52 protein-coding genes and 1 pseudogene (1 of these 53 cut by a window edge) are annotated in these 57,421 nt (G+C 60.7%); 14 read left to right on the top strand and 39 right to left on the bottom strand.

The window, feature by feature from the left end:
- A protein-coding gene (locus tag QPK32_RS14385; RefSeq protein WP_075796152.1) for a hypothetical protein crosses the window boundary here: on the bottom strand, positions 1-262 show its 5' portion. The gene continues 119 nt to the left of window position 1, outside the view; the window shows 262 of its 381 coding nt (coding positions 1-262); it begins with the start codon at positions 260-262; the stop codon falls past the left edge of the window.
- A 172-nt stretch (positions 263-434) separates the two neighbouring features.
- Here QPK32_RS14385 and QPK32_RS14380 point away from each other — a divergent pair, with 172 nt between their 5' ends.
- Together QPK32_RS14380 and QPK32_RS14375 are read left to right on the top strand one after the other, a co-directional pair.
- Positions 435-1,592 (top strand): acyltransferase, encoded by a 1,158-nt coding sequence (locus tag QPK32_RS14380; protein ID WP_075796153.1) that lies wholly within the window; start codon positions 435-437, stop codon positions 1,590-1,592.
- Between the two features lie 122 nt (positions 1,593-1,714).
- A complete protein-coding gene (locus QPK32_RS14375) occupies positions 1,715-2,143 on the top strand; it encodes a DUF4440 domain-containing protein (RefSeq protein ID WP_075796154.1) in 429 nt (142 codons plus the stop codon).
- Positions 2,144-2,204: 61 nt separating this feature from the next.
- Here QPK32_RS14375 and cadR read toward each other — a convergent pair whose 3' ends face one another.
- The 8 genes from cadR to QPK32_RS14335 form a co-directional block, all read right to left on the bottom strand.
- Entirely contained in the window at positions 2,205-2,645 is a 441-nt protein-coding gene (gene cadR / locus QPK32_RS14370) for a Cd(II)/Pb(II)-responsive transcriptional regulator (RefSeq protein WP_290413491.1), read from the bottom strand.
- Positions 2,646-2,738: 93 nt separating this feature from the next.
- The gene (locus QPK32_RS14365; RefSeq protein ID WP_075796717.1) at positions 2,739-3,797 is read right to left on the bottom strand and encodes a cation transporter; all 1,059 of its coding nucleotides are present in this window, start codon (positions 3,795-3,797) and stop codon (positions 2,739-2,741) included.
- 102 nt (positions 3,798-3,899) lie between these two features.
- On the bottom strand, positions 3,900-7,100 hold the full coding sequence (locus QPK32_RS14360) for an efflux RND transporter permease subunit (RefSeq protein ID WP_290413490.1): 3,201 nt from the start codon (positions 7,098-7,100) through the stop codon (positions 3,900-3,902).
- 36 nt (positions 7,101-7,136) lie between these two features.
- On the bottom strand, positions 7,137-8,360 hold the full coding sequence (locus QPK32_RS14355) for an efflux RND transporter periplasmic adaptor subunit (RefSeq protein ID WP_075796157.1): 1,224 nt from the start codon (positions 8,358-8,360) through the stop codon (positions 7,137-7,139).
- A 3-nt stretch (positions 8,361-8,363) separates the two neighbouring features.
- On the bottom strand, positions 8,364-9,638 hold the full coding sequence (locus tag QPK32_RS14350; protein ID WP_141839242.1) for a TolC family protein: 1,275 nt from the start codon (positions 9,636-9,638) through the stop codon (positions 8,364-8,366).
- 56 nt (positions 9,639-9,694) lie between these two features.
- The gene (locus tag QPK32_RS14345) at positions 9,695-11,626 is read right to left on the bottom strand and encodes a cytochrome c/FTR1 family iron permease (RefSeq protein WP_290413489.1); all 1,932 of its coding nucleotides are present in this window, start codon (positions 11,624-11,626) and stop codon (positions 9,695-9,697) included.
- Positions 11,627-11,649: 23 nt separating this feature from the next.
- Positions 11,650-12,888 (bottom strand): sodium:proton exchanger, encoded by a 1,239-nt coding sequence (locus QPK32_RS14340; RefSeq protein ID WP_075791032.1) that lies wholly within the window; start codon positions 12,886-12,888, stop codon positions 11,650-11,652.
- A 100-nt stretch (positions 12,889-12,988) separates the two neighbouring features.
- Positions 12,989-13,417: a hypothetical protein gene (locus QPK32_RS14335; protein WP_141839240.1), complete on the bottom strand. Its 429-nt coding sequence runs from the start codon at positions 13,415-13,417 to the stop codon at positions 12,989-12,991.
- 690 nt (positions 13,418-14,107) lie between these two features.
- Here QPK32_RS14335 and QPK32_RS14330 point away from each other — a divergent pair.
- Positions 14,108-16,342 carry a cation-translocating P-type ATPase gene (locus QPK32_RS14330; protein ID WP_290413586.1) on the top strand — a complete coding sequence of 745 codons (2,235 nt, stop codon included), beginning with the start codon at positions 14,108-14,110 and terminating at the stop codon, positions 16,340-16,342.
- Positions 16,343-16,895: 553 nt separating this feature from the next.
- Entirely contained in the window at positions 16,896-17,129 is a 234-nt protein-coding gene (locus QPK32_RS14325) for a hypothetical protein (RefSeq protein ID WP_290413488.1), read from the top strand.
- A 118-nt stretch (positions 17,130-17,247) separates the two neighbouring features.
- Here QPK32_RS14325 and QPK32_RS14320 read toward each other — a convergent pair whose 3' ends face one another.
- Genes QPK32_RS14320 through QPK32_RS14310 form a run of 3 tightly spaced genes read right to left on the bottom strand, consistent with a single transcriptional unit; the run spans position 17,248 to position 18,097 of the window.
- Entirely contained in the window at positions 17,248-17,460 is a 213-nt protein-coding gene (locus QPK32_RS14320; RefSeq protein WP_290413487.1) for a GDCCVxC domain-containing (seleno)protein, read from the bottom strand.
- Between the two features lie 4 nt (positions 17,461-17,464).
- Positions 17,465-17,740 carry a mercury resistance system periplasmic binding protein MerP gene (gene merP / locus QPK32_RS14315; RefSeq protein ID WP_290413486.1) on the bottom strand — a complete coding sequence of 92 codons (276 nt, stop codon included), beginning with the start codon at positions 17,738-17,740 and terminating at the stop codon, positions 17,465-17,467.
- 12 nt (positions 17,741-17,752) lie between these two features.
- Positions 17,753-18,097 (bottom strand): mercuric transporter MerT family protein, encoded by a 345-nt coding sequence (locus QPK32_RS14310; protein ID WP_290413485.1) that lies wholly within the window; start codon positions 18,095-18,097, stop codon positions 17,753-17,755.
- A 66-nt stretch (positions 18,098-18,163) separates the two neighbouring features.
- On the opposite strand from QPK32_RS14310, the gene merR reads away from it, so the two are divergent.
- Positions 18,164-18,562: an Hg(II)-responsive transcriptional regulator gene (merR, locus tag QPK32_RS14305; protein WP_290413484.1), complete on the top strand. Its 399-nt coding sequence runs from the start codon at positions 18,164-18,166 to the stop codon at positions 18,560-18,562.
- Between the two features lie 82 nt (positions 18,563-18,644).
- Here the strand turns inward: merR and QPK32_RS14300 are convergent, their stop codons facing one another.
- The 4 genes from QPK32_RS14300 to QPK32_RS14285 are packed head-to-tail and all read right to left on the bottom strand — an operon-like array spanning position 18,645 to position 20,259.
- Entirely contained in the window at positions 18,645-18,842 is a 198-nt protein-coding gene (locus QPK32_RS14300) for a hypothetical protein (protein WP_156895506.1), read from the bottom strand.
- A 21-nt stretch (positions 18,843-18,863) separates the two neighbouring features.
- Positions 18,864-19,565, bottom strand: coding sequence for a cytochrome c biogenesis CcdA family protein (locus tag QPK32_RS14295; RefSeq protein ID WP_290413483.1), 702 nt, complete (start codon positions 19,563-19,565; stop codon positions 18,864-18,866).
- Positions 19,562-19,828: a thioredoxin family protein gene (locus QPK32_RS14290; protein WP_290413482.1), complete on the bottom strand. Its 267-nt coding sequence runs from the start codon at positions 19,826-19,828 to the stop codon at positions 19,562-19,564. Before QPK32_RS14290 ends, QPK32_RS14295 begins: the two co-directional genes overlap by 4 nt.
- The gene (locus tag QPK32_RS14285; RefSeq protein WP_290413481.1) at positions 19,825-20,259 is read right to left on the bottom strand and encodes a heavy metal-responsive transcriptional regulator; all 435 of its coding nucleotides are present in this window, start codon (positions 20,257-20,259) and stop codon (positions 19,825-19,827) included. Before QPK32_RS14285 ends, QPK32_RS14290 begins: the two co-directional genes overlap by 4 nt.
- Before the next feature lie 130 nt (positions 20,260-20,389).
- Here QPK32_RS14285 and QPK32_RS14280 point away from each other — a divergent pair, with 130 nt between their 5' ends.
- The 4 genes from QPK32_RS14280 to QPK32_RS14265 all read left to right on the top strand — a co-directional run bounded on the left by QPK32_RS14280 (position 20,390) and on the right by QPK32_RS14265 (position 25,065).
- Positions 20,390-22,849, top strand: a complete 2,460-nt coding sequence (locus tag QPK32_RS14280; protein ID WP_290413480.1) for a cation-translocating P-type ATPase — start codon at positions 20,390-20,392, stop codon at positions 22,847-22,849.
- A gap of 24 nt (positions 22,850-22,873) precedes the next feature.
- Complete coding sequence (locus QPK32_RS14275; protein ID WP_290413479.1) at positions 22,874-23,101, top strand: heavy-metal-associated domain-containing protein; 228 nt, start codon at positions 22,874-22,876, stop codon at positions 23,099-23,101.
- A 159-nt stretch (positions 23,102-23,260) separates the two neighbouring features.
- Positions 23,261-24,457, top strand: coding sequence for an MFS transporter (locus QPK32_RS14270; RefSeq protein WP_290413478.1), 1,197 nt, complete (start codon positions 23,261-23,263; stop codon positions 24,455-24,457).
- 278 nt (positions 24,458-24,735) lie between these two features.
- Positions 24,736-25,065, top strand: coding sequence for a YnfA family protein (locus tag QPK32_RS14265; RefSeq protein ID WP_308632557.1), 330 nt, complete (start codon positions 24,736-24,738; stop codon positions 25,063-25,065).
- Between the two features lie 47 nt (positions 25,066-25,112).
- Here the strand turns inward: QPK32_RS14265 and arsH are convergent, their stop codons facing one another.
- The 6 genes from arsH to QPK32_RS14235 all read right to left on the bottom strand — a co-directional run bounded on the left by arsH (position 25,113) and on the right by QPK32_RS14235 (position 29,063).
- The gene (gene arsH, locus QPK32_RS14260) at positions 25,113-25,829 is read right to left on the bottom strand and encodes an arsenical resistance protein ArsH (RefSeq protein ID WP_258844102.1); all 717 of its coding nucleotides are present in this window, start codon (positions 25,827-25,829) and stop codon (positions 25,113-25,115) included.
- Entirely contained in the window at positions 25,826-26,248 is a 423-nt protein-coding gene (gene arsC, locus QPK32_RS14255; RefSeq protein ID WP_258844231.1) for an arsenate reductase (glutaredoxin), read from the bottom strand. The genes arsH and arsC overlap by 4 nt, the downstream gene beginning before the upstream one ends.
- 25 nt (positions 26,249-26,273) lie before the next feature.
- Positions 26,274-27,554: an arsenic transporter gene (locus QPK32_RS14250; RefSeq protein WP_290413477.1), complete on the bottom strand. Its 1,281-nt coding sequence runs from the start codon at positions 27,552-27,554 to the stop codon at positions 26,274-26,276.
- A 74-nt stretch (positions 27,555-27,628) separates the two neighbouring features.
- Positions 27,629-28,108 carry an arsenate reductase ArsC gene (locus QPK32_RS14245; RefSeq protein ID WP_290413476.1) on the bottom strand — a complete coding sequence of 160 codons (480 nt, stop codon included), beginning with the start codon at positions 28,106-28,108 and terminating at the stop codon, positions 27,629-27,631.
- A gap of 36 nt (positions 28,109-28,144) precedes the next feature.
- Complete coding sequence (locus QPK32_RS14240) at positions 28,145-28,489, bottom strand: helix-turn-helix transcriptional regulator (protein ID WP_075796165.1); 345 nt, start codon at positions 28,487-28,489, stop codon at positions 28,145-28,147.
- 61 nt (positions 28,490-28,550) lie between these two features.
- The gene (locus QPK32_RS14235; RefSeq protein WP_075796166.1) at positions 28,551-29,063 is read right to left on the bottom strand and encodes an arsenate reductase ArsC; all 513 of its coding nucleotides are present in this window, start codon (positions 29,061-29,063) and stop codon (positions 28,551-28,553) included.
- Between the two features lie 233 nt (positions 29,064-29,296).
- On the opposite strand from QPK32_RS14235, the gene QPK32_RS14230 reads away from it, so the two are divergent.
- From QPK32_RS14230 to QPK32_RS14220, 3 genes are all read left to right on the top strand, one after another.
- Positions 29,297-30,700 carry an FAD-dependent oxidoreductase gene (locus QPK32_RS14230; RefSeq protein ID WP_258847608.1) on the top strand — a complete coding sequence of 468 codons (1,404 nt, stop codon included), beginning with the start codon at positions 29,297-29,299 and terminating at the stop codon, positions 30,698-30,700.
- A gap of 51 nt (positions 30,701-30,751) precedes the next feature.
- The gene (locus tag QPK32_RS14225; RefSeq protein WP_290413475.1) at positions 30,752-31,966 is read left to right on the top strand and encodes an MFS transporter; all 1,215 of its coding nucleotides are present in this window, start codon (positions 30,752-30,754) and stop codon (positions 31,964-31,966) included.
- 72 nt (positions 31,967-32,038) lie between these two features.
- A complete protein-coding gene (locus tag QPK32_RS14220; protein ID WP_083684453.1) occupies positions 32,039-32,320 on the top strand; it encodes a helix-turn-helix transcriptional regulator in 282 nt (93 codons plus the stop codon).
- A gap of 695 nt (positions 32,321-33,015) precedes the next feature.
- On the opposite strand, the gene QPK32_RS14215 is transcribed toward QPK32_RS14220, so the two are convergent.
- From QPK32_RS14215 to wrbA, 15 genes and pseudogenes are all read right to left on the bottom strand, one after another.
- Positions 33,016-34,266, bottom strand: coding sequence for a site-specific integrase (locus tag QPK32_RS14215; protein WP_290413474.1), 1,251 nt, complete (start codon positions 34,264-34,266; stop codon positions 33,016-33,018).
- A gap of 77 nt (positions 34,267-34,343) precedes the next feature.
- A complete protein-coding gene (locus QPK32_RS14210) occupies positions 34,344-34,880 on the bottom strand; it encodes a hypothetical protein (RefSeq protein ID WP_156895508.1) in 537 nt (178 codons plus the stop codon).
- Positions 34,873-37,266: a hypothetical protein gene (locus tag QPK32_RS14205; protein ID WP_290413473.1), complete on the bottom strand. Its 2,394-nt coding sequence runs from the start codon at positions 37,264-37,266 to the stop codon at positions 34,873-34,875. Before QPK32_RS14205 ends, QPK32_RS14210 begins: the two co-directional genes overlap by 8 nt.
- A 92-nt stretch (positions 37,267-37,358) precedes the next feature.
- The gene (locus QPK32_RS14200) at positions 37,359-40,388 is read right to left on the bottom strand and encodes a hypothetical protein (RefSeq protein ID WP_290413472.1); all 3,030 of its coding nucleotides are present in this window, start codon (positions 40,386-40,388) and stop codon (positions 37,359-37,361) included.
- A gap of 142 nt (positions 40,389-40,530) precedes the next feature.
- A complete protein-coding gene (locus QPK32_RS14195) occupies positions 40,531-41,367 on the bottom strand; it encodes a thymidylate synthase (protein WP_290413471.1) in 837 nt (278 codons plus the stop codon).
- Positions 41,368-41,576: 209 nt separating this feature from the next.
- Positions 41,577-42,104 (bottom strand): annotated as a pseudogene (locus QPK32_RS14190) (thymidylate synthase); the annotation flags it as partial.
- 30 nt (positions 42,105-42,134) lie between these two features.
- Positions 42,135-43,247, bottom strand: a complete 1,113-nt coding sequence (locus QPK32_RS14185) for a low specificity L-threonine aldolase (protein ID WP_290413470.1) — start codon at positions 43,245-43,247, stop codon at positions 42,135-42,137.
- A 62-nt stretch (positions 43,248-43,309) separates the two neighbouring features.
- Entirely contained in the window at positions 43,310-45,340 is a 2,031-nt protein-coding gene (locus QPK32_RS14180; protein WP_290413469.1) for a methyl-accepting chemotaxis protein, read from the bottom strand.
- A 123-nt stretch (positions 45,341-45,463) separates the two neighbouring features.
- Positions 45,464-47,296 carry an ABC transporter transmembrane domain-containing protein gene (locus QPK32_RS14175; protein ID WP_290413468.1) on the bottom strand — a complete coding sequence of 611 codons (1,833 nt, stop codon included), beginning with the start codon at positions 47,294-47,296 and terminating at the stop codon, positions 45,464-45,466.
- A 28-nt stretch (positions 47,297-47,324) separates the two neighbouring features.
- Positions 47,325-48,404 (bottom strand): carotenoid 1,2-hydratase, encoded by a 1,080-nt coding sequence (locus QPK32_RS14170; protein WP_290413467.1) that lies wholly within the window; start codon positions 48,402-48,404, stop codon positions 47,325-47,327.
- Positions 48,404-51,001 carry an FtsX-like permease family protein gene (locus QPK32_RS14165; RefSeq protein ID WP_290413466.1) on the bottom strand — a complete coding sequence of 866 codons (2,598 nt, stop codon included), beginning with the start codon at positions 50,999-51,001 and terminating at the stop codon, positions 48,404-48,406. The genes QPK32_RS14170 and QPK32_RS14165 overlap by 1 nt, the downstream gene beginning before the upstream one ends.
- Positions 50,989-51,483, bottom strand: a complete 495-nt coding sequence (locus tag QPK32_RS14160) for a DUF4124 domain-containing protein (RefSeq protein ID WP_290413465.1) — start codon at positions 51,481-51,483, stop codon at positions 50,989-50,991. The genes QPK32_RS14165 and QPK32_RS14160 overlap by 13 nt, the downstream gene beginning before the upstream one ends.
- Positions 51,484-51,496: 13 nt before the next feature.
- On the bottom strand, positions 51,497-52,927 hold the full coding sequence (locus tag QPK32_RS14155) for an FAD-binding oxidoreductase (protein WP_290413464.1): 1,431 nt from the start codon (positions 52,925-52,927) through the stop codon (positions 51,497-51,499).
- The gene (locus QPK32_RS14150; RefSeq protein WP_290413463.1) at positions 52,920-53,318 is read right to left on the bottom strand and encodes a DUF2069 domain-containing protein; all 399 of its coding nucleotides are present in this window, start codon (positions 53,316-53,318) and stop codon (positions 52,920-52,922) included. The genes QPK32_RS14155 and QPK32_RS14150 overlap by 8 nt, the downstream gene beginning before the upstream one ends.
- 3 nt (positions 53,319-53,321) lie before the next feature.
- On the bottom strand, positions 53,322-53,933 hold the full coding sequence (gene wrbA / locus QPK32_RS14145; RefSeq protein WP_290413462.1) for an NAD(P)H:quinone oxidoreductase: 612 nt from the start codon (positions 53,931-53,933) through the stop codon (positions 53,322-53,324).
- A gap of 99 nt (positions 53,934-54,032) precedes the next feature.
- Between wrbA and QPK32_RS14140 the strand changes: the two genes are divergently transcribed.
- The gene (locus QPK32_RS14140; protein WP_290413461.1) at positions 54,033-55,430 is read left to right on the top strand and encodes a YihY family inner membrane protein; all 1,398 of its coding nucleotides are present in this window, start codon (positions 54,033-54,035) and stop codon (positions 55,428-55,430) included.
- Between the two features lie 185 nt (positions 55,431-55,615).
- Here the strand turns inward: QPK32_RS14140 and QPK32_RS14135 are convergent, their stop codons facing one another.
- On the bottom strand, positions 55,616-55,924 hold the full coding sequence (locus QPK32_RS14135) for a DUF962 domain-containing protein (protein WP_290413460.1): 309 nt from the start codon (positions 55,922-55,924) through the stop codon (positions 55,616-55,618).
- 16 nt (positions 55,925-55,940) lie between these two features.
- Complete coding sequence (locus tag QPK32_RS14130) at positions 55,941-56,684, bottom strand: alpha/beta fold hydrolase (RefSeq protein WP_290413459.1); 744 nt, start codon at positions 56,682-56,684, stop codon at positions 55,941-55,943.
- Between the two features lie 204 nt (positions 56,685-56,888).
- On the opposite strand from QPK32_RS14130, the gene QPK32_RS14125 reads away from it, so the two are divergent.
- On the top strand, positions 56,889-57,341 hold the full coding sequence (locus QPK32_RS14125; protein WP_290413458.1) for a CBS domain-containing protein: 453 nt from the start codon (positions 56,889-56,891) through the stop codon (positions 57,339-57,341).
- Positions 57,342-57,421: the final 80 nt, after the last annotated feature.

Genomic DNA, 57,421 nt, shown 5'->3' with positions numbered 1-57,421 from the left:
GTGCCGGAGGCGCGGCGGCGCCAACGCAGCAACTTGCACAAGCGGCGCACTTGGCGTGTGACGAAACCGCTGTCTTCGAGCCAGCCTCGGTGCAGTGCTCTCCGTCCGCTTGCGCGGCGGCCCGATGGTGTTGGTGGCCGGTCATGACCACTGTTTCGTGCACGGCCTGTTCAGGCTGCCCGACCGCCATCGCAGCGCCGCCCTGCAGGGACAGCACCGTGATCGAAAGCCACAGCAGAAGGCGAAAGATCGTGCGCATCATCCAAACATGGTACCGCAAATCAAGAGAATGCATCAAGGCAGCGCTTTTGGCGCTTCGGACCGGATAAGACCAGCAAGGCCCTGCAGGCGTCAACTGCACTTGGGACTAGTCAGGACATCAACAATGGTTGGGTTATATCGTTATTCGGGTTTGTTCACACAGCGAGGCTGTCATGCCGAAAATCACCATTCTCGAAAAGACGAATCTGCAGGAAGACTGTTGGCACTCGATGTTGATCTCCCTGTTGAGGGGCCTCGCAGCGCTGGTGGTGGCCGCAGCACATCTGCGTGCCCAGATGTATCCCGGCTTCGGCACAGTAACGAAGCCCCCGTTGCTGTTTCAGGGCCTAGCGTTCGGCGCCGGATTCGCTTACCTTGCCGTGATCGTCTTTTTCGTGCTCAGTGGCTGGCTGGTCGGCGGAAGCTTTCTCAACAAGCTGGACGCGGACCGCGCGTTTCAGAATTACACGATCGACCGGGTCTCGCGGCTGTGGGTCGTGCTTGTGCCGACTTTCCTGATCGTGTTGCTTGCAGGTGCTGTCGTCGGCGCCCTCGATACGGCGCGCGTGTCGTTTTCGACGTCCGAGCCGTACTCGATGAGCGCGTTTTTCGGGAACATGATTGGCCTGCAAACGCTCATCGTCCCCCCGTTCGGCGGCAACTTTCCGTTATGGAGCCTGGCCAATGAGACCTGGTACTACGTGCTGTTCCCGCTCTTGGTGCTGGTGTTTCGGGGCAGGACAATCGCGACGCGGGCGGCGGCAGTGTTGGCGATCGGCGCCATCTTCCAGTTGGTGCACGGCAGCATATTGATTTATTTTTCGATATGGCTGTTAGGCGCGGCGTTCTCACGGGTGAAGATCGAGGCGGGTCCGCTCTGGCGCTGGTCCTTGCTGTTCCTGTTTGTCGGCAGCGCCGTCGTCATCCGGCTGAAGGGTAAAACCGACATCACGCCGGAAGGCTTTCCGCAATATCTAGTTTTCAGCCTGCTGCTCGTACTGTTCCTGTCGAGCATGCAGTTCAAGCGCCGCTTGGGGCCCAAGCTGGACTGGCTGGACCGGACGGGACGGTTCTTCGCGAACTTTTCATTCACCTTGTACGTGCTGCACGTGCCACTGATCCTGTTGATGGGGCATCTGCTCGCGTCGATGTTGGGTCTCGGCCAGCTCTCGCCCTACCGGTTGTCCCATTACCTCATGTATGGCGGCATGTATCTGGTACTCGTTGTCGGCGCTTACCTGTTCTATCTGCCTTTTGAGTCGAACACGCCGCGTGTGCGTCAGTGGCTGAAGATGCAGCTATTTGCACGTGTTCGTGCAGTTCGGACGTGATTGGGAATCTAGTTGCCGGCCATGACGACAAAGTATCGAGGTAGGACTGCCGAAAATCTTGAGGTGCTTACCCATCTCTGGTGTAATGTCAGGCTTGTAATTTCGGTCTATAAGGAGCCTCGATGCGCCGACTGTTCTGCCTCGCGTTTTTTGCTGTGACATCACTTCCCGTCTTCGCCGCCAGTCCGACCGAGGTCGTTGGGGAGTACCATGCAGCGGTCGCCAGCGGTGATACCGCAAAGGCGCTGTCGCTACTCAGTCCCGCAGTCCAGATCTTCGAGAGTGGCCATGTCGAGCAGTCCAAGGACGAATACGCAGGGCACCATCTTCCCGCCGATGTCGCTTTCGCAAAGAACACAAGCCGGAAGGTGGTGAAAGGAAGCGAGCGGATAGGTGGCGACATGGCCGTCGTCATCCAGGAAACCGAGACGCAAGGCACGTATAAAGGTTCGGCGGTTCGCCTAATCGGGACCGAAACCGCAGTCTTGGAAAAGAAAGGTGAGGGATGGGTCGTTACGCATTTCCACTGGTCGTCCCGGAAAGTGAAGTAGAAGAGTTGCTGCAACGGCACGGGTAGCTTTCGCGTTACCTTTCATGGTGCTCGAGCTTGCTTCAACGCTCAGCGACGTGTTCACTTCTGGGACCGTCTGACGAAGAGGTTTCGCCCAGTTGTTTGAGGATTTCACACCGCGCAGCGGGACGCGCAGAATCGCATTGCCTACGCAGTTCGGAAAGCTCGGCATGCAGGGTACGAAGGTCTGCAATCTGCCGGTCGATCTCAAGAATATGCTGGTCGACCAAATCGTTCACTCCGCCGCATGTCATGTCCGGCCGATCCTGAAAACCTAGCAGAGTCTGCACTTCATCCAACGATAGTCCTAGCGCGCGACAACGGCGGATGAAGTGCAAACGATCAGCATGGCTGGCGTCGTACAAGCGGTAGTTCGCATGCGACCTGATCGGCGCCGGCATTAGCCCCTTTTGCTCATAGAATCGAATCGTCTCGGGTTGGCAGGCCGCGAGCTTCGCCAGTTCGCCAATTCGCATGTTCATTTTTACACCTCATGTTAGGCCCTCGAGTAGCCATAAGGATTCGAGTTCGTTCTTTCGCCTTCCTGCCACAGGAAGCAATCACGGCTTACGAATTCAGCGCAGTTGGAGGATCCTACGCGCCCCATTGAGGACCACCAAGCCGATGATAATACCGATGACCAGGTCCGGATAAGGCGAACCGGTCCAATTCACCAGTACACCGGCCACGATCACTCCAAGGTTGGCCACAACGTCGTTCGCGGAGAAAATATAGCTTGCCTTCATGTGGGCGCCGCTGTCGCGCTTTTTGGTAATAAGTACAAGACAGCTCACGTTTGCCGCCAGGGCGAGCAGGCCAATACCCACCATCAGGAGCGATTGCGGTTCGCTGCCGTACACGAAGCGCCGGACGACCTCGCTGAGCGCTCCGATCGCCAAAGCCATCTGCAACCACCCGGCAATATGAGCGGACCGCGTCTTCAGATGCGCCGCACGGCCGACTGCATACAGCGCCAGTCCATAGACTGCAGCGTCGGCGAACATATCTAACGAGTCGGCAACCAGGCCCGCCGACTGTGCGATCCACCCGACGAGCAGCTCGACAAAAAACATGACGCCGTTGATCGCCAGGAGCAGGCGCAGAGTCCGCGCCTCCGCCCCATCCTCGTCGCTTGAATGCCGTGAGTGATCCGGATCGGTGGTCGCCGCGCTCGAACTGCGCAGGCTGGCGCCCAGCCTGAGGGGCAGGAGCAGTTCGAGCACGTGCTCGGCCGATCCGGTATGCATCACCTTCAGCTCCCTGTTCGGCAAATCGAACGACATCGACAGTACGTGGAGGTCATCGTTGCACGCCATCCTGATGAGGTTCTCTTCGGATGCGCAGTCCATCTTGGGAATGGTGAACACGCTTTCCCATCGTGGCCCTTCCGAGGACGAACTTTCAGGAGTCAAAGCTGGTTGTGAAGCCTTGAGTACAGCGCCCAGGTTCAGCGGGCGCAGCCGACTCAATATCGTTTCCGCTTCACCCAGATGTACCACCGTAAGTTCCTGTTTGGATAGATCGAACATTAACGATCGAATGCCAGAACGGTTGCCAAGTGCCATGCGGATCAAGTTTTCTTCGGATGGGCAATCCATCTTGGGAATGGAAAAAGTGCTTTCCAAGTAGGTCATCGTAACGCTGGACATAGCTTGCTATTGATTCATGTAGGTTATCTGGATGTCGAGCTTACGTGATTGCAGATTCCGAGTGCGTGCACGAAGCCGTCCTCATTTTTACGAGACTGACGTTCTACCTCTCTCCGTCATGGCAGACGTGTTCGTCGGCCGTGCGAAGCGAGCACAAAGGGCAGGAAGGACGAACAGAGTCAGCAAGGTGGCCGAAATCAACCCGCCAATGACCACTGTTGCCAGCGGACGTTGAACCTCCGCTCCAGCGCCTGTCGCCAGGGCCATCGGTACGAATCCCAAGGACGCTACCAGGGCAGTCATCATGACCGGACGCAGGCGCCGCACCGCGCCTTCGCGTACTGCGCGCTCCCAAGGCATGCGTGTCGCGAGATCGTCGATCGCGCTCACCATCACCAAGCCGTTGAGCACTGCCACACCCGACAGGGCAATGAAACCCACGGCCGCAGTGATAGAGAACGGAAGTCCACGCAGCCATAGGGCAGCCACACCGCCGACCAGGGCCAACGGTACTCCAGTGAAAATGATCGCGGTCTTGCGCCAGGAGCCCACCGCCGAGTACAACAGCGACAGGATCAAGACGAAACAAAGCGGCACGACGATCGCGAGGCGGGATCGTGCGCGCTCCAGGTTCTCGAACTGGCCACCCCATTCGAGCCAGGTACCGGCCGGTAACCGCACCTGCGACGCGATGCGCGCCTGCGCTTCCTGCACCACGCCGGCGATGTCACGACCGCGAACGTTGGCTTGCACAACCACGCGGCGCTTGCCGTTCTCGCGGCTGATCTGATTGGGTCCCTTGGCTGCAACCAGCGAAGCCACCGACCCCAAGGGGACGAAGCCGCCCGCCGGGGTAGGAACAGGCAATTGCCGCAGACCGTTGATGTCCTGCCTTACCGCATCGGGAAGTTTCACGACGACCTCGAAGCGGCGATCGCCTTCATACACGATACCTGCTTCCTGTCCGGCGAGCGCCGCAGCCAGTGTGCCGTACACATCCTGGGCCGTCAGTCCGACACGGGCCATGGCGTCCCGGTCGAGCCTTGCATCGAGAAGGGGAAGTCCTGCCACCTGTTCGACCCGCACATCGGCCGCTCCCTCGGTCTCACGCAACTGGGCGGCAATCCGTTCGGCCGTCTGGGTCATCGTCGTGAAGTCGTCACCGTAGACCTTGACCGCGATGTCTCCTCGAACGCCGGCCAGCAACTCGTTGAAACGCATCTGGATAGGCTGTGTCAGCTCATACGTTTGACCGGGAAGAACGGCGACAGCGCGCTCAATCTTCTCGACCACCTCGGCTTTCGACATGCCTGGTTCTGGCCACTCGGAGCGCTCTTTCAGGATGATGAAGGTATCGGTACCGTTGGGCGGCATGGGGTCGGACGCGAGTTCGGCGGTGCCGGTGCGGGAAAAGACCAGTTTGACCTCTGGAAGCTTCGCCACGGCTTTCTCGATCGCGAACTGCATCGACTGGCTTTGGTCCACCGAGGTTCCCGGAATACGCCAGGCTTGCAGCAGAACGTCCTTTTCGTCGAGTGTTGGCAGGAATTCCTGGCCCAGCGTCGTAAACAGCAGCAGTGCCAGACCCAGGGCGCCAACACCGATGCCACCTGTCAGCTTTGGCCGTGCCACGGCACGGTCGAGCCAGGTGGCGTAGCGCCTTGTCGTTCCCGCCACGAACCGGTTCTCCTGTTCCTCGACGTGTTTCGACAGCCAGAGGGCGATCATTGCAGGCACAAAGGTCAGCGACAGGACGAATGCGAACGCGAGCGCCAGAATGACCGTTACGGCCATCGGCATAAACATCCTTCCTTCGACCCCTTGGAACGTCAGCAGGGGAACATACACCAGCATGATGATGCCCTGACCATAGACACTAGGCCGGATCATCTCCCGCGCGGCGGTCGCTACCACTTCAAGGCGTTCAGCCTTGGTCAGTACGCGGCCGGCGTCGTGCTGCCGATCAGCGAGACGTCGCAAGGCATTCTCGACGATGATCACGGCGCCATCAACAATCAGCCCGAAGTCGAGCGCACCGAGGCTCATGAGATTTGCGGTCACGCCGGCCCGCAGCATGCCGGCCGAGGTCAGCAACATCGTTATGGGAATGACCGCAGCCGCGATCAGCGCGGCCCGGATATTGCCGAGCAGTGCGAACAGCACCACAATGACCAGCAGCGCACCTTCTATCAGGTTTTTGGCGACAGTGTGGATCGTTGCGTCGACGAGCCGGGTTCGATCGAGTACCGGCTTGACGATAACGTCAGCTGGTAACGAGCGGGCAGTTTCCTTCAATCGTGCATCGACCGCGGCGGCAACGGTCCGGCTATTTTCTCCTATCCGCATGACGGCGGTACCGAGTACGACTTCGTGGCCGGACTCCGACGCAGAACCAAAGCGCACTGCATGGCCAACGGTAACCTGTGCGACTTGCGAAACGAGGATAGGTGTGCCGTTACGCGTGGCGACGACGATCTTGCTGAGATCGTCCACCGTGGTGACGCGTGCATCGGCCCGCACCGTGAGCGCTTCACCGTTACGTTCAACGATTCCGGCGCCTGCGCTGGTATTGTTGCGTTCCAGCCCCTCGGCCAGGGCGGTCATGGTCAAGCCTGCCGCCGCGAGTCGTTGCGGATCGGGCATGACCACGTACTGCTTGACGTATCCCCCCAGGACATCGATACCGGCAAGCCCTTTCGTTGTCTTGAGCTGCGGTGCTACGATCCAGTCCTGGATCGTACGCAGATACGTCGTTTTCTCGACCTCGTTATGCAGCCGGGTGCCTTCTGGCGTCACGTAGCTGCCGTCCGGTTGCAGGCCGGTCTTCGCCCCGGATTCGTGTCGGCCGGAAAACTCCACTGTCCACATGTAAACGTCGCCCAGACCGGTGGCGACAGGCCCCATGGCAGGAGCGACACCTGTAGGCAGATCGCGTTCGGCGGAGCGCAGGCGCTCAGCCACCTGCTGGCGGGCGAAGTAAATATCCGTGTCTTCCGAGAACACAGCCGTGACCTGAGCAAAACCGTGCCGGGTCAGCGAACGCGTGGATTGCAGCCCCGGAATTCCTGCCAACGCTGTCTCGATAGGAAAAGTTACTTGCCGCTCGACGTCGGCCGGTGACAAGGCGGGAGCCGACGTATTGATTTGTACCTGGACGTTGGTAATGTCGGGCACGGCGTCGATGGGAAGGCGCGACAGAGCGACGGCACCGGCCAGGGCCGCCAACAAGCTTGTGAACAGTACCAGCCAACGACGGGCTACCGCGAAGGTGACGATGCGAGCAATCATTTCAGGCCCCGTCCTCGCATCCGTGGAAGCGTCATGTTAATCATCATCACCACCTTCGCCTTTGCCCAGCTCGGCTTTCAGTACATAGCTGTTGGTCACGGCGACGCGCTCGTCACCCGTCAAGCCAGAGACGACCGTGACATAATTGCCATTGGACGGGCCGAGCGTGACAGGCCTGACTGCAAAGCCGTCATTCGTACGAACGAAGACGGAAGGCTTGTCCTCGACCGTCTGCAGCGCGTTCTGAGGGACAGCCAGGACAGTCTTTCCGTTCGGATGCTCCAGCAGGACGGCAGCGCGAACTGTTTCACCCACCCGCCAGAGACCTTGGGCATTCGGCAGGGTCGCCAAGGCCTGCACCTGACGCGTGTTTGCGTCGATCACCCGCGATACGAAGGCGATATGTGCAGTGCCATTGCGGGTCGGCGTGGAGACGTCCACCGCGGCGCCCACATGCACACGACTGGCATCCTCGGGGGCCAAAGCCAGCGCGACCGACACTTCGGACAAGTCGGCGATACGGAAAAGCTCAGTGTTGGGTCCAACGACGTTGCCCAATACCGCTTGGCGCGCAACCACGTAGCCTTTGATGGGGGAGCGCACCACAAGACGGTTCAAGGGGCCACTCCCGCTGCCTCCGGCAGCAGCCAGTCGCTGCTCGGCGAGCCGGTAACGTGTCTGCCCTTCAGCTGCGGCAGCCTTGGCAGCGATATAGTCTTGTTCGGCTGACACTTTTTCTTTGAACAGCCGCTCTTCGCGCTGCAAGGTGCCCCGCGCGAGTTCGCGGTCTCGCCGTGCCGCTTCCAAATCCGCTCTCAGCTGAGCCGCCTCGCCACTTTCGACGACCGCGAGCACATCACCACGATTTACTGGCTCTCCTAAATTACGGTGCAGGGCGGTAATCCGACCACCAACGGCGACCGCAACCACTTCGGAGCGTGAAGGACTCGCATCGATCATCCCTGGCGCTTCGACCGAGTCGGTGGCGATCTGACGTACTGGTGCTACCTCGATGCTCGATGCGACAAGTTGTGCATTCGTCATGCGAATGGTGTCGGCTTTACCCTTCTCGGAGGCTTCACCTTTCTCAGCCGACTCCCGTTTCTCTGCCTCTTCAGTTTTGTCATTCTTGCGCTGTTCGCCCGTGTGTTCCACATGCGGTTGTTCGGCAGCTGGTTCCCTGCCAGCCTGCGGTGATTTGGAGCACGCTGCCAGCCATAACAAGCACGCGTAGATGAGGGGACGGTAAAACTTGGGCATCAATCAGTCCTTATAAATTGGGTCGAGGTGTCCGAGCAGTCGCGCCAGACGAGCGCGGGCGTCGTGAAACGTGGCCAAGGCGTCGATGGCAGCTTCCTGCGTCTGTGACAGAGAGCGTTCGGCCTCAATCAGATCGAGTTGCGAAAACTTGCCCTCGGCGTAGCCGATACGCGCGATACGCGCCGCCTCCTGGGCCGCAGCTAGCTCGGGACCGCTCGCAGATATGGCGCTCGCCCTAGCGTCAGTGACGTCGGCCCGGGCAGATGCAAGGGCTTCAGCGAGGTCTAGTGCGGCAGCGTTGCGTTCTGCTTCCGCCTTGTCCAGTTCGGCCCTCGCACGGGCCACCTCTGCATCGCCCCGGTTGAACAGGGGAAGTGGAATCGATAGCGCGACGACTGCTGCGGTGTCGCTTGTTTCCTTTATCCGGCGCGTACCTGCGCTGACGGTCAGGTCTGGGATGCGGGCGCGACGCGCGCTATCTACGCGCGCACGGGCAGCCGCCACCTGGGCCTCGGCGGCCGCGCGTGACAGCGAGCTTTCTGGCGCATCGATCCCGGCTTCTGCACTCGTATCGTCGAACCACGGCGCCACGATTGCCAATGGTTGTGTTGCCCCGATTAATCGGGCCAGGTTTGCTCGCGCCACTTCTGTCGCACGCGCGGCACGACCTGCGTCGACATCCGCTCTGAGACGCTGGGCGGACGCTCTCTGTTCGTCGATAGGGGAGACCTTGCCGGCACCAACGCGAAGGTGTGCGACGCGTTCAGTCTGCACTGCCAGTTCCCGCCGTTGATCCGCTATCCTGAGACGCCGTTCGCTTGCCGCGACGGCAATGAACGCCTGGGTTATTTTTAACGTCAGGTCTGCTTTGGCGACGGCAACACCAATTTGTGCCGCCGACTGCTCGGCTTGTGCGACCCGAGTGCGGGAACTACGTTTCCCGCCAAGTTCCAGCGGCATCGCGACAGAGTAGGTCGTTTCGCTTCCGCCGAACCGTGCATAACGACCTGTGCCAAGAATGTTTTCAGCTTCCACGGATAATGTCGGGTTTGGAAGCAATCGTGCGGCCTGCACTGCAGCGTCGGCACTATCGACCGCGGCCTTGGCGCCCTGAACCCCAGGTGCACTTTCCTGAGCGCGTGCAACAGCTTCCCGCAATGTGAATGCCTGTCCAGTCGCAAATACTGTTTCAGCATGAAGCGGCTGTGCCGTCGACAAGACATTGGATAGTATCGCTATGAAGAGGAATTTCGATATGTTATGAGAGCAGTTCGCCATGCAGAACCTTTACGTACGGATATTCGCTATTTATAAACTCTGCAGTTACTGGAGGGTCAAGCACTTTCTGCGTTCAAGTTTTTTCTAGAGCGCAGATTGTATGTAACGGAAATAATTACGACGGCGACGAGCAGCAGTTGGGCTGTCAAGGTCTGCAAAGACGGGTAAATACCAAGAATCTCGATGTGCGGAGCGCTAACCGCCGTGTTCTCGAATATCCCCACTTTTTGCAGAGCGGCCACTCCCTTTCCGATCAATACCGTGGCGAGCACCGCAACCAGGGCTGAGCTGAATGCGAAGAACTGGCTTATCGGCAGACGCGCAGACGACCGCAGCAGGACGACTGCGATCGCGCTTAAAATCGCGATTCCGCACCCCAGACCTGCGAGCATGTACGGACCGTTCCCATCGCTCCACAGAGCCGCGTAGAACAGTACTGTTTCGAAGACTTCACGATAGACGGTCACAAAAGACAAGGTAAACAGCATTAATGCCGAGCTCTTTGTCAGTGCCGAAGATAGCTTGTCGCGCACATACGCCTGCCAGCGGCCGGCAAGACTCTTCTGGTGCATCCAGATTCCCACCGTGAGCAGGACAATAGCGGCAAACACGGCGGAGAAGCCCTCTGTCATTTCGCGGCTGGCGCCAGACACATCTACAAGATAGGTGGCCACTCCCCAGGTCGCGGCGCCGGCAGTCAATGCGGCGACCCAGCCCGCGTGAATGTACGGCAGAACATCGCGACGATCAGCCTTCTTCAGGAAAGCGATCATTGCAACTACCACCAGCAACGCTTCTATGCCCTCCCGCAGCAGGATCGTCAGTGCACCGATGAAGGTCGAGAGTGGATCGCTGGCTCCGCCAAGCGCCGCCTGGGCTTCGGTCAACAGGTCCTGAAGGCGCTGCTCGATAACCCGCGCTTCGGCTGGTTTTCCCGACGTGATAGCGCTTCGAAACGCGCCCATCGTCGTTTCGATGTGGTTGAACAAAGATTCATCCTTTGCCGCAAGTGCAGGTTCTACCGGCTCGAATCCATCGAGATAGGCAGACAGTGCCAGCCGCGATGCGCCTTGCATATCGCCTTTGTCGATAGCCGCCACGCTCTCTCGCAGCTTCGCCTTCGCCAATGGCAAGGTGTCTACGGTAGCGGCGCCTGCCGACGCCGGGGTTGACCGCAGGTACGCTACTAGCGGGCGAGCCACGTCAGCGCCAACGGTCGACACGAGGTTCGCTTCGGAGAGTTGGCTTAGCTTGGCTAAATCCGGCACGGCGGCGTGTAGATTCGGGCGCGACGCCCAAAGCGCTGCACCGGCCTGGCGGTCGTTGTCGCTGTACGAAAGTGATGAAGCGAAGTAGGCGAGTGCCCATCGGTCGTCATCGGACAGTTGGGCAAAACTGGGCATGGACGTACCTTGCACCCCATGCATGATGATCTGCTGTAGTGCGAAGACACTTCGTTCCCGCGCCCTCGTATGGTCGGCGAGGACAATCGGCGGTGGACTCAGTGTCACTGACAGCGGCCCGTCGGAACGGCCAGACACGCCATGACATGCCGCACAGTTCGACTGATACAGTTCTGCGCCACGCTTCAGGTCGGGCAGCCGAACCGGGGCCATTGGGATTGGATAGATTGTGACGAGAGCAGCGGCTAAGGCGCGTGCTTGCGCCGAAACCACCTCGGCACTTGCTTTCTGGTCAATAGCGAGTCGAAGCTTATGAGCATTGGCAACCAGATCCTGCGACGGTGGCGGAGCCAATTCACCTAGTTGGCGCTCGGCGGCAGTGGCGAACTCCTGCATCTCGGCATACTCGGCGGCGCTCGAAACCGTGCCATCCTTAACCGCCTTTCTATAGTCGACGGCTAGATAGTCCAGTAGTTGCCAGATCTGCTTGGCCTTCGTCTGTGTCGACTGTTCGTCGGCATTGGCCATCGAAACGGATAAGAACAGCCAGGAGACGGCAATAACAAAATTACGAATCAAGTACATAAAATTTACGAAAAAATTGCTGCTTATTGGATGGGGGCGGGACCGCGGACAACTGATCTGATCACTGAAGCGAGACCAGGAAGTTGCTTAAGGAATAAGGGGACAGACAAGCCTAGATATACCCAGGCCAATATGGTCAATGAAGCGATAACCTTTCCTTCGTCGTGCTGAAACACGAACGCGATCGCAATCTGAGCGGCAAACAGCAGGATCAGAACCATCCCGCTCCATAGCGAGAAGCGAAGGCGTAAAAGCAGTGAAAGCGCAAAAATTGACTGCGCAGCGGTCAAGAAAAACTCCTCGTGCTGTCGCCCGTCCAGGCGCAACCCGATGACATCGCCGGCACCGAAGCTCATAGCAAGGGGAAGCATCCCAACCAAGAGGGTCCACTGATTAATTTTGTCGCTGATCATGGTTGTCAGCGCATTGGCAGCACGTCGGGAAAGCACAAAGAGGATGGCGATTGAAATCGATGGGGCCTCACTGGCGATCGGCGCGATCCATTGAATGAGCAAAAACTCGTCGATGCCGATTTGCCGTCCGGATGCGACAATAGCTTCGGCGAAGGGTTCAGCTGACATCAGGATGGCGAATGCCGCGAACAACCCGAGGCCTGCCATCCAGGCCCACTGGGCGCAAAGCGGCAGTGCCGACAGCGCAGCGGCGGGTCCTGGCTCCTCATCCTCTTCGGCCGCTTCGCTGTTCTCTGCTTTTGGAATGCGGCCCACCTGCCATATATAGCATGCGAACACGGCGAACAAGACGGCAAAATCGATCAGATCGATCCGGTTTTTGAAAAGGATTACAAAGCCATACACGCTTGCGAGCAGCAGGAAACCAATTTCGAGCCTGTTCGCGGAGCCGAGCACGATGTGCCGCTCTCGATTACGCCACCAGTGCAGCAACATGATCGTAGGCCAGGCAAGACCGACGAGCATGCGATTGGCCCCGGTCATATTGGCGGCAGCATAATGGACGTAACTGGACTCTGGAGCTTTACCCGCCTGAAACGCGTAGTACATATCGACAGCGTATTCGGGCAACACGGTGACCAGAGCAACTGCCGCGAGAATCAAGCCTTGGGAAATGTGCTTCTCAGCCGTCTCCGCTCCCCACGAGAGCATGAACCCGGCGGCTACCACTGCAATACCGAAAGTCGAGGCAGCAGCAAGAGGTGACAGCTTCCACCCTGTCATTCGGACGAAAAGCGCGGGAACAATAGCGGCGAACGCGATGCCAACAAGCATCAAAAATCGTTTCATCTGTGAACTCCTGTCTTGCCACATGCGGGGTAACGACACAATTTGGTAAGTGCCTGACCAGACTCGTCGGCGTTGCCGAAGTAACTGATGCTGCGACCGTTCACGAAGCGGGCTTCAATATCTGGATTACTTGTGGCACCGTGCCATCCTTGCAGAATGGCGGTGAGATCTCGACCTTGTCGTGGACATGGAGTTTTATCGAAGCAGGGACCAACGCACTTACATATCGATAAGAGCGAAAGTGAGACACCGAAATTTCGGCATATCGGTTTTCTGCTATTTGCTCGGCGCTGAGCCCGGCAAGACACTTGGGGCGATCTTGCTGCAGTTTCTCCACAGTATAAAACTCGGTTACCCACCCGGTTTTACTGTTTGGCCCCAGTCGTGGATCAGCACACCCCGCCAAACCAATCAGCGTAACCAGTCCAAGGGCGTGAATTGTTATGTTTGTCATCATTGTTCCTTCATCGATCGGCGTTCCACCGTGCGTCATGTACAAACGCACGGCAGTACAGGTGATGTCACGCATGGTGACAACCTGACGGTACCTAGCAAGGAATTAAAACGACTAGGTCAGCGAGATCTCTCGCACGAGCCTTGAAAGAGCGTAGAAGAAGGCACGCCGTCAGCTCAGCTGACGTGACGCCACTGGGGCCGGATTGGCCCGTCTGGAATGTATGATCGATACTCGAGGAACGTCGATGGGAGGAGTATCGATACCTGAGCAGGCGAAGGTGCGACACCGAGCGTGCTCACCGGAAGCGGTGCGGCAAAGTGACAGAACACGTGGCATCCGGCACAGCAGCCCATCTTGTACTTGCTATCCTCACCCGTGAATGACGCAGGTAACTCAGACGCCGTCGAGGCACTCAGCGCTGGGGACGATGCAGTGCTGAACTCAGCCAGTTCACGCACGCCTGCCACCGCTGCCCACGTAGTGTGAAGCGGTATCAATGCCATCAGCAGGATGAGTAAAAGGCGTTTCATACAAAGCGATTATACACAAGCACACCCAAGATGCCCGGAGTGGACTTCCGCCCACTGCGCTAAACATTCCTTGCCCCTAGCAAAATTTCGCCGAGCCAACAATCTTCATAACTTCGCCGATTTTCCTTGACTCTGAGGTCGCTACAGGGTGTTAACTCCAAGCTTATGGTAGACATGGCTGCGGCCAAGTCTGGATTCAGTCGTGGTATTGCTTTTCAAATTTGAGACGCTTATGAGTGAACTTAGCCGAACTACTTGTGACGCCGCTGGCAAGGCATGCGGATGCTCGGAATCTGCCTTTGTCCCTGGTGCGGTCCCGGTCGCCGAAGGGACCACCGTCACTTATCGTATTGCCAACATGGACTGTCCGTCGGAAGAAGGACTGATCCGCCGTAGGCTTCACGGCATGGACGGAATTCTTGACTTGCGCTTCAACCTGATGGGGCGTTCGCTGGACGTCGTGCACGATTTGCGATCCGTACAGCCGATAACCGAAGCACTGCACGGCATCGGCATGAAAGCGGTTGTCGTGGATGAGAGTGCACCAGCGCCCGTCGTCGCAGAGGAGGCAGCACTCAGCCCTTTACAGAAGGTGGGACTGGGAGTGGCTGGTTTATGCGCCGTCGCGGCCGAAGTCCTTGCGTGGCAAGGAGCGGCAGAATCTTCCCCGCCTGTAATCGCCTTGTCCCTGATTTCCATCCTCACGGCAGGCATCCCAACGCTGCGCAAAGGGTGGGTAGCGCTCAAGACGTTCACCCTCAACATCAACTTCCTGATGTGCCTGGCAGTTGTCGGCGCCGTTCTTATTGGGCAGTGGCCGGAAGCGGCCATGGTGATTTTCCTGTTCGCGATTGCCGAATTGATCGAGGCTTTGTCCCTCGACCGTGCCCGGGGAACGGTCCATGGCCTGTTGCGCCTGGCGCCGGATGAGGCCAATGTGCGCGACGCGCAAGGACAATGGCAGGTAATCGAGGCCGATCGAATCAATGTCGGGGCGATCGTACTAGTCAAGCCGGGCGAGCGGATCGCGGTAGACGGCGAAGTCGTCGAAGGGGAGTCGTCGGTGAACCAGGCTCCCATCACGGGCGAAAGCATGCCAGTACGGAAAAAGCCCGGCGACGCCGTCTACGCCGGCACGATCAACGAGCACGGCCTGCTCGAAGTGCGGGTCACGACGCAGCGCCGCAACAGTACGCTCGCCAAGATCGTATGCGTCATCGAAGAGACGCAGCAGAACCAGGCACCGACGCAGCGGTTCGTCGATACCTTCGCCAAGTACTACACGCCGGCGGTCGTCGTGGCCGCGCTCCTGGTCGCCATTTTGCCGCCGTTGCTTTGGCATCAGCCGGTACACGAATGGTTGTACAAGGCGCTGGTGATGCTGGTGATCGCCTGCCCATGTGCATTAGTGATTTCGACGCCGGTCACCGTGGTCAGCGGGCTGACAGCTGCAGCCAAGCGGGGCATCCTCATCAAAGGCGGACAGTTTCTCGAAGCCGGCTACAAGATCAAGGCGATCGCTCTCGACAAGACCGGTACGTTGACGCAAGGTCGGCCAGCAGTGGTCGCCGTTGCCCCGGTGTCCACTCATTCGCGCGATGAAGTCTTGAACATCGCCGCGAGCCTCGACGCGAATTCCGATCATCCGCTGGCTCGAGCCGTGGTGGCCGCGGTCAGGCCAGGTACGCAGTTGCAGCGCGTGCAGGGATTCGAAGCTGTAGCTGGTCGCGGCGTGCGCGGCGTGATCGACGGACTCCAGTACTACTTGGGAAACCAGCGCCTGATGACCGAGCATGGAGTAAATTTCGATGCGGTGCGCGACGACCTGGCGGAACAGGAAGCAGCCGGGCGCACCGCTGTAATGCTGGCCAATGACAATGGCTTGATAGGCATGATTGCGATCGCGGATGTCTTGCGCGACAGCGCTATCCCCGCGGTCGAACGACTAAAGGCGCTCGGCGTTACGCCTGTCATGCTCACCGGCGACAACCTCGCGACAGCACAGCAGATCGGGGACCAGGTGGGAATCGACCAGATTCAAGCCGACCTACTACCCGAACAGAAGCTCGGCGCGGTCGAGGTCCTGGAATCGAAATATGGCGTGGTTGGCATGATCGGGGACGGCATCAATGATGCCCCCGCACTGGCCCGTGCAAAGGTTGGCTTCGCCATGGGCGCGGCCGGGAGCGATACCGCGATCGAAACAGCCGACGTTGCCCTGATGGACGACGACCTACGAAAGCTGCCGGTCTTCGTGAGCCTGAGCAAGCAGACGCGCCGGATCCTGGTGCAGAACATTGTTCTTGCACTTGGGATCAAAGTAGTTTTCTTTGCGCTCGCCCTGTCGGGGCTTGCCACGCTCTGGATGGCGGTCTTTGCAGACGTCGGTGCGAGTTTGCTGGTCGTATTCAACGGACTCCGGCTACTAAGGTTCGATCAGGCTGCAGCCAAGAACAAGAGGGTCTGAACGCAATGGTATATCGGATGGCGAGTAGCAGCGGTTTACGAACTGCCCTCCGGAAGAAGGGCCATCCATGCTATATTTCGCGGATGGCTCGCCGCTTCGTCTACATCCTTCTCGCTGTCATTGCGCTCCAGTTCAGCTGGTCGGCGGTGACTGCGTATTGCATGCACGAGACAGGCCGCGCCGCACAACATCTCGGGCACCACCAGCATGTCGAGGACGGTGACGAGTTTCCTGTTGCCAATAAAGATACGCCTGCCGTAGTCAAGAAGTTTTCTGTGCACTCACACTGTGCATCGTGTCATCACGCTACGGTAGCGATCGACACATTCCACGTTCCACTAGACTTGCATGTGGCTGGCGCCGCTCCGGACACGGGAATTGTCCCGCTGTCGTCTGTCTCCCCCGCCTGAACGGCCTCAATGGAACTCCGTTGCGTAGATCCGGCGGAACCACACTTTTCTCAAAGTTAGTACCTGTGCTTGAGGGCTCGATGCAGCCCTGACTCTGCTATGGCGCCGCCGGATGACCTTCGTTTTCATTTTCGGAGTTATCCATGCAAACCAGACTTATCATGCTGGGAGTTGCGGCTTTGTCCATGCCGCTGCTCGCAGTAGCTGCACAGCAAAGTGATCAGCAAACAGTTTTAGCGGCCGAGGGCCCGAATACGCCGGCACCGACGACCACGGGCACAATCATTACGCTGGGCGAGGCAATACGCCTGGCTTTGGCGTCGAATCTGACATTGCGTTCTGCTACGCAAAGTGGCGCGATTGCCGATGCAACCTAGTCACAGGCCGGTCTCATCGTCAATCCTGACCATCCGGTGAATCGCATCGACGAGTTCTTGCCGTGGGATTGCGCGGAAGTGCTGTCGTCAGCAATAGCGAAGCTCCAAGGAACGTACGTTAGCCACAGCAGGGACGCTCCAGTTGAATCGGCGGGCACTTGACCGTGCCGTATGAGCAAAAGACACAGCAGTCACCGGCCTTTGGCCGCAGCACGACGGCACAGCCTTCGCACTCGTAGTAGAACTGGCATGCATCAGTCGGCATGGTTTCCAGTTTGCTCAGCCCGCAACGCGGACAGGTCAGGGTCGACTCTAAAATTGCCTCGGTCATCGCATCACTTCCTGACGGTCGAAGGGAAGCCTGCGTCAGCCGTCGCTTTGGTCAGCATGGAGACGTTGGCTTTGTCCGCATCCATGTGCACAGTGGCCGTCTTGTGCTCGAAATCGATTTTCACCTCGCTTACGCCAGGAACTCGTTCAAGCGCCTTTTTGACCGTGATCGGGCACCCGGCACAGCTCATGTTTTGCACGTTAAGGGTAAGTGTTTCTGCGGTACCGGCGAAGGCCGATCCGCTCAGTAACACGGACACGATGAATGTAGAAATACGCATCGGGAAATCCTTTTAATAGAACAGCGGGGCGTACAAGGGAAACGTCAGCAGTAGTACGACGGGGACGGCAACGAACCAGAACATGATGCGCTGGCTCCTGATGACACGGTCAGCGGCGCAGGCGTCGCCAGGCGCGCAAGCCTGCCGACGCAGGTACAAGTTGTGGAAGGCGGCTCCTAAAAACAGCACCGTCAGCGCGGTGAGGTAGGGGCTGTAGGGTTCGAACGCAATCAGGTGAGATGCCCATCCGCCGCTGATGCCGAGCAGCAGGAGGATGAGCGGACCGGCGCAACATGCTGAGGCCCCGATCGCCGCCAACACGCCTGCGACCAAGGATCCCTTCGTTCCGATTGCCATGCTCGCTCCAAACAGGTTTCACGGTGAAACAGGATAAACTCCGTACACATATACGGAGTCAAGTGCATGACAGAGAAAATGACCATCAGCCGCTTGGCCAGCGCAGCCGGCGTGAATGTGGAGACGGTCCGGTTCTATCAACGAAGTGGACTGATCGATGAGCCGGCGCGGCCGTACAGCGGCTACCGCACCTATGCGGGCGAGGATGTACGCCGGATTCGCTTCATCAAGCGGGCACAACACCTTGGCTTTACGCTCGATGAAATCGCGAGTCTTCTCAAGCTGGACGGCTCGCAGACCTGCGCCAGCACCCGCGACCTGGCAGCGAAGAAGCTCGCCATGGTAGAGGCTAAATTAAGCGATCTGCTTGCAATGAAGACAGCGCTCGCAACGCTGGTATCGCGCTGCGACAGCGAGCATCCTAGTGCAGGGTGCCCAATAATCCAGGCACTGATCGATGACTGATTTCTTTCGCCTCCTTGCCAATGGCCGGCGGGGCATCGGCAAACAGGCGATTACAGTTCGTACCTTACCCGGAAGAGCGTACTTACGGTATCAATCGACTCTCAGAGGAGAAAACAAGCCGGAGGTGGCGCGTCCTTCGTGCTTGTTCATCGGCCTGATCGCGCTCGGACAGTGCTTCCAGTGCCTGGAGCAGAAACTCGGCAATTTGCCAGTCCTTCTCCCTGCACGCGCGTCCGAATGCTGCTGTGATGTCATCAGATAACGTGGTCGATTCGCTCATGGCGATCACCGTTGAGGCGGCTCACGCCGCCAGCGATGGAATGATGAAGAAATAGGCGTTCAGCATGTATAGCCCCGCCGCGATCAGCGCGATGCCGCCGATGACTTCGAACGCTTTCGAGTATTTGGAAAATGGCTTCAAGTTCTCCAGCCAGCCTATAGCCCACGCCCCCAAGCCAACAGGGATCGAACGCCCGATCGCGAATGCCAACAGCAACGCAGCGCCCAGTAGTGGTGAGCCGGCCGAAGCGGCCCCTCCCAACAGGACCAGCAAGGCTGGCGTGCAAAATGGGCAGACCGCTACCGAGAAGACCATGCCCAACGTGAAGGCGCCCCAAACGCCGGTAACACGCCGCGCGCGAACGGACACGGTCGGGAGCGGCAATCGAAGCCAGCCCGGCCAGATCAGACCGAGGAGAATCAGGAACGGCCCAAGCACAAGTCCCCATTGACGCCCGAGCAGGCGCGCGACCCAAAGTCCGCTCAGGCCGGCCAGCAACCCGAGCAGCACGTGCATCGCAAGCATGCCAAGAATGAACATGCTGCCAAAGGTGATGGACTCGCTCCGGTCCCGCGCCTTTGTGACGTAAGCGAGCGACACCGGGATCGCCGCGACGGCCACGGGATTCAGGCTGAAGAAGAGACCGGTCAGAAACCCTACGCCAACAGCAGCGAAACCGGCATGCTGGACGGCTTGCCCCAGCGCTGAGGGATCCATGATCATGACCTTTCCACGTTGGCCGCCTTACGAGCGATGGCAGCGGCAAACTGCTTCACGTTTGGCAGCGCCGGGAACTCGAGCACTCCCTCGATGGCGATGGCCGGCAAGGTAAGCACCCCAAGCTCGACGGCATATTCCATATGCTCGAGCACGTTCAACTCGCACCACTCGACGTCAGGGATGCACTGGCTGGCAGCTGCCTTGAGATTCTCACGATTGGCAGCGCACTTGTCGCAGCCTGGTGCGTAAAACAGTTCAATCTTCACGTTTTTCCTTCGCTGTCGGAAGATGTGCTTGCCTTCTCGAGAGCCGCCAGGATCGGGCAGCCGTTGATAGGGTGGGTTTCATTGGCACAGTCAGCGATCAAATGGTCCAGCGCCTTGGACATGGCCGAGAGTGCCCGTATCTTTCCCTCCACCTGCAGCTTCTTTTCGATCGCCCGCTGCCGGACATCGCCACAGCAGGCCTCGCTCTGGCCGCGCAACACCAGCAACTGCTGGATTTCGCCCAGCGTGAAGCCGCAGTCCCGCGCCTGTTTGATGAACCGGAGCCGGACGACCGAATCCTCATCATAGAGCCGGTAACCGCCTTCGCTCTTGCTCGCCGGAGCGAGTAGGCCCTCGCGCTCATAAAACCGCAGCGTATCGACCGTCACGCCCAACAATGTTGCTAATTTTCCTATGGTTAACACTTTCACCTCCGATTTTGCATTCTAAACCTTGGAGGTAGGTCCAGAGTCAAGTCCTAGTTTGCGCCCAAAAAGCCCTTGACTCTGGACCATGCTCCAGCCTTCAGAATGGCGACATTCGACAAATTCGGACTAACTCATGAGCACCGCTGAAAGCACTCTGGACGCTTCTTCTTATCTGGAAAGCCCCATGTGGACACAGGAGCCAGGCAGCCACCCCGACCGGATGCGCATGCGAGCGCGGGTCGCCGGGATGCACTGCTCACTTTGCACGGGCACGATTGAAAAGGCGCTGCGCCAGCACCCGGGCGTCGACGCCGTGGCCGTCAGCCTTACGCACGAGCAGGCGCTGGTGGAGTACGACCCGGCCAAGGTTCGGCCACAGGTACTGCTGGAGACTCTGCGCCAGATGGGCTACAGCATTTCGGATCCACGCAAGCTAAAGCCCTTTGAAGAGGATGAACGCGATCTGGTACATGGAGCAAGGCGGTTTCTTTGGGCGACGTTCTTCAGCCTGGGGTCGCTGACGCTGGTCGCGCGGCCGGGGGATTTCTGGTACGCACTACTCGAAGCGTTTGTCGCCGTATCGCTCATTGCGGCGGTGTTCCTCGTATTGCGCCCGCGCGGTTGGGCGCAAGCGAGTGCAGGAACACTCCTTGCGCTGGTCGAAGTCATTGGCCTGACATGGCTGCGGCAAAGCGGGCGGATGGGGGGGCACGAAGCTTGGCTCGCTGCCGTTCTTGCCGTGGTAGTCGTCTTCGTGCTCGCGCGGCAAATCCTTTACATCGCCTGGCAATCGCTGCGACGCCGGATCATCAACCAGCATGTCTTGCTGGAAGGGGCGGCGTTTGCGGGCCTGGCCGGCGGCGTGTACGGCATCGTTGCCGGGGGCCCGACCTTTCCGGCAGCCCCCTTCTTCTGTGTGGCTGTCATGGTCTGCAATTACCACATCTTTTCGGAGTGGCTATCGCTAATCGTGAAGACGCGCAGCTCACAGGCGGTGCGGCGCTTGCTTGATCTGCAGCCCGACACCGCATACGTGCTGCGTAATGGCCAGGAACAAGAGCTTCCGATCGAACAGGTCGTTATCGGCGACCTGGTGCGTGTTCGTCCTGGCCAGCGTATCCCGGTCGACGGCGTCGTGGCCGACGGCCATTCGTCCGTCGACGTCTCGCTGGTAACCGGCGAGCCGCTTCCGGTCGAGTGCAGGGCCGGCGGCACTGTCGTCGGGGGATCGATGAACGGACTGGGTACATTACTTGTTCGCGTGACCGCGGTCGGAGCAAGCAGTTTCCTGCAGCGCGTAGTGCAAGAGGTCGAAGATGCCCGCGCCTTGAAGCCCGGAATGCTGCACCTGGTCGACAAGGTGCTCAAGCTCTACGCTCCTGCCGTGCTGTCGCTGTCCGCACTTTCCTTTCTCGCCTGGTGGATTCTCCCTTTGCTGACCGGCAACAGCCCGGACATTGAGCGTGCCGTGTTTGCAGGCCTTACGGTTCTCGTGATGGGCTACCCTTGCGCCCTCGGCATCTCGGCGCCGCTGGCGATCGTTCGCGGTGCTGGCGAAGCGGCGGAGCGCGGCATACTGATGCGCACAGGCGAAGCCTTCCAGGGGTTGCGGCTTGTGACACACATCGTGTTCGACAAGACGGGAACGCTCACCGAAGGCAAGCCGGATCTGCTCGAACTGGAAGCCGTGAGCGACACGGAAGATGAATTGCTTGGCGTGGCGGCTTCGGTGGAAGCGGCTTCGGAGCACCCTCTGGCAAAAGCCGTAATGACTGCAGCGCTGGAACGCGGGATTGGTCTGCCGCCGCTCGACCACTTCGAAGCGGTGCCGGGTCGGGGCGTGCGGGCGACGCTGAAGAATCAGATGGTCTTGGTCGGAAATATTGCGTTTTTAAAAGAACAGGCAGTGCCCTTGGGGGACATCGAGTCGCGGGTACGAACGCTGGAAGAAATAGGCAGGACCGTCGTTCTCGTAGCGCGCGAGAACACAGTTCTCGGGCTGCTCGCCTTCGGTGATGCCGTTCGGCCGAACGCCAAATATACGATAGACCGGCTACGCCAGGCAGGAATACGCACGATCCTGATGAGTGGCGATAACAGGGCTGCCGTCGAGCGTGTAGGAAACGAGGTCGGGGTCGATGAGGTTCATGCAGGTTTGCTTCCGCAGGAGAAGGCAAGCCTGATCAGGACGATGCAGCAAGCCAGAAGTGTCGCGATGGTCGGCGATGGGATCAACGACTCGGTCGCCCTGATGCAGGCAAACGTCGGAATCGCGATGGGGAATGGCGCCGACATCGCGATTGATGCGGCGGACATCATCATCTTGAACAATCGCCTGGAAGCGGTTCTGGATGCCCGCGAGATCAGCCGCTGGAGCTACCGCAAGATGTTGCAGAACGTCTGTCTGGCCATCATGTTCAACGGGATCGGGATCCCGCTTGCTGCGACCAGCCTGGTCTACCCCATCTGGGCGATGGCGGCAATGGCGTTCAGCGTCACCGCCATTTTTTCGAACTCGCTACGCGGTCGGCCCCGCCTCTTCTTCGATGCGATTTTGAGCGTCGGACGCGCGGCGGAGCCGGTCAGGATTTGAACTGTTATAGGAAAGGATATCAACATGGTTGCCAAGGTCGATTTCGAAGTGATTGGCGAGGAGAAGATGCATTGCGGTGGCTGCGAGACCCGGGTCCGTTTTTCGCTGGGACGGATGCCCGGCGTTCAAGAAGTGGTTGCCAGCGCGAAGACACAGCGCATCGCTGTTGTCATCACCCCCGAACTGGTGACAGCTGAACAAATATTGGCGACCCTGAAGATTGCGGGCTTCGAAGCCAGGATCTTGAGCTGATTGCGAGACGATTGACGACTGAAGTGCGCGGCGAGCATTTTGCGTAAATACATTTTCCAGCCGTCGGCCAGGCGGGGTTCAAGACACCGTCACCTTGTCCTTGATGAAGAAGCAGCCGCCGCCGAATGATCACTATTTCCCGAAACGAGAATATTAATAATGACCTCAACGACCATTGATATGAACCGACAGCGCGAAGCGCTGCTACGCGTGCTCGCTGCCGCAACGTTCATCATCTTCTTTCAGGCCTTCATGGTGGCCCCCATCATTCCCCAGCTAGCGGCCACATTCGCGGTCTCGCCGCACGAAACCGGGTTCATCGTCCCTGCGTATCTCATTCCATACGGTGCGGCAACGCTCGCCTACGGTTTGTTGGCCGACCGCATCGGCATCTGGCGGATCATGGCCGCCTCGCTGTGCGCGTTTGCGCTGCTGACGTCCTTGACAGCTACGGCACAGTCGATCACGCAACTCGCGTTTTGGCGCCTGATGACCGGTCTCGGCGCAAGTGGCGTCGTGCCGCTGGCCCTTGTCCTGATCGGCCGGTTATTCCCTTATGAGCGGCGAGGGCGCCCCCTGGGCTGGCTGTTTGGCGCCATGGCCGGCGGTATGGCTTTCGGTTCCACCATCGGCGCCGTCCTGGAGCCGTACACCGGATGGCGCATCATCTTCATCGGCGTCGGCATCGCGGGGGCTGGCATCTTGGCCGTTCTGCTTCCGTATCGGAATCTGATCGCAGACGCGACCCAGTCCATCCAGGGCGGCTGGAGCATGCTATTTCAAGCATATCGCGGTCTGATCACATCGGCACGGGGCCAGCGTACTTATCTCTTTGTGTTGCTCAATTCGATTTTCCACTCGGGCGTCTTCACATGGCTCGGCTTGTATTTCGAGCGGCAGTATGGCCTGGGCCCCGTCGGTATCGGCTTGGCATTGCTCGGTTACGGCGTCCCTGGCTTTTTGTTCGGACCCTTGATCGGACGCGCCGCAGATCGCTTCGGCCGCGGACGCATTTTGCCGATCGGCCTGGGCATCGGCGCACTGGCCGCTGCAGCGCTGCTCTCGCATACATCATTGCTGGTCGCAGCGCTTGCGGTAACTGTGTTGTCGCTGGGTTATGACATGACCCAGCCGCTATTCGCCGGCATCGTGACATCCCTCGGTGGCCAGCGCCCAGGACAAGCGATGGGCCTGAACGTATTTATGTTGTTCATCGGTTTCGGGCTGGGCAGTCTCATCTTCGGGGAGGTGCTGAGCTTATTTGACTTCGGAAAGGCATTGATCCTTTTTGCCGTGGTGGAAGCGGTACTTTGTCTACTCGCGTTTAGGCTTTTCCGTGAGGAAACCGCGTCCTGAACGGAAAAGTGGATTAGGTTAGGGACGCTTTCAAGCATTGGCAGCGGCGCTTACAGCCTGGCGTCCAACTCCTGATCGTATAATGCCAGGTCCTCCCCTTTGGCAGACCATGCGGAAGGAGGCAGCGTTGTTAATGCGCATCGGCGAATGCACGCCAAAGCTGACAAGGTTTCCCGTCCGTTGGTCTTCGCCCTGGATTGTTACCAACAGGATTCTGCTACCTCGGTCGAGCACTGGCATGTAAAGCAGACGGATCCTCGTAGACGAAAGAAGAATTAATGATCTGGAAGACTGGACTGTTGTTCATTGCCACAGCCGTTGCGGAAATTGTAGGCTGTTTTCTGCCATATTTATGGCTTCGTAAGAATGGCCCGATCTGGCTACTTGCCCCGGCTGCAGCAAGCCTGGCACTCTTCGTGTGGCTGCTGACTTTACACCCTGCCGCCAGCGGCCGCGTGTACGCGGCATATGGCGGCGTCTACGTTGCTACTGCACTGGTCTGGCTACGCGTGGTCGACGGCGTGAAGTTGTCGACCATGGACTGGGCCGGCGCGGCGATCGCTTTGTTCGGAATGGCGATTATTGTCTCCGGCTGGTCCAGAGGATGATTGGCCGCGGGTAAGAGCTCTGCTGGCGCCAACCCAGCCTCAGCAGTTCAAATTTTTTCGATCTGCCGATTGATCGCCTTGAGCGCACGCTCGTTGCGCTCGCTGTAGCGGTCGGTCAGAAAATCGGTTCGCCCCCGCATCAGCAACGTGATCTTGAAGAGCTCCTCCATCACGTCGACAACCCGATCGTAGTAGGCAGACGGTCGCATCCGGCCTTCGTCGTCGAATTCCTTATAGGCCATCGGCACTGAGGACTGGTTCGGGATCGTGAACATGCGCATCCAGCGCCCCAGCAGGCGCAGGGTGTTGACCACGTTGAAGGACTGCGAACCGCCGCAGACCTGCATCACCGCCAGCGTGCGGCCCTGGCTCGGCCGGATCGCGCCCATTTCCAGCGGAATCCAGTCGATCTGGTTCTTCATCACCGCCGTGATCGCACCATGGCGCTCCGGGCTGCACCATACCTGGCCTTCCGACCACAGGCACAGCTCGCGCAGCTCGACGACTTTCGGATGCGTCTCCGGCACGCTGCCGGCCATCGGCAGTTCCATCGGATCGAAAATCTTCACCTCTGCGCCGAAGTGCTCCAATATGCGCGCGGCTTCCTCGGTCAGGAAGCGGCTGAAGGAACGCTCACGCAACGAGCCGTACAGCATCAGGATGCGCGGCGGATGGCTCAGGTCGCCCACTGGCGCGAGCTTCTCGAGCGTAGGCTGGTCAAGCAGTTCGGGCTTGATGTTGGGGAGATTCGGGATTTTACTCATTTGATTCGCTTTCCTTGTTCGTCGACGACAGCTTCGCCGTCCTCTTTCGAGAAGGCGGCACGCTGCGGCGCCGGCAGGATGTCCAGCACGACTTCAGACGGCCGACACAGGCGGACACCGACTGGCGTGACGACGAAGGGCCGGTTGATCAGAATCGGATGCGCGAGCATCGCGTCGATCAGTTGCTCGTCCGTCGTCCCGGGATCATCCAGGCCGAGCTCCAGGAATGGCGTGCCTTTCTCGCGTACGGCGCCGCGAACCTGCAGGCCTGCGCGCTGAATCAGGTTGACCAGTGTTGCGCGGTCGGGCGGGTTCTTAAGGTATTCGATCACGGTCGGCTCGATGCCGGCATTCCGGATGAGGCCCAGCGTGTTGCGGGAGGTGCCGCAATCGGGGTTGTGATAGATCGTGACGTCCAGTGCCTTGTTCATGTTCGGTCCTTTCTCAGCTCAAGCGCAGGGCAAGCGCGCTCAGGGTCACCAGCAGGATCGGCAGGGTCAGGAGAATACCGATCCGGAAGTAGTAGCCCCAAGAGATCTGGATATTCTTCGCCGAAAGCACGTGCAGCCACAACAGCGTGGCGAGGCTGCCAATCGGCGTGATCTTCGGGCCGAGGTCAGCACCAATCACGTTCGCGTACACCATCGCTTCGCGCACAACACCCTGTGCCGTGGTGGCGTCGATTGCCAGCGCGCCCACGAGTACGGTCGGCATATTATTCATGATCGACGACAGGATGGCAGTGATGAAGCCGGTGCCGAGCGCTGCGCCCCACACGCCATGCTCGGCGCACCGGTTGAGCAGGGCAGTGAGGTAGTCCGTCAACCCGGCATTGCGCAGGCCATAGACCACCAGGTACATCCCCAGCGAGAATACGACCACCTGCCATGGGGCGCCGCGCAGCACCTCGCGGGTCGAGATCCGGTGCCCGCGCGCAGCGACAGCCAGCAGCAGCACTGCGCCAACCGCGGCCACGGCACTGATCGGGATGCCGGCAGCGTCGAGCCAGAAGAAGCCGACCAGCAGCATGCCCAGCACGCACCAGCCGGTGACGAAGGTGGCGCGGTCATGGATGGCCTCCTCGGGGCGTTTCAGTTGTGTCACGTCGTAGTTGGCCAGGATGTCCTTGCGGAAGAACCAGACCAGCGCGGCAAGCGTCGCGGCCACCGACACCAGGTTCACCGGCACCATCACTGCGGCGTAGCGCGCAAAGCCGATATTGAAATAGTCGGCCGAGACGATATTCACGAGGTTCGACACGACCAGCGGCAGGCTGGCAGTGTCGGCGATGAAACCGGCCGCCATTACGAAGGCCAGCGTGGCTTTCGGCGAAAATCGCAAGGCGACCAGCATGGCGATGACGATGGGCGTCAGGATCAGCGCCGCGCCATCGTTGGCGAACAGCGCGGCCACGGCCGCACCCAGCAAGACAAGAAGCACAAACAGGCGCCGGCCGCTGCCGCCGCCCCAACGCGCCACGTGCAACGCAGCCCACTCGAAGAAGCCGGCCTTGTCGAGCAGGAGGCTGATGATGATGACGGCCACGAACGCACCGGTGGCATTCCAGACGATATGCCAGACGGTGGGAATGTCACTGACGTGGATGACGCCCGCGAGCAAGGCCACGGCGGCGCCCGCGGCGGCGCTCCAGCCGATACCGAGGCCGCGAGGCTGCCAGATGACGAAGGTGAGGGTTATCAGGAAGATGAGAAATGCGATCAGCACGGAAGTCTTTCAGGGAGCTACGGGCACATGGACAAGCCGGGCAATGGCCCGGCTGACGTAACGGTAGGTGGCGTTCAGGCGCCGATATGGCCGATGCAGTCGAGTTCGGTCTTGAACTTCGCGCGGTCGGATTTCAACTTCTCGAGCGGCAGGGCGAGGAAGGCTTCGATACGTGCGCGGAGGATGGCGTAGGCCTTTTCGAAGGCGGCGTCGATTTCCTCTTCGGTACCGACGACGTGGCTCGGGTCTTCGACACCCCAATGCGTACGAAGCACCGGACCGAGGTAGGCCGGGCAGGTTTCACCGGCAGCGCTGGCACACACCGTTACCACGAGGTCAGGGGTGACGGGCAAATTGTCCCAGGACTTGCTGTAGTAGCCCTCGGTGGAAATGCCTTTGCTGGCGAGCAGGGCGAGCGCCTTGTCGTTCAACTTGCCGGTCGGTTGGCTGCCTGCGCTGATGGCGTGCCAGCCAGTTGGAGCCAGATGATTGAAGACGGCTTCACTGATGAGCGAGCGGCACGAATTGCCGGTGCAAAGAAAAAGTACGTTCACGGTAGACCTTAGGTTGAGAGGAAATAAGCGCAGAAATTAGCTTGTTTGGCTGGAAGCGATGGGCTCACATCCCGAGCCATTCGTTGGCGAACAAGGATTGCCGCCACAGCAGTTCTCGGTCAGGAAGCCCAGCAGCTGATTCATCGTGTCGAAGTTCGCTGCGTAAATGATGAAACGGCCTTCCTGGCGCGGAATCACCAGGTTGGCGTGGGTAAGTTCTTTCAGATGAAAGGACAGCGATGAGGGAGGCGTGCCGAGTGCCTCGGCAATCTTGGTTGCGGAAAGTCCTGCAGGGCCAGCCTGCACGAGCAAGCGAAAGGTTGCCAGCCTTGATTCCTGGGCGAGGGCGGCAAGCGCGGCAAGTGCGGGTTTCGTGTCCATGATCTCGTCCACATATTCGATAGTTCCAGTATAGTGGAATTGACGCCTGTGCGGCAAGCCCTCACAGGAGCGGCACGTCCGAACGGCCGATGGCGGCCAGTTCCTTTTGGATAGCCAGGCGCGACAGCGTCGCAAACGGAAGCATGGAAAAGATGTCGAGGCGATTCTTGATCTCGCGGCATGTGCGGGCAAAGACCTGGCGATGCTCCCGGTCGCTGCCCACGAATGCTGCTGGATCTTCGAAGCTCCAATGCGCCGTGATCGGGTGCCCTGGCCAGCGGGGACACGCCTCGCCAGCGGCCTTGTCGCATACCGTGATCACGAAGTCCATGTGCGGAGCATCGGCAACTGCGTACTCATCCCAGCTTTTGCTGCGCAGGCCCTGGACGGGGAAGCCGAGCCGTTCGATCTGTTCGATCGCAAAGGGATGCACCGAGCTGCCTGGATGGCTTCCTGCGCTGTAGGCGCGAAATCGGCCAGCGCTGGTGGCGTTGAGGATGGCCTCGGCAATAATGCTGCGCGAGGAGTTGCCGGTGCAAAGAAATAGTACGTTGAAAATCCTGTTGTCAGTCATGGCGGTCTCGACCTGTTCGGTTGGTTGATACGACACTTCCAAATATATCGAAACATCTTGACCGTTTGATTATAACGACGATATTCTATATTCGTCGATTAACGAATAACCGGTTCAGGCGCGCGTCCGGGTCTATCGCTGCGCCCATGCATTCGTAATTCGACGAAATAGGAAATGCCGAGGTTTGGCTGCGGACCAACAGAACTTTGCCTGACTAGACGAGGAGAGCAAGAATGAATAGCAACAAAAAACTGCCGGTGGCGGTGCTTGGAGCTGGGCCTGTAGGCCTTGCGGCGGCTGCGCACCTGATCGAGCGGGGCCTAACGCCGCTCATTCTCGAAGCTGGCCCCAAGGTAGGCGCCAACCTGGCCACCTACCGCCACGTGCGCCTGTTCTCGCCCTGGCAATACAACGTCGACAAGGCGGCCCGCCGCCTCCTGCAGCAGCACGGTTGGACTTCGCCGCCGGACGACGGGCTGCCGACCGCGGGCGAACTACTCGACGCTTACCTTACTCCGCTCGCAGCGACGCCTGCAATTGCGGCCAACCTGCTGCTCGGGCAGCGGGTCATTGCCATCACGCGCGTCGGTTTCGACAAGGTAAAGACCAAGGGCCGCGAGGCCGCACCCTTCCTGATCCGCACCGAAACGGCGGAAGGGACTCGGCAGTACCTGGCCAGTGACGTGATTGACGCTACCGGCACCTGGTCGCATCAGAATCCGTTGGGTGCCGATGGCATCCCTGCGCTTGGCGAAGTGGTACTGGCGGCGCGCATCGACTATGGCATGCCTGATGTCCTTGGAAGCGCGCGTGAACGCTTTGCGGGCCGGCGAGTGCTGGTCGTGGGAGCAGGGCACTCCGCAGCCGGAAGCCTGCTCGCGCTCGCGCAACTAGCCGAGGCATATCCGAAGACCAGCATCGTCTGGGCAACCCGCGGCAGCAACCTGACCCGGGTGTTCGGCGGCGGCGAAGCCGATGGCCTGCAGGCACGCGGCCAGCTCGGAATACGCCTGAAGGCCCTGCGTGACTCTGGTGGACTGGAATTGCGCCAGAACTTCCGGATCGAGCAACTGGAAGAAGTCGACGGCCGGATCCGCGTGACCGGAGAGCCGATCAGCGGCGCCACGCCGGTGATCGACGGGATCGACCGTATTATTTGCGCGGCCGGGGCGCGGCCCGACCTTGCGCTGACGCGCGAACTGCGCGTGCGCCATGACCCGTGGCTCGAGAGCACCGACGCGCTGGCGCCCCTGATCGATCCGAACGAGCACAGCTGCGGCACCGTCCGTCCGCACGGACATAACGAGCTGGCCCACCCTGAAGCCGGCTACTACGCCGTGGGCGCAAAGAGCTATGGCCGCGCACCTAATTTCTTGATGGCGACAGGGTACGAGCAGGTGCGCTCCGTGGTCGCAGCTCTTGTGGGCGATATGGCTGCGGCCGACGACGTGCAGCTCGACCTGCCGAAAACGGGCGTGTGCAATACTCGGCTGGCTTACGACGATGCTGCATCCGAGCCGGTGGTTTCCTGTTGCGGAGTCCCGGCGGCCCAGGCTGCGAGCTGCTGCGTTCCAGCACCGTCTCCGTTCGGCGCTTGCGGCTGCAGTGCGCCGGCCAAGACCAGCTGCTGCGCCTGATTGAATGAACTGCCGTCGGCGCGAGCCGGCGGTGCCAACCTGGAGCCTCGCGTGCAACGGCCATCGAAGACCATTGGCATCCTCGCCGTCACCCAGATCCTGTCCTGGGGATCGCTTTACTATGCCTTCACCATCGTGGCCCCCGATATCGAGCGTGATCTGGCGCTCGCGCCGGAACTGGTGTTCGGCGCCTTTTCATGGGCCTTGCTCGTTGCAGGATTGGCTTCTACGCCAACGGGCATCCTGCTGGACCGCTACGGCGGGCGCTACGTGATGGCGACAGGTTCGTTGCTATGTACTCTTGGGCTGGTTTGGCTCAGCCGCTGCACCAGCGTCGCATCCTATTATTTTGCCTGGACGCTCATTGGCGTTGCGATGGCACTCACGCTGTACGAGGCCGCTTTCGCAACCATCAACCGCAAGCTCGAGATTGGCTCCAGAAAAGCGATTTCGACCTTGACGCTGTTCGGCGGTTTTGCCAGCACGGTGTTCTGGCCATTGACCGCCAAATTGCATACGATGCTAGGCTGGCGCGACACCTACCTTTTGTACGGGCTCATACAGCTTCTGATCTGTGTGCCGCTACATCTCTGGCTAGGCACCGATCCGGCCCGCAGCAAGTTGAGGGATCCAGCCGGTGCGCCCCGGAGCCACACCCTGGCGGAAGCTTTGCGGCACCAGGCGTTCTGGATGCTGGCACTGGCATTCTCGGCCAATGCATTCATTTTCTCGGCGATGTCGGTCCACCTGATCCCGTTGCTCGGGCACTTGGGCGCATCCGCGACGCTGGCGGTCATGCTGGCCACGTTGATCGGCCCAATGCAGGTTGCGGGGCGTATTGGAGAGATGACGCTCGGGCGGAATACGCCGCCGCAAACGGTCGGCAAGCTGACGTTCTCGATGCTCCCGGCAGCCTTGCTCGTCCTCGTACTATTTGGTTCGCAGGCTTGGGCGGCGGCTTCTTTCTGCGTGCTTTACGGGTTGAGTAACGGCATCTTGACTATCGTGCGTGGTTCGGTCCCTCAGGCGCTGTTCGGCCGCGAAAACTATGGCGCAATCTCCGGTGCGATGGCAGGCCCGTCGCTCCTTTCGAAGGCGGCCGGGCCGCTGGCAGCGGCAGCAATCCTGCGATACGACAGAGGTCCTTTGGTATTGCTGTTCGTGCTGCTCGCCATGTCTGTCGCTTCGCTTGCCTTCTACCTTCGAGCGGTCGCCGCTGAACCATCGCGGCAGTACGTCAAAGCTTTTGACAAGAGTGTCTCCTGAGGCCTATTCTGCGTTCGCCAAACAACGAACAAACCTATGTCCAAATCCTGCTGTCCTCCAACTACGCCTCGCATGCGTGATACGGAAATCGATGCCGATGACCTGGCACGCATGTGCAAGGCACTCGCGCATCCTGCACGTATCCAGCTGCTCCGTCACCTGATCGATTATGGCGAGTGCTACTTCGGGAAGCTAACGGATGTCTTGCCGCTGGCGCCGTCGACGATTTCGCAGCATGTCTCGATCCTGAAGGAAGCAGGACTGATCGAGGGGTCGTCGGATGTGCAGCGGGTCTGCTACTGCGTCAACCAGGAGCGGCTGCGAGAGTTGAAGCAGGCGATTGGAGCGCTTTAGCGTTCGTGCAATCCGACGCCGGCTTCTTTCGCCAAAACGATCCCGCCAATGACGAGGTGCAGCTCACGTTTTCGCAGCTCGTCCCGCAGAGTCTAGTTTCCTGTCCCTAGCTTGCGCTGTATGTTCTGCGCCGTTCTCATGACAGCAGCAATCCGCGATTTTGCCTCTGGCTTGCGGCCGGCATCGACTTCGAGACAAGTTAGGTTGGCCTCGAATGGCGTTCAGACACTGTCCCTTATGGAGAGCCGGAATCCGATCCACGGTCTTTGATAATCTCCTATTATCAAAGACCGTATTCTTTGTACCGAAGATGCGCTATCCCCCATCCCAACAGATTTGCCTAAGCGTAGCAAGTAGCGTCAAGCGACCTTGAGTGGACACCGTCCCGGACCGTCGGCGGCGCCCAACGTCGAGGAGTTCAAGGAGGTGTGAACCGGGGGAAGGCTGTCGATCACCTCGGCAAACATTGACGACTTTACCCCTCAAGGACGACGTCAGTTCCAAGTGTCTGCTGAAAGGATCCTGCCTCCGACCGCGATTGTGTCGAGGTAGACCTTATGGCTTCCGGGCGATGATCATCTGGGAGCGACTCGTTGCTAACCGTAATCCACTGCCATTTTTAGATTTCCTGAGTCTCAGAAGCATGGGGAGGGACGGAATAAAAACGCCGGGCTTCGCCTTATTCGTTGTATGATTTATCTCGTACTACTATCAGTTTTTGCCCCCAATTTTGTTAGCGCCTCAAGTTCTGTTTTCCCTTTCGAAATCCGGTGTTCAACCAATGCGAGTTCTTGCTTCTTTGCCTTCAGCATCTGATCGATCGTTACCAAATCGTCATGTCCGGAAAGTCTTTGATATCTTTTCTTTAGGATGGTGACGTAGTCTCTTATACTATCCACGTTCCGATGTCCCGCACGTTCTGCGACTTTTCTTATAATAAGTTCCCAATCAATATCTTTAAACGTTCCGCCGTTTGAAATCAAAAGAGCTGTCGCAGCGTCTATTTCGGAGTGGAGGAGATTGGTGAGGTAGTGAGCGCGAATCCGATGCCCATGTCCCTCGACTTTAGCTTTTCCGAAAAATGCAGTAAATAGGTTGCTCATGGTTGTCAACGTCAAGGCTGCACCGGTCTTTGCCGAAATAAAAATTTCTTTTGGCTCCTTATAGGTCGAGATTTTTCTCCTGAATCGCTCGACGATATCTGCTCGTGGGCCCTCTATCCACTCCCGAGTTCGTTCCAGTAAGCTTGGTAGCACGCCTATATGTCTTGGCCTACCACCCTTGGTCTTAACGATACGCAATTCGCAGATATACCCGTCTCGGCGTAGATCATCAATTACAGACCACTCTGGAATTTGATCGACAGTCAAATTCTGCGCCTCGATCCGACGAACGCCCGTTTGGCCATACCAATCGATAAGCAGATGGTTGCGGTCCGTCAGGCTTGGGTTCTTCGGATTATCGGCTGCAATATACAATTTTGTCAGGTCTTCATTGGTGGGAGTAGGCTGAACACTATTGGCGTCATTCGCCCTCGGACGCACACCTGAAACCACCCCAAATCGTGAAGGACGAAATTTGCCAGGACGAGCACGCTTACTGGATAGCAGCGGCTCGAAATTTTGCCCATCGTTATGTCCGGGTATGCGTACGATGTCTTTTACATACCCGTTTACTTCAAGCCAACAGTACATGTCGAAAATTGCGTCGCATCGAGCTGTGGCCACATAAATTTTATTATCGCGATTTCTCTGTTGGTTCAACCATGTAAGAAGTTGCTTATCTGTTACCTCAGCGTAGTTCGCTCCTTCTCCTTCCAAGTAGTTCCAGAAAAGCTGAATATATTGGGCGTAGGTCTTGACTGAGCTGGTCTCAAGTTGTTCGTGTATAACGAGGTTACGTAAGTAGTCACACACCGGCGCCACGAAATGAAACAGAGAGTCCACGAGCAGGGGTATGCCAGGATAGGGTCTGTCAGCATAGACAAACCGATCGCTAGTGTATTCGAGATGACATTCCATAGTTAATGTCGATCGCTATCGTCGTGTGAACGTCGAACGGACCGGAGTGGTGTCACCTTTTGGTCGTAGTCCTTCATCCTATTAAGTTGAAGCAGAAGACGAGCTATTTCCTTATCCTTCTCCTGTAGCTCAGCTCTCGCGGCAGTATAATCATCCACATAGGATTGAATCCTCCTTTCTGCCGTTTTGAGTTGTTCACGCAAATTGCTGATCTCGCTTTCTTTTTTAGATTTACTTTGCCTTTTCTTTGCCAATCGTTCGAGAAGATGTTCCATTTTCTCGTGAAGTGCAGTGTATTCCACATCTGTTTCGTAGAGGGCGTTTCTGGAAAACCTTTCGATGCCAAGTGTCTCGTCTATCCATGCGACAAACGTCGCGGGGCGCATATTCTTTGGAATCGACTCAATAGCATTGGTCTCCAGTAGTTCCTCTAATTTCTTAAGCTTGAAAACATACTTCTTGATTGCGTCGTTCCGCCGCTTCAACGCAATAGCTGGTTTATTTGCTCGCGGTGTACCGGCATCGTTCATATTAGTCATCAGGGTCTCCCTGTGGTAAAGGGCATTGCGTTTCCGCCAAGGCAGCAATAAGCTTCTGATGAATCGCCCGGCTGGCTTCGCGGAGGATTGCCGGAGAGTCTTCAGATTCGGCAGTCTCTTGATGAAACTTGATGGCGTTAATCAAGGAGCTCTGCGCAGATGGCGTTACCATGCTAAACGCGCAGCCGGTGCAGGTAATTTCGCTGGCTTGACCGTGATCCGGTTCCGAGGAATTCGTGCAGTTACAGGGACGCTTCTTGTGTGCCTTTCGAAGCACACAGTATCCCCAAGGGAATCCTGTCAATGAGACGCCCGTACGCTCGACTAGTCGCTCAAGTTTCTGCTTGTACTTGCGAGGCGAAACAACATCTGTATGTTTTGCCATCTGAGCATGAAGTCGTTGCGCAACTTGTTTTAATCGCGTGCCTTCCGAACCGCCGATATAAGTCAATCCTAGGGCCGCGCTGGCAAGAATGTTTGCGGTGTGCTCCTTGTCGACTTGAGCGATGATTTGCCCGATTTCGTTCTCCGAGGCGTAGCGACGGGTCATTTCACTGGTGAAGTGTCTCAGATGATACTGCAATGCGCCCCAATCGCCCTTATCGTAAATCCAGATATAAAGAATCGCGAAGAATCGCCGGAACTGATGCGGCTTGAACGTCCATGGTGTGCCATCTTCCAGTCGAGGAACGTCTACGAAATATCCAAATTTGCGCAAATTTTCGGCTAGGCGAAAAACCGGAAAATTCATCTCGCTTATTCCGTAGGTTCTATCAGATCCTGGGACATTGTACTGGAAGACATAGGGTTCATCAGTGAGCCGCCTGGCTCGCTCGCTCAATTTTTCAAGAACGTTTACCGCGGCCACCACTACCTCTGGAACTGGAATGCGTGATTCGGTCTTCAAAGTCTTATGGATGAAGCATTCAAGCCAAGGTTGACCAGAGTCATCAATATGAACACAACCTGCTTTGAGACCTATAATCTCCGAGGCGCGCCTGGCACTAAAGGCAGCGATAACCACGGCGCAGGCAGTCATTAAAAATAGAATGGCAGAGTGGAGACTCATCCCATCACGCAGCGATTCGGCACGGGATTGTTCGTTCGAGGATTCTCCGGTGTCGCTAATCCGAGTCGGTACTATAGGAAACGGACTGGCGGGACCCGTCGGCCAAGTTCGAAACGAGTCTAGATGCTCAGCATATTTAACGGCGGCGCGACCCGGGTCCGCCTCATATACGATCTCAGCGTGGCTGTATAACGCTAGCAGGGTCGGAGCATAATCGAGAACCCACCGTACAGAGCGCTCAATAAGACATGTTGCTTGCGCGACTGGAATAGTTCCGGTACGACCGACTTCCCGGCCGAGTTTCTGTGCTTCGGCTCGCGCAGATGTCGAAAAGAACGGAGCGCTAGTTAATGCATCTTCCAGATACCGTCGGTGATCGTAAAGGTATTGGAACGACATGAGAAATCGACGAAGGTGTTCTTCGGATACGGGCTTGTCGTCATAATCGTCCTTCGATTGCGCTAGCGCCGCCTCTGTTTGATCCGGTTGCTTTATTTCACTTAAGGTATTGGCCTTACCCTGACGTGGTACTCTCCGATTGTCCGTTTTAGTTGCTCCGGCTTGGTCAATGTATTGGTTGCTGGAAGTGTCCCGATCGATGATGACTGAATCGACGCTGTTATTCGCGTTTCCCTGCCCTAAAAATTCGGGTTCCGGGTTATTATTCACTTCTTTGCTCTGCGATTTCTTTGTTCTTGCTTTTATGAAGCCTGGCTGGTATAGCATGCACAGTGCTTCGGTTTCGTCTAAAAGCGTTATCAGGACACCAGACCGGCCGTTTGCTGCAAATGTGCCGAGCCCTGCATCGCTGAGAATAGCCATCCTGTCGAGAACTGCAGAGTTGATACTTTGGTTTGCTTTTTTTCGTACGGGGAAAACACGCATTGCTTTCCACCGACGCGTTTCAAGATCGTCATCAGCATGAAAGTTTGCTTCTGCAATTAGATTCTCAAGGTGTCGTTCCAAAATCGATTCAGTATTTAAGACGTTGTGGACACCATAGACCGCAGCACAGGCGTATTCCTCGCGGTCAGCCTTAGTGAGATCGGAGAAACGCTTTATGCCGCGGCTTATCATCCAACACGCGAGTGTGGTCAGGTTACTTACGATTGTTGCTTGAACATCTGCACTTTCGACTTCGGCGAGGGGGCCAGTGCGGACGCCGTACGCGATGCGTTTAACCGATTCGTAGAGATTGGGGTAGTCAGAAAGAACTCCTCCATTAGGTATCTTCACGTTGAATGTCAGCACCCTGGGAGGCTTATTGCCAATATTCCGAACTGTCCAATCATGGGCGCTGTAAGGGCCAATCAACATCCATTCTGGTGAATAGCCCTTATCGCTGTGGAGAATAGGCGGTATAGTGCTGTCAACCGCTCTTGATTGAACCAACTGTGCATGCACCATGGCTAGAATAACTTGAATGGTCTATAAGTAGGACGACGAGCGTTTGCCTTTTCTGTCGCCTGTAAAAATGCAGACGCAGTGTCGCCTAGTGCGAACTTAGCAAGCGCTACTTCTGCCAATGCAAGCCACGGAAGCCACCGTGTCTCCCAGGCTTCTGGATGCGCTCTCGTAGCCTCGGCTTCCTGGGACTTCAGATATTCCTCGAAAAGGATCAAATCGGTTATGTTATCTACAGTCCCAACAAGGTAGCGCATTTCGCAGTTTGGGCACGCGTCGAGTCTCGTGCAACTCTCTCCTCTACGTGTGCCAGGTTGGACACCCGCCTTTGGATTCAAACATGCTATCCCGAGGCCTGATCTCGCAGCGTCTGAAAATAGCGCTTCCGCCTCCTCTGGGGAAATACCAAGTTTCTCCGCGGCACCTTCGATCGAAGCAATAATTACAGATTGAAATAGTCGGGTGAATTCGCGTACTTTCTGAACATAAACGAGCTTCGTATGCGTTCGATGCGTGTAGTTATTACCTGTTGTTGAAGATAACACGTGGTCCGCAATCGCCTGAGCGGACTCTGTACTTACTGCTGGATCTTCATGCTGCACCTTTAGCAAATACGATGGTCTTATGAACGATGGGCGTATAGGAAGATCTCTTAGCTCAGCATGATCTTGTAGGAATTCTTTAAAATCGTCCCGAGCCCGAAATTCTGTAATCCCAATAATATCGTTCTGGCGTGTGTCAAGGAATAGTAGCTCTGCTACTTCCCCATTCGCAATCTTGCGGTTGCGGGAAGACATGATTTCGTAATGCTGAATAGCCTGTACGGCCGAGAGCTCGTGGCCAGGCTGAGGTTGAATCGGAAGACAGTCATTAATGCGCTTATATCCGGCCCGCGCTTTCAATCCGAAAGACACGATCATGTGGTTGGGATCTTCCGATTTTCGAAGACACGCAAGCGGCATCTCACGCACCACCTCACAGTTCGCTCCCGTATCTATGAGAATGATGGTCCACAACGCGACCGTTGCTCGCTTATGAGGATGAAGATATGCATGTAGGGCTTCGTTGCCACCCCACTGTCGTTTAATATGATGGTATCGGCCACTGATACCATTGGCATTGCCGCCTAGTGCTCCGATTAAGAGATTCAGAGCGTTGCCTAAATGGCAATCCGTCTTGCCTGATATGAGCCTCGTCCTATTGCGACTGCGCTCTGAAACTGATCGCTCCGGTCGGTCCAGCAAATCTACCATTTCTTCTGGCGAATGTGACGCATTCGCCAGTGCATGCTGTCCCTTATTCCAATGTTCGAACCAATGAAGAAAGTCTTTCTCTGCGCAACGACGAATCGCCTCCAGGCGGTTTGCGTTAAGCCGCGCAATCTCCACAACCAAGGCGTCTAAAGTTAACGCTCGTACTTTGGCGGGAGGTAAATTTGCGCAAAGAGCATTGATGAATTCACGCGCTTCTTCCTTATCGCTCTCGTCGAAATATTGGCTGATCTTATGTGTTGCGGCATGTAGTTCTATGGCGCTTTCGTCTAACAGTGCAGTTTTCGCGGAGCTGAGTTGCGCGAGCGAGGGTCGATTCTTCGTTTTTAATGTCGACTTTGCCCCTTTTATTCCCTTTAGTTTCACGGCAGGCACCAGTAGGCTATCGGCAAGTGCAGCCCATAGCCGATTCATTGCCTGTATCTTCATGTGCTTTGTGATGTCTAGTACGTGCTTCGCCGGGCTAGAATTAATAAGGTGGTCCCGCCACTCATAAAGCATCTTTTCCCACCGCGTGGAATCTAGACTTGCGTATTCATGTGTTGCAAGAGTTGAGAAAAATTCCGCTTCGAAGCCGCTCTGTTTATGTTGCTCAAGGAAGAGCAGAAGCGAGGTGAAGACGTGGTGGTAGTCTTTCGCTTGCGTTTCTGAGCCGGCCCCATAAAACCTATAGAGTATAGGTATTGCCCTTAGTAAAAAATATCGAGCTAGAGGTTGGAATGTCCTGTAGTCATACGGCATTTTCCTTTTGTGTTTTTCAATCAAAAAAGCGAAAGGAGATAAGGGCACCGCCTCCGCTCCTTCATCGGGATCGGCTTTCCGGGTGACGTTTGCGGTTCCTGAGGCAGCTCGCTTTCGTCCCTTGGGAGAAACTATTTCGAATTTCTTCGGGAGTAAGCCTGCAACTGCCATATGCGCCATCAGATTGTTCGTACATAGACGATGTCGATCCTTCGTCTTCGGCGAGAGTAAGTCTCCTGTCCGATCCGAAACTTGATCCGCAAGAATTAGATTCCCTAGTCGCTCCACAAATTGCCGCCAGTCTTCTTCACTGAGCGCTTGAGCCGACACATAGCCTTCTTCGACAAAAAAAGCATAGAGGCTTCGGATAAAATGATCAAAGCGACTAGCATAATTGGCGAGCCAAGTTCTTTCTTCTACGCCTGCCGTTTGTCGCAAATTCTTTACAAGAGTACAAGCGGATTCCAAAAAATCCCTTCCGATTATGTCTGCGATATCGGTGTAGTCGTACGTGACCGCATTTCCCCCCTTCCAAGGGGTAGTCTGCAAAACATGGTACGGCCCATCTTTCGACAGAACCTTTGGATCAAAACGCATGGGGATCAAGCCCGCCTTAGCATATCGTGTTAGCGTTCCAAGGTAGCGACTCTTGAGCTGTTTTTTTCTTACGTCGGATTTTTTTTGGTCGCTTTCGATACGGCTAATTAACCGAGTGGTGAATTCGTTCCAGTCGGCTATCTCCATAGCGTTGGCAGTGGCAATGTTCTTTTTATTCAGAACAGACTCTATGGTGGTGAAGACTAACTGCAGATGTGAAACATACGCCTCTACGCAATACTCGGTCGTGTAGCCCTTTGACTGCGCCATGGCGAACTCGTGCTTGGCCAGGGCGCAAATCTTCTCAACGAAGTTGGGCCCGAGTCGGTTCGCAAACGAAGAATATTCATGCGAAACAGGTTTGTCTCGTACCTTCGTCTGCACGACTAAGTAAGGGTGGGTCAGGTCAGGGTCTGCAGGTTTCATTCCAGTGTCGCCGCTAACGAATCAGTAATATTGCCCAGCGAGAACAATCGGCCTGAGTCAACGCATTATAGCGAGCCCATTCAAACTTTACTTGTGCGTCGACGTTTCGCTAAGTTCCTGCGAAGTCGAATTCAGATGCGAATCACTTAGCGATCGGAGCAGGAATGTGCGGATGCGGGTCGTAATTTATAACTTCGAAATCCTCGAACTTGTAATCGAAAATTGAGGCTGGCTTGCGCTTGATTACTAGTTTTGGCAATGGTCGTGGCTCGCGGGTAAGTTGTAGGCGTGCCTGCTCTAAGTGATTGGAATAGAGATGCAAATCTCCGATCGAATGGATAATTTCTCCCACTTCAAGGTCGCACTGTTGTGCAATCATATGAGTAAGGAATGATACGCTCGTACAGTTGAACGGGATGCCCAAGTACAAATCACCTGAGCGTTGCGTTAGATGCGTCGAAAGGCGCCCGTTAGCAACGTAGAACTGATACATGATGTGGCAGGGCGGCAAAGCCATTTTGCCTTCAAGCGCATTGAGTTCAGGTGCTTTTGACTCGTCAGGCAAATATGCGACATTCCAAGCATTGATAATATGACGCCGACTGTCAGGGCGCTTTTTTATGCCATCGATCAAGGCTGCAATCTGGTCGTAGGTTTCTCCGTTCGGGCCTTTCCAAAACCGCCATTGTGCACCGTAGACTGGACCGAGTTCGCCTTCCGGAGTTGCCCACTCATTCCAGATTGAAACGCCATTATCGTTTAGGTACTTGATGTTTGTATCGCCCCGTAGGAACCACAGGAGTTCGTGCAGGATGGACTTAATATGAAGTTTCTTGGTCGTGAGCAACGGAAAGCCGTCGCTCAGATCGTGTCGATACATGCGACCGAAGACCGACAGGGTGCCGGTGCCCGTTCGATCGCTTTTATGGACCCCGTTGTCAAGTACGTCACGCAGCAGGCTAAGGTATTGCTTGTCCATCGTATGTGGTCTTTCATGGCTTGTTGAGATGCCTGCCTCGCTATGCCGGCGGGGCGCCCAGATTCATCCGGATTATCCGAACTCGAACGTTGTATAGCGTAACACAAATTCTGACGCTAGTATAGGTACTGTACCTATAGATGGAGGGTGCGTAAGTACTTGATTATAAATGGTTTTATCTATGGGTACAGTCGGGGCATGTGGCAAAGAAATGGCACGCCCAGGAAGATGTCGGCGCTGCGCTGGTACAGCTGGCACGAGAGCTTGCCGTCGGCCACGTAGAACTGGAAAAAGGCGTGGCAGGGCGGCAGCTTCATCTGCGGGATGTCGGCCACGTTCCAGGCGGAGACGATCATGCGGCGCGAGTCCGGCGTGTGCTTGATCTGTTCCAGCACCTGGCTGATCTGGTCGATGTGCTCGCCGGAGGGCGACGGCCAGTTGCGCCACTGGTAGCCGTAGATCGGCCCCAGGTCGCCGTTGGCATCGGCCCATTCGTCCCAGATCGAGACGCCGTTCTCCTTCAGGTAGGCGATGTTGGTGGAGCCGGCCAGGAACCAGATCAGTTCGTGGATGATCGACTTCAGGTGCACCTTCTTGGTGGTGACCAGCGGGAAGCCTTCCTGCAGGTCGAAGCGCATCTGGTGGCCGAAGACGGAGCGCGTGCCGGTGCCGGTGCGGTCGGTTTTGACTGCGCCGTGCTCGAGCACGTGGCGCATCAGGTCGAGGTATTGACGCATCGGTGGTATCGGTAATGACAAAAGCGCATTTTAACCGATGACGCCGGGGGACGGGTCCGGGCCTTCAAGGGCGTCGTCGAGGAGTTTGAAGGCCTCGCGCACGCGCCCGTCCGGCGCGTCCAGCAGGTTGTCGCCCACGTACAGCTCGAAGTAGGAGGTGCCGGGCAGCACGCCGTGGTTGATGCGGTGGAAGATCCAGGTGCCGTGGCTGCGTGCGATCTCGCGCCGGATTTCCAGCGCGCGCTCGCGGCCCACGGGCAGGTGCACATGCAGCATGTTCGCCTGCGGACGCGCCGGGTTGACCTTGATGCGCGGGTGGTCGCGCAATACCTCGTACACGAATTCCGTGCGGCGGAAGCAGGCCGGCATGGCGGCCAGGCGCGCATCGAACTGCATGGCCGCGGCCACGACGTAGGGCGACTGGTGCACGAGCTTCCCGCCCTGGCGCGCGAACCATTTGGCTGCCCGCGCGACGAAGTCCGCGGTCCCGCACAGCATGGCGCCGCCCAGGCCGCCGATGCCCTTGTACAGCGACACGTAGACGGAGTCGAATCCGGCCGCGATCTCGGCGACGGGGCGGTTGTAGCCGGCGGCCGCCTCCCACAGGCGCGCGCCGTCCATGTGCAGGTGGATGCCCCGTTCCCTGCAATGCGCCTTGATGCCTTCCAGTTCGTCCCAGGGCGACAGCTGGCCGCCGATCTCGCGCATGGGGATTTCCAGGCCGACGGCGGCGATGCGGTCGGGAATCGCCGCGATGTCCGCCGCGGTCCAGGGACGGTGGCGGTCGCCGACCTGCAGCGCGTCGAAGTGGCCGAGCAGCTGGAAGTTCGAGGCTTCGTGCACGAAGATGTGCGAGGTCGGATGCAGCGCCACCGGCGCGCGGCCGCGGTCCATCGACGCGAGGCGCAGCGCCGTCACCTGGGCCATCGTGCCGCTGATGCAGAACACGGCCGCCTCGAAGCCGAGCAGGCTGGCGACCTTGCGTTCGAATTCCTGGATCAGGGCGCCTTCGCCGTAGACGTCGTGGGCGACGCCATGGGTTTCGCACCAGGCGGCCATGGCGGCGTAGGTGGCGGCGGGCGTGCGGGCGCGGTGGCCCGGGAGGATGGTCGTGCAGGCGGCAAGCAGTTCGGTGTCAGACAAGGGAAGCTCCGTGGCGGCGGCCGGGATGGCCGCCGCTACTCTACACCGCGCCGCCGGCGCTGTCAGTATTGCGACAGGGCGCGGCGCTCGTCCGGCTCGATGGCGGCCAGCGCTTCCGACTGGTCCAGCTTGAACAGGCGCACCGAACGGGCCAGCGCGGCGGCCTGCTCCTGCATCGCCTGGGCGGCGGCGCTGGCTTCCTCGACGAGGGCGGCGTTCTGCTGGGTGACCTCGTCCATCTCGCCGATCGAGCGGTTGATGTGCTCGATGCCCGAGCTCTGGTCGGTGCTGGCGGAGCTGATGCGCGCCATGATCGCCGTGACCTGCTCGGTGCTGGCCAGCACGTCGTTCATGGTGGAACCGGCTTCCTGCACGAGGCGGCTGCCCGCGTCCACTTCCGCGGTCGACGCCTGGATCAGCGACTTGATCTCCTTGGCCGCGGCGGCGCTGCGCTGGGCCAGGTTGCGCACCTCGCTGGCGACTACGGCGAAGCCGCGGCCCTGTTCGCCGGCCCGTGCCGCTTCCACGGCCGCGTTCAGCGCCAGGATATTGGTCTGGAAGGCGATGCCGTCGATGACGCCGATGATGTCGTTGATCTTGCCCGAGGACTGCTTGATCGTGTCCATGGTGTCGATCACCTGGCGCACCATGCGGCCGCCTTCCTGGGCGACCAGCGAGGTGTTCACGGCCAGCTGGTTGGCCTGCTGGGCGTCGCCGGCGTTGCGGCGCACGGTCTCGGTCAGGTCCTGCATCGAGTTCGCCGTGGAGGCCAGGCTGGCCGCCTGTTGTTCGGTGCGGGTGCACAGGTCCAGGTTGCCCGTCGAGATTTCGCTCGAGGCGTTGGCGATCTGCTCGGCGCCATGGCGCACCTGGCCCACGACCGAGGACAGGCCGCTGCTGATGCTGTTCATCGCCTCGGCCAGCAGGCCGATCTCGTCGCGGTTGGCCACGTTCATCGACGCGGTCAGGTCGCCCGGGGCGATGCGCACGGCGGTGTCGCGCGCCTGCTCCAGCGGGCGGGTGACGATCTTCGTGACGACGGCGTACAGGATCGCGGCGAACAGCGCCAGCGCGACGAGGCCGACGACGATGTAGCGGTTGCGCAGGCTGTCCGCTTCGCGGGTGATCTCGTCTTCGTAGGTGCCGCCGGCGATGACCCAGTTCCAGTCCTTGAACAGGGTGAACGCGACGACCTTGGTGCGCGCGCTGGTCTCGCCCGACTCGGCGTTCTGCCACGGGTAGGTGATCAGGCCGTCCTTCTTTTCCAGGATCTCCTTGATGAACTCGCGGCCGTCGGCGTCGCGGCTGGCCAGGATGTTCTGGCCTTCCTTGGCCGGGTGCACCAGCAGGTCGCCCAGGGTTTTGCCCGGCGCGGCGTTGAGCACGTAGTAGTAGCCGGTCTCGCCGACCTTCATCTTCTTGATGCGGTCCTTCAGCGAGGCGATGTCGGCGTCGACGTCCAGGCCGATGTACAGGATGCCGATGACGCGGCCGCCCGCGTCGCGGATCGGCTCGTAGTCGGTGACGAACTGCTTGCCGAACAGCTTGGTCAGGCCCACGTAGGGCTTGCCGGCGCGGATGGCGGCATAGGCAGGGCTGGCGCGGTCCAGCACGGTGCCCACGGCGCGTTCGCCGTTTTCCTTCTTGACCGAGGTGCTGATGCGCACGAAATCGTCGCCGCTGGCCACGAAGATGGTGGCGTTGCCGCGCGTCTGGCGCGTGAAGCGGTCGGGGATCGTGAAATCGAGGTTCAGGGGACGCCCGCCTTCGCGCAGCGTGGGCACGCTCTTGTCGCCCACAGTGACCATCGCGCCTTCGTCGAGCGAGAACTGGCCCTCGAAATTGGTGGCGAAGATGCGGCCAAAGCTGGCCGCCTGGCTCGTCATCGCCTGATTGAACAGTTCGACGGCATTGACCACGCTGCGCAGTTCCGTCTGCACGCTGGCCACGGCACGGTCGTGCAGCATGTGCGAGGTGGTCCAGCTGATGACGAAGACCAGGCCGGCGAGGATCACGCTGAGCAGGCCGAACGTGAAACCGGTGATCTTGGACCCGACGGTCCAGTTCTTGACACTGAACGAAGTGTTAGTCATGGAGGAATCGATAAATTCGGTAAAGTCTCCATGGTATGTCAAGTGTCCGCGCGGAAACAAAAAAATGGCGGTTTCCGACGCGTCCATACAACAAAAAGTTATCAAACAATGCTGTTTGGTAATTTATATTTCGTTATTAACATGGACGTTATGAAATTGTAAAGCTGCCAAATTGGCATAAATGCCGCCTAGCGCGACCAATGAGGCGTGGGTTCCGGTCTCCACGATCCGTCCGTCTTCCATCACGATGATGCGGTCGGCGCGCTGCACGGTCGCCAGGCGGTGCGCGATGATCAGCGTGGTGCGTCCGACCATCGCCGCTTCCAGCGCACCCTGCACCAGGCGTTCCGACTCGGCGTCGAGGGCGCTGGTCGCCTCGTCGAGCAGCAGCAGCGGCGGGTTCTTCAGCAGCGCCCTGGCGATGGCGATGCGCTGGCGCTGGCCGCCGGACAGGCGCACGCCGCGCTCGCCCAGGAAGGAGGCGTAGCCTTCCGGCAGCCGCTCGATGAATTCGTGGGCGGCCGCCAGCTTCGCCGCCGCGACGACTTCGGCGTCGCTGGCGCCGGCGCGGCCGTAGCGGATGTTTTCCATCGCATTGGCGGAGAAGATCACCGTGTCCTGGGGGACGATGCCGATCGCATCCCGCAGCGTGTGCAGCGAGAGGTCGCGGATGTCGACGCCATCCAGGCGGATCGCGCCCGATTGCGGGTCGTAGAAGCGCAGCAGCAGCTGGAACAGCGTGGTCTTGCCGGCGCCCGAGGGGCCGACGATGGCCACCGTCTCGCCCGGACGCACGTCCAGCGCGACGTTCGCCAACGCCGCGCTTTCCGGACGCGAGGGATACGAGAAGTTGACGCGGTCGAGCAGGAGGGCGGCGCCGCCCGCGGTGCGCGCGGGCAGGCCGCGCGGCTGGACCGGGTCCTGGATGCTGGAGCGCACGGCCAGCAATTCCATCAGGCGCTCGGCGGCGCCGGCCGCGCGCTGGGCTTCGCCCATCACTTCCGACAGCGCGCCGATGGCGCCCGACACGATCGACGCGTACAGGATGAACTGGCCCAGGTCGCCGCCCGTCATGCTGCCTTCCAGGACGGCATGCGCGCCCAGCCACAGCACGAACACGATGGCGCCGAACACCAGCACGATGGCGAGCATCGTCAGCACGGAACGGGCGCGGATGCGGCGCATGGCGGTGGCGAACGCGCCCTCGACCGACGCGCCGAAGCGCTGCGACTCGATGGCCTCGTGGGTAAAGGCCTGCACGGTCGGCATGGCGTTGAGGATCTCGCCGGCCAGCGCGGAGGCGTCGGCGATGCGGTCCTGGGAGTCGCGCGACAGCGTGCGCACGCGCCGGCCGTACAGCACGATCGGCACGACGGTCAGCACCAGCAGGCCCAGGATGATCGACGTGAGCTTGATGCTGGTGACGAACAGCATGATCAGGCCGCCGGCGAACAGCAGCGTGTTGCGCAGCGCCAGCGAGATGCTGGTGCCGACGACGGTCTGGATCAGCGTCGTGTCGGTCGTCAGGCGCGACAGCACTTCGCCGGTGCGCGTGGTCTCGAAGAATTCCGGGCTCTGCACGACCACGTGGCGGTACACGGCGCTGCGGATGTCGGCCGTGACGCGCTCGCCCAGCCACGACACCATGTAGAAGCGCGCCGCCGTGGCGAGGCCGAGTACCGTGGCGACGCCGAACAGCGCCAGGAAGGTGGCGTTGACGTTCTGCGGGTTCGCCCCGCCTGCGGCGGCGCCGAAGCCATGGTCGATCATCTGCTTGAACGCGTAGGGGATCGCCAGCGTGGCGCCGGCGGCGACCAGCAGCGCGATGGCGGCCAGCAGGAACTGGCGCCGGTAGGGACGCAGGAACGGCAGCAGGCCTTTCAGGGCGGCGAGGGCGCCCTTGCGGGCGGCGGTAGGGGTGTCGGGCGGTGTCGTGCGGGTGGTGCCGTTGCTCATGGTGTGGTGGTTCGATTGATCTTGTTGCTTATAACTTCATGGCCGCCACGTAGCCGGTCAGCTCGAGGTAACCGCGTCCCACGGGGCGCCCGTCGCGGCTGGCCGTGACGGCGCCTTCCCAGTACACGGCGCCCGTGGAGCGGCGCGAATCGAGTTCCTGGTCCGCTTGCAGCGCGTCGATGCGCCACGCGCTGCCGTCCAGCGTCAGCACGGCCGCCACCGGGTAGGTCGCATTGGTGCGCGGCGACGTCCAGGTCTTCTGCGGCGCGAACCGTACCTGGTCGGGGCCGTACTGCGTGACGCGTCCTTGCGCGTCGCGCAGCGCCGCGTGGGCCCACAGTGTAGCACCGCTCTTGCTGCGGATCCGGAAGGCCATGAGGGCGCCGCCGTCGTCGAGGTTGATGCCGGTCCAGTCCCAGCCGGCGGCGTCCGGGTCCAGCACCTGGCTGGACCACTCGTGGTCGAGCCACGCGGTTCCCGTGACAGCCTGGGAACGGCCCTTGCTGCCTGCCCAGGCCACGTTGCCGTCGACCCGCAGGTGCGGCTCGCTGTAGTAATAGCTCGCGTGGTCCGGTTGACGGCCCTTGCGCGAGTAGCCGTTTTCGCCCTGCAGCATGGGCTTCTGGGTCGGCGTCAGGGTCAGGGTGTAGGACAGTTCGCCCGAGCGCACCACCACGCGGTAGCGGCCGTCGGCGCCGCGGCGCATGCTCCAGTCGTCCAGCTTGACGTCCGTGTCGCCCGTCTGCGCGTAGGCCAGGCCGAAGCCGGCGCGCGCGCTTCTCTGGTCGTGCACGAGGTGGCCCAGGGCCGGGTCGGACAGCGCCGCATGGCCGATGATCAGCTGGGTGGGCGCGAAGGCGCTGGGGTTGGCGGGATCGTGTTCGCTCCTGCTGCGGAAGAAGGTGACCTGGAAGCCAAGGGGTTTGCCATCGGGCGTCCGCAGCCAGCCCGTCACGTACCACCATTCCGTGCGGTGGTCGGGGTGGGCGCCGAAGTCGGCGGGGAAGGCCAGGGCGCGGCCGGGCACGACGGGCGCAAAGGCCGGCGGTGCGGCGAGGGCGTTGGCGGCGAGCGCCAGCAGCAGGAGCAGGGAACGGAGGATGCGCATCACCAGTCCTCCCGCACGGCGCGCACGGGGCCGCCGGACAGCGCGTAGCGCCCGGACACCAGTGCCGTCGCCACCGAGGCGGCGACCAGCACGGCGGCCACGCCGCCGATCAGCGGCCAGGGCAGGTGCAGCTGCATGGTCCAGTGGAACGATTGCGGATTGACGACGTAGACGAGGATCAGGCTGATCGCCAGGCCCAGCACGAAGCCGGTGAGCACGCCCAGCAGCGTCAATGCCCCGCCTTCGATGGCGAGGATGCCGAGCACCTGGCGCCGCGTCACGCCCACGTGGCGCAGCATGCCGAATTCCTTGGCGCGCGCCAGCGTCTGCGCCGAGAACGTCGCGGCCACGCCGGACAGGCCGATGGCGATGGCGATCGCCTCCAGCAGGTAGGTGACGGCGAAGCTGCGGTCGAAGATGCGCAGGCTGACGGCGCGGATGTCGCCCGGCCGCGCCAGCGTCAGCGCGGCGCCGAACGGCAGGGCGCGGACCAGTGCCTCCACGCGCTCGACGGGCGTGCCCGGCGCCGCGTACAGGGCGGCATCGGTGACGTCGGCGTCGCCCGACAAGGCGCGGTAGTCGCGCCGCAGCACGATGACGGAACCCGTCTGGTTGGCGTAGTCGCGCCATACGCCGGCGACGAAGAACGCCTGCGGCTTGCCGCCCAGCGGCAGGGTGAGCACCTGGCCCGGACGCACGCCGTACAGGTCCGTCATCGCCTCCGACACCCAGGCCGGCCGGGCGCCAGGCGGCGGCGTTACCGATGCGCCGACGAGGGCCAGCAGGCGGCCCGGGTCGGCGGGATCGATGTCGCGCGCGACCAGCGTCACGGCCGGGCGGGTGGGATCGAGCGACAGGGGGCGCGTGCGCAGGAACTGCACGTCGTTCACGCCCGGCAGGCGCGCGAGGGCGGCTTGTTCGCCCGGGCCCAGCGCGCCCGTGCCGCCGCCGCTGCGCACGTACAGGTCGGCCGGGAGGATGTGCAGCATCCAGTCGTCCACCGACACGCGGAAGCTGGCCACCATGATCCCCATCGCCACCATCAGGCTGAAACTGGCCAGCACGCCGCCCAGCGCGATCGACGCCTGGCCCGGCGCGTTCGCCAGGCGCGCCAGCGTCAGCGCCAGCACGGGAGAATGGCGCGCGCGCAGCCCCGGCGAACGTTCGAGCGCGCGGAAGGCGACGGCCGCGAGGCGCGGCATCAGGCCGATCCCCCCGACCAGCAGCAGCGCCACGGCGACGTAGCCGAACAGTGGCAGGCCGCCCACCGGCGGCGCGAACGCGCAGGCCGCGGCCAGGCCGAGGCACAGCAGCGCGGGCCAGATGCGCGCCAGGCCGGCGAGCGCCGTCTCGTCGTTGCCGGATTTAAGCGCGATGGCGGGGCGCGCGCGGGCCGCCTCCAGAGCGGGGGCCGCGCAGCCCAGCAGCGCCACGCCCAGGCCCAGCGCGAAGAACACGCAGGCCGCGACGGGCGTAAACTGCACGCGCGGCTGCACGCCCGTGAAGTAGCCGGCGCCGAGGTCGCCGCCGAACAGCGCCAGCGCCGCCGCGGCCAGCGTATAGCCGCCGAGGATGCCCAGCAGGGCACCGATCACGCCCAGGCTGCCTCCCTCCAGCAGCACCTGGCGCAGCAGCGCGCGGCGCGGGAGGCCCAGGGTGCGCAGCAGCGCGAACTGGCTGCGCCGGCGCAGCACGGACAGGGCCTGCGTGGAAAACACGAGGAAGGCGCCCGTGAACAGCGCGACGAGGGCCAGCACGGTGAGGTTCACGCGGTAGGCTCGGCTGAGGTTCTGGTTGCGGCTTTCCTGGTTGGCGTCGTTCGGCTCGCCCACGGTGAAGCGGCCCGGGTAGTCCCGGTCCAGGTCCGCCTGCAGCTGGCGCTGGAACGCGGCGCGGTCGACGCCGTCGCGCAGCTTCAGGTCGACGCGCGTGAGCTTGCCCAGCTGGCGCAGGCGCCATTGCAGGGCGCCGATGTCCATGACGCCGATGCGCTGGCCGCTGCGGGCGCGCAGCACGGGGCCGGCCACGCGCAGTGCCACGTCGCCGGTGCCGGCGCGCACTGTCACAGTACCACCCGCGGTGCCGCCCGCTGCGACGCCGAGCCAGGCCTGGGCCGCCGGCGACAGGAACAGGGCGTCGTCGGCCAGCACGTCGTACGGCCGGTCGGCGGACGGCACGCCCGCCAGGTCGGGCGAGATGAAGCCGGCGCGCAGCGCGTCGAGGCCGACGATCTTCAGCGTGCCCCTGGCCGCCGCGGATGTGCCGGACAGCGCGGCATCGATCTCGAGCACCGGGGAAGCGACCGCCACGCCGTCGCGCGTCGCCAGGCGCGGGTAGATCGCCTCGTCGAACTGGGCTTCGCGCCCCGCGACCTGCACGTCGGCCTGGCCCGCCAGGCTTTGGACGGCGCTGGAGAATTCGTTGAAGGCGGCGGCGTTGATCAGGTGGATGGCGAAACCCATCGCGACGCCCACGGCGATCGCGACGATGGCCAGCAGCGCCCGCATCGGGTGCGCGCGCCATTCGCCGAACAGCAGCCAGCGCGCCAGTTGGCGCGAACTGCGTTGGCCCGCACTGCGCTGGTTCAGGCCGGGCATTCCACCGCCAGTGTCTCCGCCTGGCGCCGCGCCTTGCGCAATGCCGCTTCACGTTGCGGGCTCGGCGCGCGCGCCGCGTCCTCGGCCGCCCATTTGCTGCGCAGCTTCAGCTTGTCGCACTGCTTGCGCCGGTTGGCGGCCAGGCGCTCGCCCCGTTCGGCTTGCTGCTGCTCCTGGTATTCCCTCTTCAGGCGCGCCTGGCGCAGCCGTTCCGCCTCCTTCTCCTGGGCGATGCGCAGCTTCTCGATCTTGAGCAGCGTGCGCGCGTCGTTGGTGGGCGGGGTGTTCTTGCCCGGGATGTCGACGCCGATCGCCAGCGGCGGCATGGCGATCTGTTCGCCTTCGCCGCAGGGCCGGTCGCTATAGGTGGTCTTGCCGTTGAACTGGCATTTGTAGACGGGGTCGGCGGCCAGGGTGGCGGTCGATGCCGTGCCTGCGAGGAGCAGGACGGCCAGCAGGGGGAGGAAGCGGATCGTGGTCATGGGGTTCGCCTGGTCAGAGAATTTTGCCAGGGTTCATGATGCCGAGCGGGTCGAGCGCGGCCTTGAGCGCACGCATCAGGCCCAGCTCGACGGGCGATTTGTAGCGCGCCAATTCCTCGCGCTTGAGGGCGCCGATGCCGTGTTCGGCCGAGATCGAGCCGCCGAACGCGGCCACGCCGTCGTGCACGATGCGGTTGACGGCTTCCTGCTGCGCGAGGAAGGCCTCGTGGTCGACCCCGGGCGGCGGGGCGATGTTGTAATGCAGGTTGCCGTCGCCCAGGTGGCCGAAGCACACCACCTGCACGCCGGGCCAGGCGGCGTCCAGCCGGGCATCGGTGGCCGCGATGAAATCGGCGATGCGCGAGATCGGCAACGAGATGTCGTGCTTGATGTTCTTGCCCGCCCTGGCCTGGGCCGGCGAGATGCGCTCGCGCAGCGCCCACAGCGTGCGCGACTGGGCGATGGAGGACGCCACCACGGCGTCGCGCGCGATGCCGTCTTCCAGCGCCGCGCCGATCGCGCGTTCGAGCAGGGCGACACCGTGGGCCTCGGACTCGTGGCTGGAGACTTCCAGCAGCGCGTAGTGCGGATGGCGTTCGCGGAAAGGTCGCGGCAGTTCGGGGAAGTGCGTCGTCACGAGCTGCATGCAGGTGTCGCTCATCAGCTCGAAGCCCGTCAGCGCCGGACCACAGGCCGCGTCGGCCAGCGCCAGCAGGGCCAGCGCGTCGGCGGGCGAACCCAGGGCCACGAAGGCCGTGAGCGCCGCCTTCGGCTGCGGGAACAGTTTCAGCACGGCGCCCGTGATGAGGCCCAGCGTGCCTTCGGCGCCCACGTACAGGTCGCGCAGGTCGTAGCCGGTATTGTCCTTGCGCAGGCCGCGCAGGCCGTCCCAGGTATCGCCGCCGGCGGTGACGGCTTCCAGGCCCAGGCACAGCTCGCGCGCGTTCCCGTAGCGCAGCACGCCCGTGCCGCCGGCATTCGTCGCCAGGTTGCCGCCGACGGTGCAGCTGCCTTCGGAGGCCAGCGACAGCGGAAACAGCAGGCCCGCGTCCGCGGCGGCCTGCTGGACGTCCTGCAGGATGCAGCCGGCGTCGACGGTGATCGTGCGGTTGGCGGCATCGATGGCGCGGATGCGGTTCATGCGCCGCAGCGACAGCACGATCGCGCTGCCGGAAGCGTCCGGCACGCTGCCCAGCACCAGGCCCGTGCGCCCGCCCTGCGGCACGACCGGCACGCGGTGCTCGGCGCAGGCCCGCACGACGGCGGCCACCTGCGCCGTATCCGCCGGCAGCACGACGGCGCGCGCGCGGCCTGTGAAGCGGCCGCGCCAGTCGGTGAGGAAGGGTGCGGCGTCGGGGCCGGCGAGGACGTTGTCGGGCCCGACGATGGCGCGGCAGCGTTCGAGGAAGGGGGCGCGCACGGAACCGCTCGGTTGCTCAATCATGCGGCACTTTGACCTTGTCGAGCAGCTCCTTGGCGAGCTGCTGGGCCTTTTTCTTGTAGGGACGCAGGTACAGCAGGGCGAACACGAAATACGCGCAGACGAGCAGCGCCTCGCCCAGCGCCATCAGGCGCGACAGTTCCGACTTGTCGCTCCAGGCGCGTACGACGCCTTCGACGAAGTACACGAGGATCACCATCGACGACCATTGCAGCGTGTACAGGTCGCGCTTGATCACCCCGCGCAGGGGTAGCAACAGCGGCAGCGCCTTCAGCACCAGCAGCGATCCGCCCGGGTGCAGCGGGGCGACGGCGATTTCCCAGGCCAGCAGCCAGGCGCCCAGCAGCACCAGGCTGGTCACGGCGCCCGTATGGAACAACCGATGCAATTGCATTGCCTACTCCATCCCATCCAGTTTGCGGCCCGCCAGCGCGAGGCGCCGGCCGAGCGCGATCGCGAGCCGCTTTTCGTCGTCCGTCAGCGCCCGGTTGCCGTCCACGCCGGACCAGTGGGTCGCGCCGTAGGGGCTGCCGCCGCTGGCCGTGGTCATCAGCTCCGGCTGCGTATAGGGCAGGCCCATCACGAGCATGCCGTGGTGCAGCAGCGGAATCATCATGGACAGCAGCGTCGACTCCTGGCCGCCGTGCAGGCTGCCGGTGGAGGTGAACACCGCGGCCGGCTTGCCGGCCAGCGTGCCGGACAGCCATTGCGCGGACGTGCCGTCGAGGAAATACTTCATCGCCGCCGCCATATTGCCGAAACGCGTGGGTGAACCCAGTGCCAGGCCGGCGCATTCGGCCAGGTCGTCCAACTCGACATAGGGGGCGCCGCTGGCCGGGATGTCCGGCGCGGTCGCTTCGGCCACCGTCGACACCGCCGGCACCGTGCGCAGCCGCGCCTCCATGCCGGGCACGCTTTCCACGCCCTGGGCGATCAGTTCGGCCAGGCGGCGCGTCTTGCCGTGCCGCGAGTAATACAAGATGAGGATAATCGGGTTGGTCGGGTTCATCGTTGGTATTATAGGGCGCTTTACATTGTGACACGCCCGCGCCGCACCATTTTCGCCACGGCGCGGCGCCCTGCGATCCGATCGATGCCGTCCAAAACCATGCAACCGCTGCCAGGCAGGGGAATCGAACCCGCCGGCACCGCCTTCGACCGCGTGCGCGGCCTCACCTGGGCCGAAATGCGCGACCTCGTGCGCTTCGCCCGGCGCCGCCTGACCGAGGAAAAGCTGCCCCAGGTGGCCGGCAGCCTGACGTTCACCACCACCCTGTCGATCGTGCCGCTGCTTACGATCGTGCTGGCCATTTTCACGACCTTTCCCGTGTTCGGCCAGCTGCGCACGGCGCTGGACAATTATTTCGTGCAGATGCTGATGCCCAGGGCGATCGCCAACACGATCATGGCCAACCTGACCCAGTTCGCCAGCAAGGCGACGGGGCTGTCGGCGGTCGGCGCCGTGGCGCTGCTGCTGACGTCGGCTGCACTGATCGGTACCATCGAGCGCGCCTTCAACCAGATCTGGGACGTCAAGGAGCCGCGGCCGCTGGTGCAGCGCGTCCTGGTCTACTGGGCGCTGGTCACGCTCGGGCCGCTCGCCTTCGGCATCTCGCTGACCATCACCTCGCAGCTGTTCACGGCCACCAATGGTCTCACCACGGCCGTGCCGCTGCTCGGCGCGCTGTTCTACACCTTCGTCTCGCTGGCGCTGACGACGGCCGCCTACGCGCTGCTGTACATGACGGTGCCGAACCGCGCCGTGTACTGGCGCGACGCCGTGTGGGGCGGCCTGGTCGCGGCAGTCGCGTTCGAGGTCGCCAAGCGCGTGTTCGCCGTGTTCATCCGCCAGTTCCCGACCTACGCGATCATCTACGGCGCCCTGGCGGCGCTGCCCCTGTTCCTGCTCTGGCTGTACCTGTCGTGGATGATCACGCTGGTGGGCGCGCTGCTGACGGCGGCGCTGCCGGTGGTGAAGTACGAGCGCTGGTGGTACGAGCCCGTCCCCGGCGGCGCCTTCGTGGACGCGATGGCGATCCTGAAGGTCCTGCACGGCAGCGCCCACCTGACCGGCACGGCGCTGGTGACGCCGGCGCAGATCCGCGCCCATACGCGCATCGGCTACGACGAGACGAAGGCGCTGATCCAGCGGATGGTGGCGGCGGGCTGGGTCGGGCGGGTGCAGGCCGAGGCGCCGGCGGCGGCGCGCTGGAACATGCGCCAGCTGCGCAGTGCGCGCCTGGCGATGGACAACTGGGTGCTGCTGCTGGACCCGAACCTGATCCGCCTGTCCGACGTGTACCGCATGTTCGCGTTCGGCGGCGCCGGCGGCATCGACGCGGGGCCGGCCGGCGAAGGCGTGCCGGACACGCCGCTGGCGCTGGACGCCGGCACGCTGGCGCGCCAGGTCGAGGCGGCCGTGGAGGCGGGCCTGGACCAGACGCTGGCCGACCACTTCGCCTCCGTGCGCGGCGCCGCGGCCACCGTCGCCGCCGAACGTGCCTGATGACCGGCTGGCAAGCCGAGGTGGCGCGCGCCACCGTCTCCGCCCTGGAACCGGACCCGATCGATCGCCGCTTCGCGGATCCAGCGGGAGGTTGCCACCAATGTGCAAGGCAGGGATGCAGCGGGACGGGGGCGCGGGAGGCGACCGGGCGGCCTGCTGCGCTAAGAGCCGCGCTACCAGTCGCTCTACCAGCTGAGCTTCCCGGTCAGCATCTGCCAGTACATGACCCAGTCGGCCCGGAACGAATACCATGGGTGGCCGAAGGTGGCGGGGCGGTTCTTCTCGTAGAAGAAGTGGCCGATCCAGGCCCCGCCGTAGCCGCTGACGAGCGCCACCAGCAGCCACCACGGGTTCAGGCTGTCGATGTACTGGGCGATGCCGGCGATGGCCGACGAGGTGCCGATGAAGTGGGCGCGCCGGCACAGGCGGTGCTCGTGCTGGGCCAGGTAGTACGGATAGAATTCGGCGAAGGTGGTGTAGCGGACGGCTGCCATGGCTTGTCTCCGGGCGTCATCGTGCGTCGGCCCCGGCGACCTCGCGGGCGAATGCCGCCAGCGCTGCCAGGATCGCGTCGGATTGCTCGGCCATCAGCGCATGGCCGGCATCCACGGTGACGATTCTGCCATGCGGCAGGGCATCCGTCAGGGTTTTCGCCTTGCGTGGCGGCGTCATGCGGTCCTGGCTGCCCTGGACGAACAGCACCGGGCAATGCACGGCCGCCGCCGCCGCCGCGGCGCCATTCGCATAGGTGTTGCAGGCCTGGAGGTCGGTGTGCAGCAGGCCGGCGCCGGGCGCCGCCTGCGCCAGCCGGCGCATCAGGGCGCGCGTGGCGTCGGCTTCGGCCGAGCTGCCGTCCGCGTGCGACCATTGCGCCACCATTTCGATGGCGGCCGCCTCGTCGTCGCGCGCCGTGCGGAGCAGGGCGTCCGATACCGCCATCGGCCAGGTGCTGCCGAGCAGCGCGAGGCCGGCAACGCGCCGTGGTGCGCGGTGCGCCGCCTCCAGCGCGACGAGCGATCCCATGCTGTGGCCGGCGAGCAGGGCGGATGCGATGCCGGCGCCGTCCAGCCGGGCCAGCACCCAGTCGGCCATGTCCTCGACGCTGGCGAGGGCCGGGCCGGGCGTGGCGCCATGGCCGGGCAGGTCGGGCGCCAGCACCTGCCAGCCGCGTGCCGCCAGGCCGGGGACGATGGGCGCCCAGACGGTGTGGTCGTTGAGGGCGCCGTGCAGCAGAACGAGGGTCGGTGCGCGCATTTTTCGCTCATCCATGCAGGGGAAATGGCGGCATGCTAGCATCCGTTAGCGCTAACCGTACCAATTAATCATCATCGCTTGAAAAAAAATCGCGCATAGTCGCACCAGCGTGGGGCGTAACGCTGGATTTTTTGGGGAGCATGGGCTAGAGTCCGCATTATGAGTAATACAACGCCGCAATCCTCTCCTATCAAGGGGGTCAACATGAAGGTTTCCGAGATCCTGCAGGTCAAGGGCGACATTCTGTACACCGTGTCTCCGGACACGGCGTTGGCCGATGCCGTCAACACGATGTCCGAACGCGACATCGGCTCGCTCGTCGTGATGGAATACGGCGACCTGGTCGGCATGCTCACCTTCCGCGAAGTCATCCAGGCCGTGAACGCCAATGGCGGCACGGTCGGCGCGGGCACGGTGCGCAAGCACATGGACGAAGCCCCGATCACCGTCACGCCGGACACCGAGGTCAACGAGGTGCGCCGCATCATGCTGGAAAAGCACGCGCGCTACCTGCCGGTGATGAACGCGCGCACGCTGCTGGGCGTGATCTCGTTCTACGACGTGGCCAAGGCCGTGCTGGAAGCGCAGAGCTTCGAGAACCGCATGCTCAAGGCCTATATCCGCGACTGGCCGGCCGAGCCGGTGGCGGAAGACTGATCCGCTTGCGCTAGCCGGTAGCTGGTTGCCGTAACGCCATCGCCCCTGCGCAGGTGAACTGACCCAGGTTTGTTAGACGG

Origin of the sequence: Massilia sp. YIM B02763 (assembly GCF_030412015.1) — a bacterium.
GTDB lineage: Bacteria > Pseudomonadota > Gammaproteobacteria > Burkholderiales > Burkholderiaceae_D > Telluria.
The sequence above is the reverse complement of the archived record's forward strand: the minus strand, read 5'-3'. Positions and strand labels throughout refer to the sequence as shown.

Excerpts from the sequence above, each read along its gene's own strand:
- QPK32_RS14125 (WP_290413458.1), top strand. The coding sequence starts at position 56,889 with ATGAAGGTTTCCGAGATCCTGCAGGTCAAGGGCGACATTCTGTACACC.
- QPK32_RS14275 (WP_290413479.1), top strand. The coding sequence starts at position 22,874 with ATGGTTGCCAAGGTCGATTTCGAAGTGATTGGCGAGGAGAAGATGCAT.
- QPK32_RS14300 (WP_156895506.1), bottom strand. The coding sequence starts at position 18,842 with ATGAGCGAATCGACCACGTTATCTGATGACATCACAGCAGCATTCGGA.
- QPK32_RS14360 (WP_290413490.1), bottom strand. The coding sequence starts at position 7,100 with ATGATTGCTCGCATCGTCACCTTCGCGGTAGCCCGTCGTTGGCTGGTA.
- QPK32_RS14200 (WP_290413472.1), bottom strand. The coding sequence starts at position 40,388 with ATGAAACCTGCAGACCCTGACCTGACCCACCCTTACTTAGTCGTGCAG.
- QPK32_RS14135 (WP_290413460.1), bottom strand. The coding sequence starts at position 55,924 with ATGGCAGCCGTCCGCTACACCACCTTCGCCGAATTCTATCCGTACTAC.
- QPK32_RS14130 (WP_290413459.1), bottom strand. The coding sequence starts at position 56,684 with ATGCGCGCACCGACCCTCGTTCTGCTGCACGGCGCCCTCAACGACCAC.
- arsH (WP_258844102.1), bottom strand. The coding sequence starts at position 25,829 with ATGAGTAAAATCCCGAATCTCCCCAACATCAAGCCCGAACTGCTTGAC.
- QPK32_RS14175 (WP_290413468.1), bottom strand. The coding sequence starts at position 47,296 with ATGAGCAACGGCACCACCCGCACGACACCGCCCGACACCCCTACCGCC.
- QPK32_RS14330 (WP_290413586.1), top strand. The coding sequence starts at position 14,108 with ATGAGTGAACTTAGCCGAACTACTTGTGACGCCGCTGGCAAGGCATGC.
- QPK32_RS14295 (WP_290413483.1), bottom strand. The coding sequence starts at position 19,565 with ATGATCATGGATCCCTCAGCGCTGGGGCAAGCCGTCCAGCATGCCGGT.
- wrbA (WP_290413462.1), bottom strand. The coding sequence starts at position 53,933 with ATGAACCCGACCAACCCGATTATCCTCATCTTGTATTACTCGCGGCAC.
- QPK32_RS14180 (WP_290413469.1), bottom strand. The coding sequence starts at position 45,340 with ATGACTAACACTTCGTTCAGTGTCAAGAACTGGACCGTCGGGTCCAAG.
- QPK32_RS14170 (WP_290413467.1), bottom strand. The coding sequence starts at position 48,404 with ATGCGCATCCTCCGTTCCCTGCTCCTGCTGCTGGCGCTCGCCGCCAAC.
- QPK32_RS14345 (WP_290413489.1), bottom strand. The coding sequence starts at position 11,626 with ATGTACTTGATTCGTAATTTTGTTATTGCCGTCTCCTGGCTGTTCTTA.
- QPK32_RS14265 (WP_308632557.1), top strand. The coding sequence starts at position 24,736 with ATGATCTGGAAGACTGGACTGTTGTTCATTGCCACAGCCGTTGCGGAA.
- QPK32_RS14375 (WP_075796154.1), top strand. The coding sequence starts at position 1,715 with ATGCGCCGACTGTTCTGCCTCGCGTTTTTTGCTGTGACATCACTTCCC.
- QPK32_RS14340 (WP_075791032.1), bottom strand. The coding sequence starts at position 12,888 with ATGAAACGATTTTTGATGCTTGTTGGCATCGCGTTCGCCGCTATTGTT.
- QPK32_RS14220 (WP_083684453.1), top strand. The coding sequence starts at position 32,039 with ATGCGTGATACGGAAATCGATGCCGATGACCTGGCACGCATGTGCAAG.
- QPK32_RS14150 (WP_290413463.1), bottom strand. The coding sequence starts at position 53,318 with ATGCAATTGCATCGGTTGTTCCATACGGGCGCCGTGACCAGCCTGGTG.
- QPK32_RS14230 (WP_258847608.1), top strand. The coding sequence starts at position 29,297 with ATGAATAGCAACAAAAAACTGCCGGTGGCGGTGCTTGGAGCTGGGCCT.
- QPK32_RS14325 (WP_290413488.1), top strand. The coding sequence starts at position 16,896 with ATGCAAACCAGACTTATCATGCTGGGAGTTGCGGCTTTGTCCATGCCG.
- QPK32_RS14380 (WP_075796153.1), top strand. The coding sequence starts at position 435 with ATGCCGAAAATCACCATTCTCGAAAAGACGAATCTGCAGGAAGACTGT.
- QPK32_RS14195 (WP_290413471.1), bottom strand. The coding sequence starts at position 41,367 with ATGGACAAGCAATACCTTAGCCTGCTGCGTGACGTACTTGACAACGGG.
- QPK32_RS14270 (WP_290413478.1), top strand. The coding sequence starts at position 23,261 with ATGACCTCAACGACCATTGATATGAACCGACAGCGCGAAGCGCTGCTA.
- QPK32_RS14310 (WP_290413485.1), bottom strand. The coding sequence starts at position 18,097 with ATGGCAATCGGAACGAAGGGATCCTTGGTCGCAGGCGTGTTGGCGGCG.
- QPK32_RS14355 (WP_075796157.1), bottom strand. The coding sequence starts at position 8,360 with ATGCCCAAGTTTTACCGTCCCCTCATCTACGCGTGCTTGTTATGGCTG.
- QPK32_RS14140 (WP_290413461.1), top strand. The coding sequence starts at position 54,033 with ATGCAACCGCTGCCAGGCAGGGGAATCGAACCCGCCGGCACCGCCTTC.
- QPK32_RS14365 (WP_075796717.1), bottom strand. The coding sequence starts at position 3,797 with ATGACCTACTTGGAAAGCACTTTTTCCATTCCCAAGATGGATTGCCCA.
- QPK32_RS14280 (WP_290413480.1), top strand. The coding sequence starts at position 20,390 with ATGAGCACCGCTGAAAGCACTCTGGACGCTTCTTCTTATCTGGAAAGC.
- QPK32_RS14350 (WP_141839242.1), bottom strand. The coding sequence starts at position 9,638 with ATGGCGAACTGCTCTCATAACATATCGAAATTCCTCTTCATAGCGATA.
- QPK32_RS14155 (WP_290413464.1), bottom strand. The coding sequence starts at position 52,927 with ATGATTGAGCAACCGAGCGGTTCCGTGCGCGCCCCCTTCCTCGAACGC.
- merR (WP_290413484.1), top strand. The coding sequence starts at position 18,164 with ATGACAGAGAAAATGACCATCAGCCGCTTGGCCAGCGCAGCCGGCGTG.
- QPK32_RS14320 (WP_290413487.1), bottom strand. The coding sequence starts at position 17,460 with ATGACCGAGGCAATTTTAGAGTCGACCCTGACCTGTCCGCGTTGCGGG.
- QPK32_RS14235 (WP_075796166.1), bottom strand. The coding sequence starts at position 29,063 with ATGACTGACAACAGGATTTTCAACGTACTATTTCTTTGCACCGGCAAC.
- QPK32_RS14165 (WP_290413466.1), bottom strand. The coding sequence starts at position 51,001 with ATGCCCGGCCTGAACCAGCGCAGTGCGGGCCAACGCAGTTCGCGCCAA.
- cadR (WP_290413491.1), bottom strand. The coding sequence starts at position 2,645 with ATGAACATGCGAATTGGCGAACTGGCGAAGCTCGCGGCCTGCCAACCC.
- QPK32_RS14335 (WP_141839240.1), bottom strand. The coding sequence starts at position 13,417 with ATGCGTGACATCACCTGTACTGCCGTGCGTTTGTACATGACGCACGGT.
- QPK32_RS14205 (WP_290413473.1), bottom strand. The coding sequence starts at position 37,266 with ATGTTGATTGGCCCTTACAGCGCCCATGATTGGACAGTTCGGAATATT.
- QPK32_RS14160 (WP_290413465.1), bottom strand. The coding sequence starts at position 51,483 with ATGACCACGATCCGCTTCCTCCCCCTGCTGGCCGTCCTGCTCCTCGCA.
- QPK32_RS14240 (WP_075796165.1), bottom strand. The coding sequence starts at position 28,489 with ATGGACACGAAACCCGCACTTGCCGCGCTTGCCGCCCTCGCCCAGGAA.
- merP (WP_290413486.1), bottom strand. The coding sequence starts at position 17,740 with ATGCGTATTTCTACATTCATCGTGTCCGTGTTACTGAGCGGATCGGCC.
- QPK32_RS14210 (WP_156895508.1), bottom strand. The coding sequence starts at position 34,880 with ATGACTAATATGAACGATGCCGGTACACCGCGAGCAAATAAACCAGCT.